Raw genomic sequence first — 57,671 nt, 5'->3', positions numbered from 1 at the left:
CACTGCTGTCGGCAGTCATAAGGAAATCGTCTATCCAGCGCATATACACCTCAGACACAGCTTCCATGAAGGTGATCCAGAAGCTGTTTTCGGTAGCATATATCAGCGAATAGTGGAAATCCCTGTCGGCAATGGTGCGGTCTCCCGTACCCTCGGATTCCTTCAGGCGGTTGAGAGCGGCAACTATTTTCAGCTTGTTCTCGGAGCTGCAGCCTCTTGCGATAAGATAGCTGCACACAGTCTTTTCCATACTTCTTCTGAAGGAGCATATCTCCTCCTTGGAAGTCCTGTTCATCAGCAGCATTATATCCATAGCCTTTGCAATAGATTCGGAAATATTGTCCGTAAGGTAATTTCCCGAGCCCTGCTTGCCGTTGACGATGCCGAGTATCTCCAGTCCCCTGAGCGCTTCGCGCACAGTATTCCTGCTTATTCCCAGCTTTTCCGAAATACTGCGTTCAGTAGGGAGCTTGTCACCGACGCGGAGCATACCGCCCCTGATAAGGTCGAGTATATAATCGATCGTTTTTCTGTATTCACTGTTCCCCATGGCGTCCTCCTTATATCGTGCATATATCACTATATAAAAATTATATCACAACTTTTTCTGCAAGTCAACTTATAACGGCATAACTCCTTAAATGTTTGCAGAATGCCCCCGCCGTCACAGCAGCAGGGGCAGGAAATATCATTTCTTGCTCTTTTTCTTCGGCTTCTTTCCGCTTTCGGGAGCTTTCTTGTCAGGCTTCTTTTCGATCTTTGCGCTTGCATACTCCTCCATAGCCTCGGTGAGTATCCTTCTGCACTCAGGCAGCTTTTCCTTCTCCTCTGCGGGGAGCTCGGGGTACTCGGGCTTGCAGGCCTTCAGAGCATCAAGGAGTATCTCCGTAACAAGATACCTTGTGTACCATCTCTGATCACCGGGGAGCACATACCATGGACTGTTCTTTGTAGAGGTCCTGTTTATAACATCATTGAAGCATTTGAGGTAAGCATCGTACTTGTCCCTTACCTTCAGGTCATCGGCACGGAACTTCCAGTTCTTCTCCGGGAGCTCAATGCGCTCAAGGAGCTGCTCTGTCTGCTCCTGCTTTGATACATGGAGGAATATCTTCACCATGCGGTAGCTGTTCTCATAGAGGTACTGCTCATAATTATTCACCTGAACATAGCGTTTCTCGAAGAACTTCTTCTTTGTATCGTCAAGGATACGGCCGGCCATATGATAGCCCTTCCATATCTCCTCAGCCTGTACGGTAACAAGATCCTCGTAATGGCTCCTGTTGAATATGGCTATCTCGCCTCTGCGGGGAATATTCTGATGAATTCTCCAGAGGTAATCGTGAGCAAGCTCGTCCGAAGTAGGCGCCTTGAAGTAGTGTACCTTCACGCCCTGAGGATTTATGCCGCTGAAAACATTCTTTATGGTAGAGTCCTTACCCGAAGCATCCAGCGCCTGTATCACTATGATAAGGCCTTCTCTTGCATCTGCATAGAACTTGTCCTGAAGAGCTATGAGCTCCTGCTTGTTTTCCTCGTACTTTCTGATTATCTCTTCCTTGTCAACTCCGTCGTCCTTGCTGTTGGTAGGGAGCTTTCTTATGTCTGTTTTCTTGCCTTCCGATATGATGTACTTGTCAGCCTTCATCTGACTTACCTCCGTTTCGTTTAAATATTATAGTGTATTATTCGGGTATCGCAGGTGCAACGGTCATCATGCTGTACACCATCATGGAATACAGCGCAGTCTGGCGGGCTGCCATAAGAGCCAGATTTGAGGAAGCTCCGCCGTTTTCGGCTCCCCCCGCATAGGCAGTTGTAAGGAGCATGAAAGCATGGCACTCTGGAACGTCCTTGCCGAATCCCGAAAGATCGCCCACAGCCTTGTATCTTGAAAGGAAGGCCTCAACATCGCTGAGATCCTCTATTATCTCTGAGCTGCTGCGGTCGGTTATAGAAAGAGCCGCCAGCATAGCAAGCTCATAATGCTTTCCGTATTTTCTTCCCTTTTTCAGCATTGCCTCGTACAGCTCGCTGAACTTCCCGCACTTTTCTTCCGGCGAGGCCTTGGACATAGCCAGCACATGGGATACGGTCTGTATGCTGTTATTGTCCGCACTGTGCTTGAGCAGCTTATAGCTGGCCTCCATATCCGCAATGAGCTCGTCGTCGGTTCTGTCTGAAAAAGCCAGCATCACCGCAAAGGCGACGTCCTCCTTTGTCGTGAGGATACGGTGCTCCTTTTTCATTCTGTCGTATATCTGCCTTCCGCGGCTTATACTCTCCTCTGCCCTTTCCTCGGGGACTATCCTCGTAAGGAGCAGTGACATCAGGGCAAGGTGTTCGGAATTGGTGAAATATTTCCTCAAGCGGTCATAGCAGCCGAGATAGCGTTCCATGCTGCCCCTCGGATCATCGCTCACCGAAAGCAGGGAGGCTATCAGAGGACGCACGGTACTGCGGAAGCTGGATAACATCCTTGGATTTTCTTTGATGAGCTCCATGCTGTCCTTGAATTTTCCCAGATCAAATTCCGCGTCAGAAGCACAGAAAACATTTGCGCAAACAGGATAGAGTATATCCCTTTCCAGAGGATAAAGGTCGGTAAAAAGCCCCAGATTGAGCAGGTATTTGTCACAGAGATTCTCAAGAAGCTCTTTCATGGCGCACCTCCTTATGATAAAAATAAAATGATAAATAGGTGTTCCTTTGAAACTATATCGCAGAAATTCTGTCTCTAATATATCCTGTTTTATGTTTCTCCTCGTAAGTTATTATTACCATTATACCACATTAGAATTACAATTTCAATCTAATTTTTGTGAAATTATTGTTTTTTTCGCACAAATCGTTTATAATAATAGCATTAATAACCGTATAAAACTGCGGAAAGAAAGGAACTTCACGCAATATGACAAGGAATGAGATACCCATTCTGGAATACGACTCCACGGAAAGGTCGCTGTTCTCACATAAAATAAAAGTCAGCCTCCCCCAAAAGGCTGTGTACGGATTTCTCGGGAGCTGCATAGACGAATACGCAGCCGCCTGCGGTGCAGAGACTGCCGAGGTGATACACACCATAACCAGGGACTACCCCATTTACATAATAAAATACAACGGCGAGGAGATATGCCTGCTCCAGGCGCCTATGGGTGCTCCCGCGGCGATACAGAATATGGAGCTGCTGCTGCACAACGGCGTAAAGCATATCGTAACGGCTGGCTCCTGCGGAGTCCTGAGGGATATGCCCGAAAACCGTTTTCTTGTACCTGTAAGGGCACTTCGGGACGAGGGAAGCTCCTATCACTATCTCCCGCCGTCAAGGTACGTGGAACTTGATATGCCCATGACCGCGCAGATATGCCGTTGCCTCGGCGCTGCGGGCATGAGCTATGAAAAATGCACAACATGGACTACCGACGGTCTTTTCCGTGAAACCCCCGGAAAAGTGGCAAGCCGCAGAGAAGAGGGATGCGACACGGTAGAGATGGAATGTGCGGCGCTGGCAGCCTGTGCCAAATTCCGCGGCATCGACTTTGGTATGCTGCTTTTCACGGCAGACAGCCTTGCAGACGCAGACAATTATGACAGGAGAGAATTCGGTCAGGCGTCACTTGTACCTGCACTGAAGCTCTGTCTTGACATCATCACATATAAATAATTAAAACTGCCGTCATATGTCACGGCGCGCAGAACTATGATTTCCGAAAGGAGTATTTATGCCCGAAATAATAGAAATAACCGACCTTGACGCAGAGGAGCTCCGCCCTTACGCCGATACTGCCGAAACCAGACTGCTGGATTACTTCGGCAGCGGCCGGGGAATATTCATAGCGGAAAGCCCGAAAGTAATAAAAACCGCTCTCGGATCAGGATATACCCCGATTTCTCTGCTGTCAGAGCGTAAATATATAATTAAGTGCCCTCAGCTGATAGAAAGCTGCGGGAATATACCTGTTTATACTGCTTCCTCCGACGTACTCTCGGAGCTCACAGGCTTCAAGCTCACTCAGGGTGTGCTCTGTGCAATGAAGCGAAAGCCTCTCCCGTCCCCTGATATGATACTCAGGGACGCAGAACGTATCGCTGTTCTTGAGGATATAACCAACCAGACCAATATCGGAGCTGTTTTCAGATCAGCTGCCGCTCTTGGATTTGATGCCGTGGTCCTCACTCCGTCATGCAGTGATCCGCTGTTCCGGCGCTCTGTCCGCGTAAGCATGGGAACCGTCTTTCAGCTCCCGTGGACATACCTTACAAAGGGTTCTCCCGACTATGTTAAGAAGCTCCGCAGCCTCGGATTCGCATCGGCCGCCATGGCACTGAGAAACGACACCGTCAGCATACGCGATCCCCGCCTTCAGGCAGAGGAAAAGCTTGCTGTCATACTCGGCACCGAGGGAGAGGGTCTCAGAGAGGAAACCATCAATTCTTGTGATTACACAATCAAAATACCTATGGCAAACGGGGTAGATTCGCTGAACGTTGCTGCCGCCAGTGCTGTCGCCTTCTGGGAATTGACCAAATATTGCGACATTTAACACTCTCGAAAAATTTTCGAAATAAATTGTCCAAAAAATCTTGAATTTTTTCTAACAATGTGATATAATCATTACATAAAGAAATATACTTAGCGGAGAAATTCGTTAAAGTATTACAAAAAAGGAGGAATTCATATGGTTTTCAAACGTATGCTGGCTGCCGTTGCCGCCGCGGCTGTCATGACTGGAAGCGCCCTTTCTTTTCATCCGCCAAAAACCTTCGCCGCAGATAATTATCTGATCCGCGATTATTACGACATATCAGGCAACCAGCACTATATTGACAAATACAACTCAGCAACTTCCGAACATTTCCAGATTATCTGGGGCAACGATGACCAGACAGGCCTTGTCACCAGAAAATTTATCAGACTCAATTTAAATCAGCTCGAAAAATACCGCACTCTATATACTACTGATCTCGGCATGGCGGATTCATCCGAATCGGTATTTGCCCCCGACGGCAATAAATACAAGACCAATGTTTACCTCACGAATACAGGTCTGCCGGACTTTGAAAGCGGCTGGGCCTACATGAACGCAGAGCCGTCCACAGGCTTTGCCTACATCTACATTGATCCCACAGCAATGGTACAGCTTGACGGTACCGACTCAGGCTCTCTGGCTCACGAGTACGGACATGTGCTCACATATCACCAGAAAAGCTGGGTCGACCAGCCAATAATCGAGCCATGGTGGGAATCAGCAGCAAACTGGTTCAAGGAGCAGTATTTCCGTACTCTGGAAACTCCTACCACACACTTTTTCCTGCCCTACCTCAGGAACATGAATCTCAGCATACCGCATGGAAGAAACTACTATGACACATGGATCTTCCTTCAGTATCTCACCGAAAATCCCGACAATATCGATGGCTTCGGACAGAAGTTCATGATGCGCCTGCAATCCGAGGCAGAGCTCAACGAGTACCCCTTTGATACCATCCAGCGCCTTACAGGATGCGACCTCAAAGAGGTTATCGGCGATTTCGCCAAGCGTATGGCGACACTGGATTTTGAAAACAAGGAGCTTTATAATCAGCAGCTCGAAGTATCCCTGAAGGATCCGTTTGTATGGCAGCTCATATATACGCAGCCTTCTGTGTCTCCTGACAAGGAAAACAGCTACATCGTCCCTGCGGAAAAAGCTCCCATGCAGACAGGACTCAACGTTATCCCCCTGAACATTGAGGGAGACGTTGTCACCGTTGATCTTCACGGTATTTCCGACGCTGAGGGCGCCGACTGGCGTGCCTGCATCGTAGCCGAAGGCGAGGACGGTGTTACAAAGTATTCCCCCCTCTTCGGCGAGGGCGAGGGAACACTGGAGCTTGACGGCACAGAGACTGCTCTTTACCTCACTGTTGCCGCTACTCCCGACAGGATAATCCCCAACAATGCTTATCTCAAGGAAGAAAACAACAGCGATTACGCCTACAACGGCGAATTCAAACGCCGCTATCCCTATGAATTCGAGATCAAGGGAGCTTCTCCCATGTACCGCAGCATCACCGAAGGTGTAGCAGGACACGCTCATGTCAACGGCGGCGGCTTCGTAGCCGATACAGCTGAAGTGGACGATACGGTATATGTTGGCAAAAATGCCAAGGTCCTGGGTACATCGGTGGTAAAGGGCAACGCTGTTATCACAGATTATGCAGTAGTAAAGAATGCAAATATCTCAGGCAGCGCAAAGATCAGTGATTACGCCTGTGTATACGGCTTCTGGTGGGCATCGCCTACTGTCTCGGACAATGCCAAGATAGGCGAAAGAGCAGTAGTTACCGCAGGAGCTTCCATATCCGGCAATGCACGTATCATGGGCAATGCCTATATACTTGACAATTATTCCGTTACCGATAATGCCACCGTAAAGGGCACTGCCTACTGCTACGGCGACGGCGTTGCTTCGGGACAGGCTATACTCGACGGAGAATTCTACAACGAATGTTCCGTATCCGAGGGAACAGCCACAGGCTGGATGGAATCGGAGGAATTCATCAATGACCTTCCCTATACCGACGGTCTGTATGCAGGATATGAATTTGAACGCGAAAGCCGTGTATTCGCATATGATACCTACGGCGCCACAAACGGCATAATGAGAAATTCACCTCTCTGGGAGGAGACACGCGAAAATGCAGAAGGCGTTGTCACCTTCAACGGCAAGGATCAGTACATAGTATGTGACAGATCTGTTGCAGACTACAAGGAGATGGAGATATGTACAGCCGTATTCTGGAACGGCGGAGCAAATGAGCAGAGCATATTTGAATTTGGTAAAGATCTGCGAATGAGATTAACTCCTGCCAATAAAGACGGAGTCACTTCATTCTCCATAGGAGGCAACAGCCTGATTGCATCAAAGCCTCTTGATAAAGGCAAGTGGTCCGTAATACGCATAATAATCAAGAATTCTTATGCCAAGATGCTTATAAACGGAAAACTCGCTGCCGAAAGCAGCATCTCCTACCAGCCCGAGGATACCGTGGATCATCTCATGCACTGCTATATCGCAAGAGATCAGGCCGGCCACTACTTCAACGGTTCCATGGATTACTTCCGCATATACTACAAGGAAGGCGAGGAACCTGAGTACTACTACGATAAAAATACCGGCGATAATACAGAAAATATTGCAGAAGCAAAGCCTGTTTCCATAATCTCCGAGCCTACTCTCTACGGAGACGCCAACTGCGACGGCAAGGTGGATATGGCAGACTTCAATCTCCTTATCAACGCTATATCGAAGCCTTCGATATACGGAGTTGACGGAAGCTCACCCGACCGCATAACTGCTCTCGGAGTAATGAACGCCGATGTTCATGAACGCGGAAACGGTCTTTCGGCAAACGACGCACTGACTATAAGGAGCTACATACAGGGCACTGTAAAGGAACTGCCCGTAAGCACGCAGAAAACATGATTACATAAAAAAGACAAGTCCTGAAAGCGATGATCCTGCTTTCAGGACTTGTTGTTTTACGCTGCATATTACAGGACGCAGTACAGTCTGCCGCCCTGTTATTAAAGTTTACCCCTGCATCAGAATATTATCTCTGCTTTAAATCGTTTATCCCTGCATCCTATCTTCAGCTCAAAGCCGTTGCGTTCAGCCGCAGCCGCAGCTATTGCAAGCCCCAGACCGCTGCTGCTCTTGTCACCGCGGACCTTATCCCCCTTTACGAAGGGCATCATAAGCTCCTTGGTATCAATATCCTCCGAAACATCGTTTATCACGCACAGCCGTTTCTTATCGGCTGTTATTTTTATGGTTCCGTCGCTGCGGGTATACTTTACCGCGTTGGAGATAAGGTTCTCGACAGCTGTGGACAGAATATCCTCATCTGCATTTATCTCACCGCCGCCGCTTACGGAAAACTCTATCCCACGTTCTTCAATGGCCGCAAGGTACTTGTCTGCCAGCTTTTCCGCAAGAGCTTTTATATCTGTTTTTTTCTTATGCGGTCTCTTTACGCTTTCTGTCTCGCTCAGTTTCAGAGTCTTGCGCACTATCTCATCAGTATACGCCACATTATCCATTATGGAGCTGATATATTTAAGCTCCTTCTCACCGGCACTGTCCCTGCGCATCTCAAGAAGGTTCTCTGCGTAACCTCCTATAACTGCAAGGGGAGTCTTTATATCATGGGCAAGATTATTGGTCAGAGCTCTCTGATAGTCCTCAAAGGCATAGCGGGCCTTGTTTTTGGCGTTCTTGCTGAAACATAGCACAAATACGAACAGCGTCATCAGACCGAACAGAAGGCCTATCATAAACAGCAGCCTTCTCCACGCACGGAATCCATGAATATTGGTCTCCGCGTAGACTAATATACCTTCTGCAGCTACGGAGTCGTAAAACCTTTGGATAATAACATCTGTGGACTGAGTAGTGTAATTACCTCCGCTGTAAATGGACTTTGAAGTCTCTTTCTCCAGAAATTCCCTCAGCCTGTCCTGTTGTTCCGCCGATAATTTATCGAACACCTCTGGATCACAGCCGAACACTCCCTGAGTACTTCCGCAGGGATAATTACCGCCCCTGTCATTCCGTGAAAAGACTTTTGTAAGAACATAGTCTTCCGCCTCGAAATCCGTGGTCAATGTATACTCACTCTCTAATTCCGAGGTAAAACCGTAGTATTCGCCGAAAAGTCTGTCATCAGCGTAATATCTCCTGACGTTCGTTACATGAGGTATCATCTTGGCTTCTTTTACATTGATATACAGCTCGGTAATATCCAGTTCATAGAAATATTCCTGTTTGGGCTTATCCCTGTATTCTATGACCTCGCTTATAAGCTCATCCAGCTCCGGGATATGGAAATCCTGCGGATCGTAATAATACCACTGCGAACTTTTGAGATCCTGCGACATTTTTAAAGCTATACCGATCTTTGCACGACTTGAGCCGATAATATTCCCGTCCTTGTCAAATGTGAAAGAAAAGGAGCTGCAGGTCGGTTCCACCCACGTTTTCGGATCTATGCGTCCACCGACCAGATCTGCTTCGGGACAGCCGTACATACTTAAAAACAGTTCTTCGGGTACCCGCTGTGGTTTATTTGATTTGTACAGTCTCTGATATTCGGATATAAAGTTTTCCGCCTGGTTGTACTCATTTGTGAAGGCAGTCTGTTTTATGAAATAGCTGCTGTAATTCCCCAGTATCACAGTTATAAGTACAGGCAGTATCATTCCGACGGCAAACATCCTCCAAAAGGAAGTCCGCTTTGGTCTGCGCTGTTTTCTGCGTCTCAATAATCTCTTTATCATGTTATCACTCCTTTACGAGCTTATACCCCCGTCCCACCAGAGTCTTTATCTGTGCCCCCGCGCTGCCGAGAGCCTTTCTAAGCTTTTTGATATGGTTGTCCACCACGCGGTCGCTGCCGAAGTAGTCATAACCCCATACTCTGTCCAGCAGAGTGTCCCTTGTGACCACCCAGTTCTCATGCTCGAGAAGATACCGCAGTATGGCAAACTCCTTGGGCGGCAGCTCCACTTCGCTGTCTCCCGCAAAGCAACGGAGAGTCCTTGTGTCGAGTCTGATACCGCCGCAGCAAAGGGCTCTTTTCTCCTCAGTGCTGCCTGCACGCCGCACCAGCGCCTCACATTTGCTGTAAAGCACCGAAAGCAGGAAGGGCTTGACGATATAGTCGTCACAGCCGAGATCATAGCCGCTCAGTATGTCCTCTTCCCTGCCCCTTGCGGTTATGAATATAACAGGCACATCGCTCCTCAGACGCAGCTGCCTGCACAGGGTAAAGCCGTCTGTCTGCGGCAGCATAATATCCAGCAGGACCAGTTCATAGTCTTCAATGCCTTTCCTGATGAGGTCAAAGGCTTCGCCGCCGTTATGGACAGCACATACCCTTGTCCCCTTTTCCCCGAAATAATTGCGTATGATCTCGCAGATCTCGGTATCGTCCTCTATAAGAAGTATATTTTTCATAAGTTACGCGCTCCTTATTACTTTAAGTGTATTATAAAGCTCTGATGTGTCTTTTTTATATCCTGTAAAGGTCTTTTTTGTGGCTTTTCAAATCAATTATATACGCAACCTGCCATATTGTCAAATTATGTATCCATACGGCTCCGATAAAGAGCAATAAACGACTAATGAAGTATATTTATCGGCAATAAATGTCTTGTATACCTGTGATGATTATTATATAATAAATGTAGAAAGCATAAGGACGTCTGTTTTTTCCGCAAATGTTACAGGACATTTTTTTAAACCGCAGACAGCCTTAACGGCTCGTGACGGAGCACTGCCGGCACAGCAGTCTCCGCTTCACCTGACCGCATATATGAACTGCTTTCTCAAATAACCTCGCTTGACCCCCACCTCTCTGAATAATAGATAAGAAAGGCCCCCTTATGACCGAGGGGCTTTTCTTATGTCTGCTGTCAGACGTAATATATGATCCTGCCCGAAATAAGCTTTTACTGCTCATTTCGGGCATTTTACTGAAAAAAGAGGACTGATACTAAAAGCGGGTATATAATTTGTTAGTTATTACTAACTATAAAAAGACGATTTTTAGGCATTTTCTGTCATAAAATGTGTTTCTCATATGCAACATATAGTTATACGAGTTGATTTTAGCTAAATAACGTGTTATAATTGATAACGTGACAAAAAGCTAACAAAAAGACATCCCATAAAGGAGGATCTAAAATGCTGGAACTTAAAAATGTTTCGTTCAATGCGGAAAGCGACGGAGAAAACGTCGGCATTATCCGTGATATAAGCCTCAGTGTTGATGATAACAGGTTCATCGTGATAACTGGACCTAACGGAGGCGGCAAGTCCACACTTGCCAAGCTCATCGCAGGTATCCAGAAGCTCTCCTCAGGAAGCATAATCTTTGACGGAGTGGATATTACAGATAAAAACATCACCGAACGCGCCCGCCTCGGCATCGGCTTTGCCTTTCAGCAGCCCGTGCGCTTCAAGGGCATGACCGTTCTTGATCTGCTCAGGATCGCTTCAGGAAAGACTCTTTCCATATCCGAAGCCTGCGAATACCTTTCCGAGGTAGGCCTCTGTGCCAAGGATTATATCAACCGTGAGATAAATGCTTCCCTTTCGGGCGGCGAGCTCAAGCGTATAGAGATAGCTACCGTTATCGCCCGTGATGTCAAGCTTGCGCTCTTTGACGAGCCCGAGGCAGGCATCGACCTCTGGAGCTTCAATAACCTCATACGTATATTCGAAAAAATGCGCAGCGACCGCCGCGGCAGGACTATCATAGTCATATCCCATCAGGAGCGTATCCTTAATATCGCCGATGAGATAGTAGTGATCTCCGACGGCAGGATACTGAAGCAGGGCAGTAAGGACGAGATACTCCCCGAAATAACAGGCACCGAAAGCGCTGTAAATATGTGCAGCAAGATCCAGTAAGGAGGAAGTATCATGGTTCAGATGGATGCAGTACAGAAAAGACTGTTTGAAGAGGTCGCCGGTCTCCACGATATTCCCGAGGGAGCCTACAACCTCCGTGCAAACGGTCAGTCAATAAGCAGGAATACCACTGCTAACATAGATATACGCTCCAAAGAGGACGTAAGCGGTATAGATATACACGTAAAGGCAGGCACAAAGAACGAGAGTATCCATATTCCCGTTGTTCTCAGCCAGAGCGGCATCAAGGAGGACGTATACAACGATTTCTTCATCGGCGAGGACTGCGATGTTCTCATAGTTGCAGGCTGCGGCATTGACAACTGCGGCTCGCAGGATTCCGAGCATGACGGAATACACCGCTTCTATATCGGCAAGAACTCCCGTGTACGCTATGTGGAAAAGCACTACGGCTCAGGCGACGGCAGCGGAAAGCGCATACTCAATCCTGTGACCGAGGTGCATATGGACGAGGGAAGCGTCATGGAGATGGAAATGGTCCAGATCAAGGGGGTTGACTCCACCAACCGCACCACCATTGCTGAGCTCAAGGCAGACGCAAAGCTGGTAGTCCAGGAAAGACTTATGACTCACGGTCAGCAGCAGGCATACAGCATATACAAGGTCGACCTCATAGGAGACGGCTCGGCTGCGGACGTAGTATCACGTTCTGTTGCCAGGGATGATTCTTACCAGAAGCTCGACCTCTGCGTAATAGGAAGCGCCGCCTGCAGCGGTCATACGGAATGTGACTCCATAATCATGGATAACGGACGTATCCTTGCAGTTCCTTCACTGGAAGCGAACAATATCGACGCAGCTCTGGTACACGAAGCAGCTATCGGCAAAATCGCAGGCGAACAGCTCGTAAAGCTGATGACACTCGGTCTTACGGAAGCAGAAGCCGAAGAGCAGATAATCAACGGCTTCCTCAAATAAAGGTATAAGAAAGCCCTCACCGAAACGGTGAGGGCTTGTTTTGTTGTATTTTACAGTTATTTATTGATTTCCAGTGTACGTGCGGTAAGTCCGACTGCTACACCCTGAGTATTTGTACCCACATGACTGGCTATGCTGCACGCAAGAGGTCTGTAAGTCACCTTATATCCTTCAAACTCCGACTGAACCCTGTCCACCCAGCGCTTGACTGTCTCCTGCGACTCCATAGTACCTGCCGCACCTATGCTGATATGCTCTTTGGGGATACCTGCATACTTGCTTTCCAGGTCCTTTCGGGCAGCCTCTATCATTTTGTCCTCTGCCGCCGCCATGCCTCTTGCCTTTGCGTAAGCGTCCAGCTTTCCGCCCTGTATCTTCAGGATAGGCTTGAGATTGAGCACTGTGGCTATAGCAGCACCTGCAGTGGTTATACGTCCCGTCTTGGTTATGCGCTTCAGGCTGTGAAGGGTAATATAAATATCGTTCTGATAGGCGTTTTCCTCCAGGTAAGCCCTTATCTCCTCCGCGCTGCTGCCGTTTTCAGCCATGAACTTAGCATCATAGACCGAATCCAGCAGGGTTATGGAGATACGGTGATTGTCGATGACTACCACCTTTCCGTCATAATCCGCAGCCAGAGCCTTTGCGGTATTGCATGAACCGCTCAGACCGCTTGACATAGGGATATATACCAGCTCATCATACCCCTCCGAGAGTATCTTCTCCCACATTTCCGTCAGCGCAGCAGGCGACGGCTGTGAAGATACGATGTCCTTGTTTTCATTAAGTGCCTTATAAAGCATCTCATGGCTGAGCGTGAGCTCCTCCATGTGATCCTTACCGTCAACTATCACAGGCATAGGCAGCACATAGATGCCGTTGATTCTGCCCTCATCAAGTGTAATGCCGCTGTTCGTGTCAGTCATTACCGCAGTTCTCATAAAATTCCTCGTTTCAAATCAGCATTCATACTGTCCCGCAGCTTACGGGACATATTCCCCATAGGCTGATTATACCATTATAAAGCGATTTTGTCAATAGAACACCTTGCCCGTGAAGGCATTGTTTACCAGGAGAGTCCGCCTTCCTCCAGCTTTGCGTCAAGGAGCTGACAGTAAATATTCTGGCCTTCGTAATAATAATTGAACGTACCCGTGACTGTGATCTCGGTATCAACTGCAGGATAATCCTTGGGATACTGTTTATTGCCCTCAAGGACGAATTCTATACCCTGTGAGCAGCAGGCGGTAGCGTCGCTGATTATCACAGCGAAGTATTCGTTGCCCGATTGATCGTCCTTTAAGTAAGAGAAAGGGCCCTTTGCCCTGACGCTCTTTCCCTTGTAGCTATCAGGATTTGTGATCATATCGCTGACCTGAGCATAAACCATAGACGAGCTCATGGCCGTAAGATCCACATCAAAGCCGTTTTTACCGGCGAATTTCTCCTCCTTTGGAACTATACCGCCGAAGGGAGCAGTGGTAGCCGCCTCTCCCGAAGTACTTTTTTCCTTATTATCAGAAGTATTGCTGCATGAACACAGGCAGATAATTGCTGCCGCCAGCACAGAGAACATTTTTAGAGCTTTCATTTTCAGTTCCTCCTGTCTGGTTTATTAGCCGAGGTATTCAGCCAGAACGTCGTAGTTCTGCTGCATGAGCGAGAGGTATGTAACACCGCTATTCAGATCCGAAGCCGTAACCGACTGCAATGAGTTGAGCACTGCGATACTGCATTTCTTATTGTCCGAATTTCTTATTATTGACTCTGCGATGGACTTATCCGAGCTTTCTATAGTAAAGATAGTATCGCATTTCAGTTCGCCGATCTTTTCTGCAAGGAAGCTGACGGTCTTGAAGCTTGCCTCGCTCTCTGCGGAGCAGCCCACAAAAGCGGCATAGTAGTCCAGACCGTAGTCGTCAAAGAAGTACCTGAATGGGAAACGGTCGCCGAAAATGAGAGTATTCTTATCCGAAGACTCTGTAAGAGTGCGGAAGCTTTCGTCCATTTCGTCCAGCTTCTTGCTGTAATCCTCAAAGGAGCTGCCGTAATCCGCAGCATTTTCGGGATCCAGCGCCGAAAGCTGATCTGCGATCTCCTTGCAGATGATCTTGGCATTTCTCAGCGAGAGCCAAACGTGCTCGTCGTACTCTGTCTCCTCCTCGCCTTCTTCGCCTTCTTCTTCCTCCTCGGCCTCCATGCCTTCCTTTATTTCTTCCTCCTTGGCTCTGTCGCCTATCACGTCCATAAGGTCGATGACCTTGATGTCCTTGTTTACAGCCTCGCTGAGAGCGTCGTCAACCCACTTGTCTGACTCGCCGCCCACATGGATGAACAGGTCGCAAGAGGATATAGTCATTATATCGCTGGCAGTAGGCTGGAAGTTATGCAGATCCGTACCGCTGTCAAGGAGATACGTAATATCCGCATCCTTGGCATGGTCGCCCATTATCTCCTTTACCCAGTCGTACTCAGGGAATATGGTGCAGACTATGCTGAGCTTGTCCGAAGAAGCTCCTGCCTGTCCTTTTTTTACTGCTTCCTGTGAAGTGACGGAAGCACTGCAGCCTGTAAGACATAAAGCAGCCGCAGCCATTGACATAGCAGCTGCACTGAATTTTCTGATAAACATAAAATGACCTCCGGGATATGGTATAGTTTGTTGTGATCATGGGAGCCTCCTGCTCCCGTGCCTGCGCAGTACGCCTCAGTTAAGAAGCTCCACCTTCATCGACACAAGAGTCTGCCTGCCGAAACAGGCTTTGACCGCAGGAATAACGATCATGAGCAGGAGCAATACAACTGCCGCAGTGAGCTTATGGCAGGAGCCTCCGTCAAAAGAACGCATTATACTGCGGCACAGTGACAGCTCCATACAGACAGCGCAGCCCTCTCCGGTACACTCATGTACGGTATGCTTTATGATAAACACCGATGAGCAGAACAGCACCAAAACAAAAAATACAGCTGCCAGTGCAGCCGAAAGTCTTTTTTTCGTAATTTTCATATCTGCCGCTCCTTTCACCGAATTTGAGAATGAATTTCATTTTTGCACTTTAACTATTATACCACAATTATCCTTCTTGTCAAGCCCGAAAAAAGTTTTTTCACTGTATTTTCATAAAAAAAGCGGCGGTTGACACATTATCGCCGACCGCCGCAGTCTGTCATACTTTTCCGAAAAAGCCGTCTATAAGCTCCACCAGCTCGGGATTGAAGCCGTTATACAACTGACCGTCTATTGATTCATAGTAACGTATCCTCTCATCCTCCGGGACATTATTATCGTATTTTTCCTTGAGCTCATTTGCTCTCGGGCTGAGGACATTTTCCAGATATTCCACGTACTCCCCGGTATAGAAATAGGAATTATGTCCGTTCCTTCCCTTCTCCGAGAACACCTTATACTCTGCCTTTGGATTGGTTATGCTGTCCTTGTGAGCTATTATACCTGCACCGCTGAAATCAATCACGCTGTCATCATCGCCGTGTATGACAAGAACGGGTATCCCCGCCTTGTTAATGCCGTCAACAGCCGCCCACGAGGAATTTCTTCCGAATTTCACTTTATTATACGTCCATATGAAAGGATAGAGCAGCTTTCCTTTTTTGCCGTACATATCGTCGCAGGTCTCTGCCAGCTCCTCAAAAGGCGTATTGTAGCCCGACATGGTTATGCAGGCCTTTATATCATGGTCAAAATTCAGAACTGCCGCCGCAGCATAGCCTCCCCAGCTGTGTCCGAGAACATAGGTATCGAGGCTGTTCATGCGCGGATCATTTTCCGCAAAGGTAAGGGCGTTGTCAAGGTCAATGACCGACTGTGCCAAACCGACTGTGCTTTCGCCCTCGCTGTATCCGCTGCCCGTGCAGTCATATGCAAAGACGCGCCAGCCCCTGTCCACAAGCCTTGTGATAAGGCCGAGATAGAACTCATGGCCGCTGCCGATACCGTGAGCAAAAACGATCAGTCCCCTGTTGTTTTCCTTGCCGTAAACAAAGCCTTTCAGCTGATTTTTTCCAGACATGAAGCTGACTTCCTCACGGGGATAATCCGCTTCATAATGGTCATAGAACCACGAAGCAGAAAACCGCTTGTCAGGATAATCCCCCCTGCGGAAGTTCTTGTTCATTTCTATTGCTGTAATTATATATCCCGTTACAAAAACTGCTATGAGAAGCAGCACAAGTATTATCGCTGTAATTTTCATCGCTTTTTTCATTATATCCCTCTTTATATATCATTGCTCATTGCTTTGATTTTCTCAAAGCCGCTCCTGAGCCACTCATCGTCGGGTCTTAACTGCAAGGCATAGGAAAGCCTCCCCAGGAGTCCGCTTATATATGCCTTAGGAGCTTCACCGCTGCCGCATCGTGCAAGATGATCCTCAACTCCGAACCTTGTGCAGTAGTATACCTCCTGCCTGAGCTTCCTGCGCAGCTCCGAGGGCACATTCACCTTTTCGTTGACAACAGCCCCCGTGACAGTCTGCCGCTGGGAGCATACCGCGAATACCGTCTTTTTACTGTTCAGTTCAAAGCCCATGGAATAAAGCATATTCCTCACTCTGCCCGTCAATCCCGATGCCAGGAGATCGCCCCTCCTGCCCGAGAAGGTCATATCATCGCTGTATCTGGTGTAGGAGATATTTCTCTCTGCACACCATGAGCCGATACGCCCGTCAAAGTGCTTCATAACCAGATTTGCAAGATAAGGCGAAGTCGGTGCCCCCTGCGGGAGCACGCCGTTATGTACACACAGATGAGTAAGCAGCGAAGTCGCTCTCGGAGTGAGCTTCAGCTGCTTCATTACCATATATACCGCATCATCGTTTATACTTCCGAAAAAGTCGGATATATCAAGCTTTATGATATAATCCTTTCCTGTATGAGGAGAAGCGTTGTCCGCGGGACCGCGTCCCTTGCAATATGCGGTAGCGTATTCCGAAACAGGCAGCTTGTAAAGGCATCGATGCAGGATCCTGCGCTGAACTGTTTTCAGAAAGCCGTTGGGCACGGTCAGAACACGTTTTTTCTTTGATCGGCCGCTGTATATCACAGACTTATGATAATTGGAGTACGACCCGCCCCGTTTATTTCTGGGCATACGATCGCTGCTGAGCATATAAAGCCTGTGCACCGGCACTCCCAGCACTTCCGCGACCAGCATAACATCAACATCTGTCACCAGTCATCCCTCCTTATATAAACAGAAAGGCTGCGGTACAAAACATTCATATGTTCCGGAGACGAATAACCTTATTAACGAAGTTAATTGAAATTCGTCGGAGGAATTTATGACAAAGTCCTTACCTGAGAATGATCTTCCGCGGCGACTCGCCGCAGTCGCGCATCATGTGCACCGCTGCCGCAGCCCTTTCTGCTTTTGTATAATTATATCATCCCACAGCTGCATTTGCAAGTACGCAGAAAAAATATATAATCAGTGTGAGGAACAGCGACATTATTACGTGTAATAAGTGAAGGACGGAACAGACACCTTCGGAAAGGAGAAAGGCAATGGACAACGGTGCAAGTAGCTACCGCCGTTTCCGCGAAGAAGGCGACTTGAGCGGACTCGCCGAGATAATCAGAGACTACAAGGACGAACTTATCCTTTATATATTCAGTATCGTGGGAAATATCCACACAGCCGAGGACATAGCGGAAGACACCTTTGTGCTGCTGGGCACGAAGAAGCCCCGCGACAAGGGCAAGGGACAGTTCAGGACATGGCTTTATACCATCGGAAGGCATCTTGCAATAGATAACCTGAGAAAGCTGGGAAAGCTCACAGCCGTTTCCGTTGACGACGCTCCCGAGCTCATAAGCGACGAAGAGGACCTTGAGACCTCTTATATACGCGAGGAACGCAAAATAGCCGTTCACCGCGCCATGCGCAGACTCATTCCCCAGTACAGACAGGTACTGGGGCTGATATACTTTGAGGGCTTCAGCATAAAAGAAGCCGCAGAGCGCCCCACCGAAGCACCCCGGACGACAGCAGCACCGAAACCGACCTCTCCCCCTGCCACAGCCCCGAAAGCAACTTCTCCGGGAGATACTCCGCCAAGCGGGCATTTATGGTGCATCCGGGGCAGCAGCATCAGCTGCAACGGCATTATCTACAATGACAGCACCATTGTACCGTCAGCCTTTACCCGGGGCGATTATCTCGGCAAGGTCAGAGACTTTCAGGGAACCTACGGGGATACCGCAAACTACCGCATCGCTCCCGATGACAGTGTTTACACCGTCAGGGAGACCGACGGTGTTCTCCTCGTAGTCAAGGCTGACAGCAGCTCGGTATACGGCAGTACAATAATCATGTGCAGCCCCGATTTTCCCTCAGGAAACTATGAACACGGAAGTCTTGTACCAAATCTCCCCTATTCTGACAACGGTACTGTCTTCGAATACAACTGAATAAATAACAAAGATAAAAAAAGAGGTAAATACCATGAAAAATAAGATGCTCTCTCTCTTGTCCGCAGCATCTCTTTGTCTTGCAGCAGGCCCCGGACACAGAGCAGTATGAATATCTCGGCAGGACCTTTGTTGCAGAGCGCAGTTATGACTACCGTATCATTATCGGTTATTAGCCGACGGACATGGGAAGGCTGGAATATCAGGCTCAATTTGACAGCTCTGTTGATGTGTACGGGATAATGGACATGATAATTTCCGTTGAGATATAAAAAACGACATCGACACCAAATCCTCAGACGGCCTATTTTATCCATTTTGTATAACGCAGATAATAATAAACGGACAGCTATTGCCTGCTGTCCGTATTTTTGTCCACAAAACTTTGTTGAACATGGCATTTTAGATAGGCTAATTATACAATATGTCAAGTTGATTTTGCAGCAGTATCACGAATATGATTAACAAAATGTGACTTTTTATTAAAAAGTATTTTCAAATTTGCAAACAAATAGTATTATAGATACATAATTTATTTATTAGGGGGGCCTTTTTTATGAGGTTATTTTCAATGTTAGGCGAAATTTATGACGACATCGTTACAGGAAGGAATCACTATATGTACGACGACGATTATGACTGTCTGTACCTTCCCGTAAGTAAAGATTTCGTAAACCACATCTTAGAGAAAGAGTGTGAGGATTGCGGAGTACTCCTTTTCACAATGGATCAGGACTTCAACTATTCACTGGACAGCGTGCTCATCGACTCTGACGAGCAGCCGCGCGACCTGAGAGAGGAGATTGCAGAGTACGTTGACGCTCACGAGATCAATCAGCAGTATTTCGAGCTCAGCAGCGCGCTCTCCAATGTGTTTTGCAGAATATATTAAATCAATGAAAAAACCTTTTCAGCATAGGCACTGAAAAGGAATAGGGCCTGAAAGCACGGTAAGAGCTTTCAGGCTTTAAATATCCCGCTGTACCGTTATCATACAGCGGTGCATTAATCATGAATTCCGGATATCTTAGCGATGCCGAATGATACCGTCATCGCACATCCTCCAAAAAAAGAGCAGTCCCTGCGGACTGCTCTTTCTTTATATATCAGGTAATAAATTACTTCATAGCCTCTTCAACAGCAACTGCACAAGCAACTGTTGCGCCAACCATCGGGTTGTTGCCCATCTTTTTTCGCCCATTTATTGTCATTTCGACTGATTCAAGCAGTAGTTAATTACTACCGATAAACCGCTATATTTCCACAAATTCAGCTTCTAATCAGTTTTGTCAGATTTGGAGCTGTTCTGCTTTCAACTCGGATTCGGGTGACAAATGGGTGACAAAGTACGGTTGCTACAACCGCCTATATTTTGAGACAAACAGACTATATGCTTTTTTACATTATAACAAAAAACGGCATGATTTGCAAGTAGTAGACAGCATTCTTTTTATGAGCCAAAAAAATAACGCCGCTTAGATTTAAATCTAAACGGCAGATAGTTGATTATTTGAATACATTCTCTAAGTCTTTTTTGCTCTGCTCGGCTTGGCTGCGAGTGAGATGATTGTAGATGTTCATTGTTACGTTGATATTTTTATGTCCAAGCCTTTCCTGCACATATTTCAGCGGCAGACCAGCTTCAAGCAGTCTTGTACAATGAGTATGCCTGAGAGAGTGAAAATTGAAGTTTGGACAAAACTCATGTATCACAGTGCTCGTATGCTGCATAATGCGTGGCTGTATAAAGCAGCCGTTCTCGTATACATTTATAAAGTCGATTACTTCGCCGCTGTGGTTATTTATGCCCTCCTTCTCATTAAAGTGCAAAGTAGTATAGTATTCTTCGTAGAACGCCTTGTTCGCGGCCTGCTCCGCTTTGAGCTCCTTTAAGAGATCAATAACAAATTGGTCTATATCGACAACTCTGGAAGAATTATACTTGGGCGGTGTAAGATACCACACTTTCTTTTCATCGTGCCATTGAAGCTGCTTGTCAATAGTGATAGTCTTATTATCGAAATCGACACTGTCCCATGTTACTGCAAAAGCCTCCCCTAATCTTAAACCGCAATGATAAGCTAGCATCATAGGAAGATAAGGCGAAGAGCCTTTAGGAAAGCGTTCAAAAATCTTGTCGATGATATCATTCTCAATGACGTCTCTGACATATAGCGAAGCTTTATAATTGCTGCGAGATCCTTTGGGGATTTTCACATAAATCATAGGTGAGGTTTGTATATAATGCAGAGGCTGAACTGCGTAATTCAGACTGCTTGAAAGTATACCCTTAATACTTATAATTGTATTCTTACTAAATCCTTGTGATACCAAGTCATTTATAAGTGATTGTAACTGCTCTGAAGTTATACTTGTTAAGCGATATTGTCCAATTATAGGTGATATGTGAAGTCGGATATGTTTTTGATAGCTCGCAATAGTGGATGGTTTTAAGTTGGGGCGGCAGTACATATCTATCCAATAATCCATGTAATCACTCATAGATATTTCTGTCGGAACAAAAACTGTGCCAGCATTCAAATACTCGTTCATAGCCTTTGTTCCAGCAGTTAGGGCATCTGCCTTAGTACTAAAACCTCCTTTGCTGAAACGTTGGCGTTTACCTTTAATCCTTGCAACTTCAAAATAGTATTCCCAGTGCTTGCCGCGTTTTCGAGTGTTTATCTCTGTCATATTATTCCCCCTGCCTTAGCAAGAATATAGCGCCTTATACAGGCGCTATACTTGTTTTTTTTACATTAAGCAGATACTGATATCTTCTCAACATCACGTGGATCAGTAAGGTCATAGCCGTCATAATCTTCCAAAAATCTCATCAAAGATATGTGTCTGATCTTGTATGATCCAAGTTTGAGCGCAGGCAACAAGCCCGAGCTGATAAGCTGATATACGTATCCAGTATTAGTGTGCATTATTGTCGAGACTTCCTTTACGGTGTAAAGAATTTTCTCAGGAACAACACCTTCTTTTTGACGCTCATTAACGTTCTGAGGAATTGCATCTGCGTGGTTAGAATTTGAGTTGATATTCATATATAATACTCCTTTCACTTGACGATTAACGTCTAATATAATATAATAAATGTAGTGTAACTCCCCAAAGGGAGTCCTAAAAATCAATAAGTGTTATTGTTACCACTCACTGGGAATGGTGGGCACATTCCAGTCACATCAATGTCGAAGATAGGTCCGGCATAGACCGACACATTTGACGGATTCATGGTACAGGAGAAGATGCGTTATCCCTGCCTCTTGGTACTATGAATGGGGATATCCTGTATATGACGATGATAGCCGCAGCATAACTGAGCACCGAAATACCAAGAAGGTCAAATTCGCCATACAGACCGAAGGCTCAGACATCACATATATCGCAGGACTTTATCGATATGAGGAGCATGACGGTATGCAAGTACCTATGTTTTCTGTTCTCACCAGAGAAGCAGCAGGCACAGTAAAGGATATACACGACCGAATGCCTGTTATACTGGATAAGGATAACATACTGGAATGGATACGCCCGAATGGAGATCCCAGCGCTATAGTTGAGAAGGCACTGTCCAATATGGTATTCGAGAGAGCAGTTGATTATCCTCGGTTTCCACCTGAGACCATTACAGCATGAGGAGTCGGCAATGCCGACTCCGATTCATTTCAAAAGGGTGTCGTTCATATTTGCAATATGTCAAAAACCGAAAAAGCATTTGTGTGAAATAGTTTTTTGTATTTCAATAGACCACGATATATTGCTACTATATTCCTTGCTCATATTCCCTGAGCTGACGGTAGAAAGTGTTAGAACGCAAGTCCATTTCCTTCTGAATCACCACAGTCCTACAGCAGATAATGCTTGACTTTCCTGACAAAAAATACTATAATCATTATATAAAGCAAAGGTGCTGCGGTATTTACCGTATGCACCTTTTTTGTATTGGAGGAAATAATATGAGCAAAAGACCTGTTATAGGCGTTATACCTCTTTTCGACTACAATAAAACCAGCTATTGGATGCTTCCCGGGTATTTCGGAGGGATAATTGAAGCAGGAGGTCTGCCTGTTATGCTTCCTCTGACGAGCGACAGTGCTGATATCGAACAGATAACATCTATGTGTGACGGCTTTCTGTTCACGGGAGGTCAGGACGTTGATCCAAAGCTGTACTCCGCAAGAAAAATAGGCGCCTGTGGCGAGTGCAGTCCCGAGCGCGACGTTATGGAGGAACTGCTTCTAAAGCGGGCAATGGAAGCTGATAACCCCATACTCGGCATATGCCGCGGCATACAGTTCATAAACGCCGCACTTGGCGGAACTCTGTGGCAGGATATACCCTCCCAGTTCTCCGATAGTGTGCCGCATTGCCAGAAGCCGCCGTACGATATTCCTGTACATGAAGTGAATATAGAATCAGATTCACCGCTGTATGATCTTCTGAAAACAAATACCCTTCCTGTGAACAGCTATCATCATCAGGGAATATGCAAACTTTCTACTGCACTTTTACCTATGGCAAAAGCGCCCGACGGACTTATCGAAGCCGTTTACGCTCCAGAGCGAAAGTTCCTCTGGGCAGTACAATGGCACCCCGAATTTTCTTATCTCAAAGACGAAAACAGCCGCCTTATCTTCAAGGAATTTGTTGCTCACTGTTAATCTATAAGATCGTTCTGGAAACGTGATAAGTGCTCGAAAGGCAGGATCTGCCGACCTCTGAACAATCCGCAGCCGTCGTTTATGAGCTGATTGTTTATAGCCTTGAACATATTCACATCTATATCCGCGAGCTCCAGCTCCTGTAATTTCGTTAGGCGTTCGTATGCTTCATCAAAATAAATACACTCGCTAACAGGTATCTCATCGCGTTTGGTGCGTCTTGCTTCCTGCAATTTCTCATAGCCGAAGTGATTTGCATCGCCTATCTCCGCAAAGTCGTCCATATCCTTTGTACGTAGCTGCAATTCCGTATAGCAGCGGGCAAGATTGTCGTAAAAGGTTATGTGTATGGACTGATAGCCTGTACTTCTGGGAAATGAGACATAGTCGCGGTAATACGGTCTAACAGCCTCTTTGAGCTTGTCAGAATACCTGTCCTCAGTGAAGCCCGAAAGCTCTGCGGTGAATCCTCTCTCCTCAAGAAATTCGAGGACCACATCGGCAATTTCATAGAGGTATTTCTTCTCTATCTCACTTCTTTCATCTCCGTTTTTGATGTGACAGGAGGGCATCGAAATAACTATGCGATACGCGATAAGGTCGCGGAAGCATATGAGCTTGCTCTTTATTTCGACTTCTGACGGAAATTTGCCATTATTCTTGTAATACTTGTAAATGTATTCAAGGATATAACCGTTGAATTTTTCCTCGGCGCGGATAAGGGACTTTATACGTCCCTTGAAAGTGAACGCAAGGAAGGGATATTCCCTTGTCATGTATTTGTAAAACTCCTTTATCCTCTGGGACTGAGAGGTCAGGAAGTCGTTGTGTTCAAGCAATTCAATAATCTGTATCAGGAAATTGGAATGTGCAAGGTCGATACTGTTGTGCGTTGACTTTGCACTGTTTCGCAGGTCATTTGAATACTGATGCAGTATTTTCAGCACCGTATTTCCCGAAAACAGATAGTCGTTCAAAGTTATCATTTCACTTTTCCCCGTTCTTTACTGTTGTCGTCGTTGTTGTTGAAGTAGTCGTGTTGCTTGCAGTGAATGTTGTCGAAACAGTCGATGAATTCTCCGTCGTTTCACTGCTGCCGCTCACGGTCATTGTTGTTATGGTTTTACCGTCGGGAGATATGACAGTTTTGGTTTCTGAAAATTCCTTTTTCATATTTCTTCTCCTTATACTTGAATTGGATATTCGGGCGGATGATATCCGCCCCTACCTGATTATTTTGAAGCAGACAGTGTTTGAATTTATAAGTGGATCGTGATATTCAAAATATACCGTTCCTGAAACAGGACTCCTTATCTCTGACACTATCTCACCTTCGAACGGATCGGATATTACTCCAAGAACATCACCACGCTCAACCCGCTTGCCAATGTCAATAAGGCTCTTGAAAATGCCCGAAGCTTCCGAGCGTATCTGCTTCGTTTTGCTCTCGTCGATTATTTTTGTGATGTACCCCGGGGGAGTATTTGCACTGATTATGCCCTGCTTATCAAGGAAGCGCAGGATCGCATAAACCGCTTCATCTGCGGCGTTTTCATCAATATCATCGGTAGCATTTGCGTATACTGAAAACGCCTTTGTTTCCCACACCTGCCAGTTGTAGTTCAGAGTAGTCGTATCATAGGGACGGGGCTTGCGAAGTATGCCGAATTGCAGTCCGAAGTCCTTCATCAAATCAGGCTGCATAAAGCCTGTATCCATCATTTTAACGTGGGGCAGGAAATTTCCCACCTGATAAAAGCTGGCAAGCTGTATGCCGTATTCGTAGCCCTGTATCTTCGAGAAAAGCCCGTCTGCGATACGCTGTGTAGTCTCGCCCTGATCGTAGCCCGGGAACATTCTGTTTATGTCGGTATTATCCATTGCCCAGAAGCGCTTGCCGATATTCATTGAGTAGTAATTCACGCAGGGAATGACCATTATCTCGCAGTCCTCGGCGATACGTCCCTTTGCTTCGAGCTTTTTGAGCTCCTGCACCATGCGGCTGCAAACGTACATCTGCTGTACTTCATTTCCGCGCATTGCTCCCACTATTGCCGCAGACTTTTTTCCGTGACCGAAACGGAATCCGATAACGTCAAGCTGTTCACGGTATGGCGACTTCATTGAAAAAAGCACCTTTCTCTTCATTCCTCTGCACCTCCCTCAGACGGCTGCAGTATTCTCGCAAGGAGCGAGCCACCGTAAACTACGGGATATTCCCGCAGCGTAAAAATCATACCGCTGCACACAGCCTCCACCTTTTCAACGACATTCGATGTCAGCGGATCGACCACATCACCGATATGGTCGCCTTCATTTACAGTATCGCCGAAGTCGGCACAGGGCACAAAAATGCCTGCCGCATCGGAGTTCACAAAGCCAACTTCACGCCCCTCAGAAACTATAGGCTCGCGTACGGTGGCTGTTTCGCCGCTCCACATTCCCAGCTCTTTCATAAGATTGAGTATGCCGTCAAAGAGCTGTCGGCAGTATTCCTTAGTAATACGCATACCCACGCCCATTTCAACTACAAGAGTTTTTGTTCCTCTTGTGTTGAGGGTATGAGCGAGGGTAGATTCAAGAACTGTTGCGGACTCGTGTATCCATACGAAGTCCACGTTCATCATTTTTGCGTATGGAAGAAGTGCAGGAGCAGTGGGAACACTCATGCGTATCTGGGGTATCTCTTTCAGGAAGATATTGCTCGAATGAATGTCCACGCACACATCAGAACCTGCAATATCGTCAACTATGGAAGCACATATCATTTCTATCATCGTGCCGTCCTTAGAGCCTGGGAAAACGCGGTTCATATCAAGGTCGAACATGGGGACTCCGCGTGTTATTGAGTCGATACCCATAGGATTGAGTGCAGGGTAAATGTCCACGATACCGTCGAGATGGCCGATGTTCTCATTGAGATAAGAGCCTATCATATATGCGAGATACTGACCTTCAAGCTCATCGCCATGTGTACCTGTCACAAGACTCAGACGCTTCCTGCTTTTGCCGTTTGCAATGCGCCGCTTCTGGATATTCAAGTTTTCATTGACCGCAAGAGATGCAGTCGCTATAGTTTCTATCATAGTTATCATTTTCATCACTCCTCTCGGGCGGATAATATCCGCCCATTCTCACTTCAAATGCGGTCAGCTCAGGACCGAACGCACCAATTGCAGCTGCTGGGTATATCTCCCGAACATCACACCTCTGTCGATAGCGCAGTCGCGGAAGTCGCGTCCCATTGAAATAACAAGATAATCGTCGTTGACGTGACAATTATTTGCAGGATCAATACCCTCCCAGTGATCTCCAGTCCAGTATTCCACCCACGAATGAGTTTCACCGTCACAAAACGCAAGACCTGCGATATATCGTGCAGGTATACCGTCCATTCTCAGCAGTGAAATGAGTATATGGGAGAAGTCCTGACAAACTCCGCTCCGCAGAGCAAATGCTTCTGCGGCAGTTGTTGCGGTAGTGGTCGTTCCTTTTTTGTACTCTATGATGTCGGAGAGGATATCACTGAAATATGCAGCCTTTTCGGAAGCGTCGCCCATATACTTGTCTTTCAGCTCGACATAGAATTTTTTTAGTTCATCATCGGGTTCAGTATACTCTGACTGATACCGATAACAGGGCATTAGAAATGTACTGTGCTTTGAGGAGTCAACTTCTGCCGTTCCCTTTATCTCAAAATCGAGAAAGCGGTGATCGCCCTGTATATAGCCTGCGGTGACGTTGTTTCCGAATGCGTCAACAGTCTGCTTAGTAGTGACGCCGGGCGAAATATTGAGACTGCATGAAAGTATCTTCTGCGACTCTGTATCAGGCGGGATTATCCTGAGTGCAAAGCTGTGATCGTGGACGTAATCATCGAATGTTAGCTTCGTAGAGAAGCTGAAATTAAGCGTTTTCATACTGTTACCTCCAGTGGTTCAAAAAGATGTTCAAGACAGCCTATCACTTTTTCTGAGTTCTGTTTGTATCCATCCTCATTTTCCATTATTTTCACAAGCTCCGAATAATTCGCTGTATTATATCGGTAAGGTGTTCCCTTCGGAGCCCTTTCAAGATTTTTCATAAGGCGAATGTACTCTTTCTGTGTAGTATCAAAGGGATATGCCATTCTGATGTACAGATCAAGGCGTTCGATGGTTTTCCCGATGTAAATAATATTTCTTATCTCGTCATTGTAGATATACTCGTTCAGACAGCCCCAGAATGCATAAAGCTGATCCTCCAGAGGAAGCAGGGACAGTCTCGTATTTTTGGATAATTCGGACTTTGCAAGGCTGTCCTTGGCAAGCTGCAAAAACGACAGGCTGTGGGTGGATATCTCCTCGCGGAGAACTATGCCGTTATCATATGCCCGTTCCAGACTGTATGCAACAGAATTGGCGTTGCTGCCGTCGTAGAGGAAGCTGTTTATAAAGGCTTCATTGCTGCCGTAGCTATCGTAAAGTCCGAAGCATTTCAGATAATCGGCATACCCTTTGCTCTTGTCCAGCATTTTGTCGTAGAGCTTCTGTATTGTCCGCAGAGTGGTAAATGCCCTTTCCGTGTAGCGTCCCAGCCAGTAAAGGCGGTCGCTGTGTTCTTTTGATATTGTTGTCATAATACTCCTTTCCTATTTAAGCACCCATGTATCCTTGAATCCGCCTCCCTGTGAGGAATTCACCACAAATGAATCTGGATTACGCGAGAATCTTGTAAGTCCCGAAGCCCATACTCTCGTTGTTTCTCCAGAGAGCACGAATGCTCGCAGGTCAGCCTTTCGCATTACGGTCTCGCCGTTATCCAGTATCGGCAGGTCGAGAAAATCTATGACTTCCTGTGCGATAAAGCGTCTCGGCTCTGCAATGATAGTTCTGCGGAACTCTTCAAGCTTTTCCTTTGTAAGCTCTCTTCCGAATACCACTCCGTAGCCTCCTGCCTCCGCAACGTCCTTAATGACCAGCTTTTCAAGATTATCCATAACATATTTCATGTCCTCCTCGTAAAACGGCAGATATGTGGGAGCGTTTTTCAGTATGGGGTCTTCGCCGAGGTAATATTTTATCATCTTCGGTACGAAATAGTATATGCCCTTGTCGTCGGCAACTCCGTTGCCCGGAGCATTGATTATACCAACATTTCCGCTGCGGTATACTTCCATAAGATTAGGTATGCCGATAAGAGACTCGGGCAGGAAGTTCAGCGGATCAAGATACTCGTCGGCTATACGCCTGTACAGCACTCCAATCCTTGTTTTGCCGCCCGAATATGTACGGTGATACAGTATATTGTCCTCAACAAAAAGCTCGTCGTTCTGCACGAGAACTGAGCCTGTATGCTCTGCGAGGTATGAATGCTCAAAGTACGCAGCGTTGTAGCGTCCGGGGGTTAGAATTGCTCTTATGCCGCCGCAGTTAGTGTACTCCATTGTTTCTTTCAGAAGCTGTGCATAGTTGCGGTTGTCCACTATCTCATTTTCCGAGAAAGCCTCGGGAGCGGCGATCCTTGTGAGTTCTCTTGCTATAAGCGGATAAGAAGCTCCCGATGGTATTCTGAGATTATCCTCAAGAATATACCATTCTCCATCCTTAGCCTGTACAAGGTCGATACCCGAAATATGGCTGTAAATGCGGTTTGGGGGAGTTATTCCCTCGCACTGTGCAAGATAGCCCTTTGAGATATAAATGAAATTCTCAGGTATAATACCGTCCCTTACGATATTTTTTTCGTGATAAATATCAAAAAGGAACTCATTCAGGGCGTTTACACGCTGAACAAGTCCCTTTTCAATACTCTTGAAATCTTCTGACGCTATCACTCGCGGGATAGGATCGAAAGGAAAGAATTGCTCGTTAAAAACACCGTTTTTGTATATTCCGAATTTTACGCCGTAGCGTCTGAGAAGTTCATTTATCTCGTTTGCATTGCCCACTGCCTTTGTAAACTGCTCAATATTCTGCTGTGTCATTGTTATCACTCCATTCCTTAGCAAATAAAATAAGGGTGCTCATCCATGCGGATAAGCACCCTTGCTTGCTTTATTACACCCTTATGATACCACACCCGAAACGAATTGTCAATAGTCTGACAAAGCTTTGCGTGTCAAAAATTTCCATGGGATCTGCATATTTTTTTGAGCTTTTTCACAGTGGCATTTCCGCCGCCGTCGTTGATATATACATCATATTTACCGCGTATGCTGCCGAATGTAACTGCCTTTTCCGCACCTGTATGCTCTTTCAGCTTTGACATCATATTCTCCTTTGAAGCCATCGGCGAAAAAACTTTAAGGTACATAAAACCCTCGTATTCGGAGTCGGAAAAGCTTATCCTTGCACTTACTCCCAGCTTCTGACGAAGTCTCCTTTCAAGCAGGAATATATCTATCTTCTCTGCAAGTACTGTAATGTACAAAATACGCTCATTGTCGTCTTTTCGGCGGTATTCCGAGCTGATATAGTTTCTGTAAGCCGAATTGCTGTGTGTTTCAAAAAGGTTCTTTTCGGCAGGATTACGGAATTCTCCATAGTATATCAGCAGAGTAGTGTCAAGCATGGTGTTCACAAAACAGTTCAGTCCGCACTCTGAGATGATCCTTTCAGCTTCTTCCGAAACACTGTTTGAAAGATAGGTCATTTCAAGATATTTCTTTTCCTTAATGTCATATATCGCCGCACCGTCCATAACTATCACGGGAAGCTTTAATTCCGTACCATTCATTATCGACATAAGCTCGGCTGGAGTACGGGTAGTTGAGACGGTGAATTTCACACCGCTGCGGATAAGCCTGTTAAGTTCTACTTTGCTGTAATTCGAGGACGGTGAGATGAGTACATCATCAATTCCGCTGACATATAGAGTAGTTTTATCAGTTCTGACAGGCAGTCGGAAGTCGTTCACAGCTACACCGATGATTATTCCGATGAAAGTATCAATGACTCTGTTGAGTACAAAAAGATACGGATCAGCGTCAAATGAATGAGTGAGCGCAATGCTCAGAAACACAACACAGGAGAAAAAAGAAGCGTTCCTCTTATTCATGACAACAGTCGTATATATTACAGGTATTATGAAAATACTTGCGGAAATATATACAAACTCGGGTATGACCAGATCAAGCCTGCGGAACATCAACAGGAATAAAAGTCCGTAGACTGCACCTGTAAGCGTACCCACGGAGCGCTGAAATGCATTGTTCTTTGTGGTGTCTGAATAGGGCTGTATGCACCATAAAGCCGCCAATGCTCCGTAAAAAGGTATGCCGTTTTCAACGGGCAGAAATGTCCTTATGAAATACACCGCCATACATAGCCCGACTGCTATTGATGATTTTACTATTCTTGCGCCTATGGGCGGAAATGTCAGTTTCAAAGTACTCACTCCAATAGAAAAGTGCCTACCCTTACGGATAAGCACCATTGCTCAGATCGTTATAAGAAGATGTTCATTCCTTATGTCATTGAAGAGCTCGCATTTGCAGCGGCTCACGTCATAGACATGGATAACATCGTCAAGTCCGCTGTTTTCGTCGATATCTTCAAGCATATTCCGCAGTCCTTTCAGCTTTTCGGGTGCGAAATGCAGAGTTTTGCTGTTGTTGAACACTGCTGTGTAGAGTATCTCCGCTTCGACTAAGTCCTGAAAGATATGACTGCCGTAGGAAAGCTCGGGGTTGTAGCCTGCACGGGCTTCTTCCATTTCGCACACAACGTCAAATTCGCTTATATCGGCAAATGTTGTAGGTACACCAAGCTCGGGAGATGAAGTTCCAACTCTGCCAGGCACCATGAGCATCATGTGTTTTCCGCTGCTGCGGTAAGTCCAGTTTATCCTGCCTATCATTTTCGCTACGGTATTTTTCTCGCTGTAAGGCATATTGTAGTACACAACGGGATCAACGTACACGATAATATCCAGCTTTGAAGCTTTGGAAAGTCCCATTGAAGCTCCCTTGCTTTCGAGGAGGATATGCTCCTGCGGTATATTATCGGGAACAGCGACTCCCGACTTGTCTTTAAGCACCTGCAACGGTCTGCACTGCAAAAGGTCAACGGAGTATTCGCCGCTGTCGGAAACGTTTATGGTGAACTCCGTATCAACAGGGTATTCGTACTCGTCCTGTATACAGCGCAGCATTCTCTGCATCTGTGACATAAGAGTCTTATTGCTGACAAGTCCCTTGCAGGATATGAATGTCGAGGACACTCTCCGTCCCATTTCGCGCAGTCTGCTCTCTGCATCGAAGTCATGTTCAAGGAGGATATTTTGCAGATACTCAGGTATCTCAGGCTCTATTGTACGCAGCGGCAGACGTTCAAGATCGTGGATAGAAGTATTGATGACCTCCACCTTTCCCTGCGAAAATCTGTGTCTGTCAGCATAAGTCGAATACACTGTTTTTTCGGGCATATCAAGGCTTACAAGACGGGGATATGAGCCCTCTGTCCTGTCAACAGCAGACGTGCCAAGTCCCATTACAAGACGCAGCATTCCTGCGGACTGGTCGGAGCTTTTCAGAAAGCTGTATGGACTGTAAGAATAACCCACACCTGCCGCGCAGGGCATATAGTATGCGCCGTAGTAAGAGCCCGACACACGCTGTATCAGCAGGGACATCTGCTCGTCACGCTTGTCAAGTCCGCGGCGTTTGCGGTAGTCCAGAGCAGAAAGGCTCATGGTGCTTGCGTAGACGGTTTTTATCGCCTTTTCAAACTCTTCGAGCCGCTCCTCGGGAGTACCTCTGTTAGCACAGAAAACCGACTCATACTTGCCTGCAAATGCATTGCCGAAGCCGTCCTCAAGTATACTGCTTGAACGGACTATATACGGATCCTGTCCGTAGTATTCGATTATACGATTGAGCTGTTCGCGCATCTCATCGGAAAACCTGCCGTTCATGAGCTGCTTTGCAAATTCATCTGCAAGGGCGAAATATCCCTCCTCAGTGCGCTGTTTGATACGCATATCCCAGAAGTTATTGTCAACGATGTAGGTATAGTAAACGTCCGAACCCACATAGAAAGAATCATGGGGTTCAAGGACTTCGTTTATATCTGGCTCGGTATTGCGGATAATAGCTCTCGCAAGGAGCATACCGCAGGCTTTTCCGCCTATCATTCCCGTACCTATCATGTGGTCGCGGACGCTGAAATAGTCCTCGGGACGAAAATGCTTTTTGACCATCTGACGCATTTTCGCGTCTCTTGTCATCATTATATTGCACATATTACTGCACTGCTCGGTAATATCGACTCCGTTTTCATACAGCACTTTCGCTTTCTTGAAAGACCTGTCCCACGAGTCCATGAACTGCTCGTCTGCCGAACGCTGTGCATTGCCGAGTACCTGATAGAAACGGCTGGACTTTACGCCGTCAAGTATCGGTCTGAATCGTCCGCTTTCTGGTTCATAAGTGTGGGGCAGGAACATGGTGTCGGAGTTTCTGTTCCATACCTTTTCGGGACGGACATACACGTTCTTCTTATCCGAATAAACATCAAGGAAAAGCTGTGTGGTGTCCAGTATCTTGTTTATGGCATGAACTGAGTGCTTTCCTCTGATTATAGGGAAAAACGCAACTGTATCAAGTATGAACAGAAACGGACAGGTCACGCGGAAAAAGTTGCCCATCATAAGGTCAGTTGCCCACATCGCCTGCAATTCCGAAAGGCAGTCGAATATGTAAAAGGCGTCCCTGCCTGATTTCTCAATCTCGTTATGTATATCAACGGTAAAGGTCTCGAATCTGTGCGAAAGCGGAACTTCGATAGTTTTTACCTCTGGACAGTTCTCCACAAGTGGTTCGTGACTTGCAAATCTGAAATATATGATATTCCTGCCGTCTGCAATAGCCTGCCTGAGATAAGGCTCCATGAATAGCCTGAATTCGGAAAGTTCCGAAACTCGCCATACAACATTGTCGCCAAGCCTTATATTGTCCAGTGCTGTGTCCATTTCGGGTATTCCCGATAATATCCTGTCAAAAGCAGCCATAGAAGCACCTCCCTTTTATTACAGATTTTTAGCATAGCAGACTGCACCTTCGAGCCTGTCGTAAGGCGGATAATTATTGATACGATAGTATCCAAGCTTTTCATAAAGCGATACGGCTTCTCTCATCGCTTCACGAGTTTGCAGCACAGTACGCTGAAACTTCATTTTTTCTGCCAGTTCTTCTAACATATTCATCATGTTTTCAGCGATACGATGTCGGCGGTATTCAGGTTCAACCCATACTCGCTTGATTTCCACATCTGTATCTGAGTATCTTTTAAGTCCCGCACAGCCAACAGCGATATCATCAATACAGGCTATGAGCACAGTGCCTATGCTTTCGGATATATTGTAAGGGATAAAGCCTTTGCGGTTCTGAACTCCACCTACAAGGCTACTGTAGTATTCCTCTGTAGATAAATAAAATCTCTGAAAATCCCTGTTGTTGCCGTCAGTCCATTTATATTTTATCTGTAACACCGTATCACCTCCAAAAACGCAAAAACGGTGCTGAATACTCAGCACCGTTGCTCTTTACTTGCATTATATCATACTCGTTTTATTATGTCAAGTTTTTCCTTGACAATTTCTTGTATCTGATATATAATTATCTCAGACAAGCAAAGGCGCTGCGTTTTTTCGCAGTGCCTTTTTTCTTTTTGGAGGGATACTATGAAGGACGGATTTATAAAAATAGCCTGTGCAACGCCTGATGTTAAAGTTGCAGATTGTCAGTACAATGCTGACAGTATAATTGAACTCATCACCGAAGCTCACAGCAAAGGCGTTAAGATCGCCTGTTTTCCAGAGCTATCTGTTACAGGCTACACCTGCAGTGACCTTTTCTTGCAGGACGCGCTGTTAAGCTCTGCAAGACATGAGCTTGTCAGGATAATCAGAGAGACAGAAAAACTGGATATAGTTTCACTTATCGGTGTACCCCTTGCAGTCTGCGGAAAGCTGTATAATTGTGCCGTTATCGTAAACAGAGGCAAAGCGATCGGTGCTGTTGCAAAGAAGAATATACCGAATTACAGCGAGTTTTATGAAGTCAGACATTTTACCGCTGCCAACGAAAGTCTGTGTGCGGATATTCAGCTTGACGAAGATTATTCCGTTCATCTTGAAGATACTATTTTCACTTGCAGGGAGCTTCCCGAGCTTACCTTCGGAGTTGAGATCTGCGAGGATATGTGGGTAAGCTCTCCACCGTCGGAGCGGCTTGCAGCCTCGGGAGCTGTCATCATATTCAATCTATCCGCAAGCGATGAAGTCATAGGCAAAGCAGACTACCGCAGAACGCTTATAAAAGCACATTCGGGCTCGCTCGCCTGCACCTATGCCTACGCCGATTCGGGTATAGGCGAATCAACGCAGGATATGGTCTTTGCAGGACATAATATAATAGCGGAGAACGGCTCTGTTTTAGCTGAGTCCAAGGCGTTTTCAAGCGGACTGACAATTGCTGATACCGACATAAAAATATTATCCCACGAGCGCAGAAGAATGAACTCTTTTTCTGCTTGCCCGAGCTGTAAAACTGCATATTTTTCGCTTGATGTTACTGAGACGATCCTTGACAGAGCTTTCCAAAAAACTCCGTTTGTTCCGTCCGACAAAAAGGCACTTGACAGCAGATGTGAAGAAATACTCACCATGCAGGCTGTCGGACTTATGACACGTCTGAGGCATATTGGCTGCAAAACGGCTGTACTCGGACTTTCGGGCGGACTTGATTCCACACTTGCCCTGATAGTTGCCGTTCACGCATTCGATATGCTTGGACTTGACAGGAGCGGTATCCATACCATAACCATGCCATGCTTCGGAACTACCGATAGGACGTACAATAACGCCTGCTCGCTGGCAAAAGCTTATAGTGCAACGCTTACCGAGATAAACATCTGCGCGAGCGTAACCCAACATTTCGCTGACATAGGGCAGTTGCCTGATGTTCACGATGTGACATACGAAAATTCACAGGCAAGAGAACGCACTCAGGTGCTTATGGATAAAGCAAATCAGCTCGGGGGTATCGTTGTCGGCACAGGAGACCTCTCGGAGCTTGCCCTCGGCTGGGCGACCTACAACGGCGACCATATGTCCATGTATGCGGTGAATTCGTCCATACCGAAAACCCTTGTGCGCTGGCTTGTAAACTATGAAGCTGAAATATCGAACGGTGAACTGAAAAAAGTTCTGTCTGATATACTGGATACTCCTGTCAGTCCCGAACTTCTCCCACCTGAGAAAAACGGCACTATATCACAGAAGACCGAGGATATCGTCGGACCGTATGAGCTTCACGATTTCTTCATGTACTATATGCTTAGATACGGATTTTCACCTTCAAAGATATTCCGTATCGCCTGTCTCGCATTCGCAGAAACATATTCTAAGGAATTTATAATGAAATGGCTGAACACATTTTATCGACGCTTCTTCACACAGCAGTTCAAGCGCTCATGCCTGCCCGACGGTCCGAAGGTCGGAACTGTAACTCTCTCTCCACGCGGCGACTGGCGTATGCCAAGTGATGCTTCCGCTAATATTTGGCTGAAAGAATTGGATAACATTGATTGATAACGTGATCTAATTGATACACAAACGAACTTGCAAGTGGCTGTGAGATTCTTATTATTTTCCTACACTTTTCCTACACTTATCTTTCCAGACTACCTAATCAAGCCTAAAATTATATAATAAGAAAAATGCATAACAGGGATTTCTGTTTTCGGGCTAAAATAACCTTTTGAATATTTCCCCTTTCAGTCACCTATATACGAATACGTCCCCGCAATCGCGGGGACTTGTTTCTATGTCAGCGTTCAATTATACATATCCATATATACCGTTGAATGCTTTATCCAATCACTTGACTGTGAACTGAACATTGACCTTTGCAGCTGTTCCCATGTCACTGAGGGATCGTTTACCAGAACATACTGGTCTGTGTATCTGTATAACGCCGTATCCGGGTTTTCTGCGGACAAATGCAGCAGATATTTATATGTTTCATCGGTATCGAGCTTTGTTTCATCGCTTTTTCTCATTTTTACATGGAATACTTCTCCGTCATAACGCAGCAAGCAGAAGAACAGCTGAGGATACAGGTCCTTTTCTTCCTCATACAGTTCGGGAGATACGCTTTCCTCATCCAGCACATAGTTATATACGCACATAACAGAAGCTGGCTTTTTCGCATTTACGGAATCAAAAAAGCTGTCCCATACATCCCTGCCGGAAGTGATCTGACCGTCGTCTTGAACAACGACAGGATTATCATAAGCCCATTCCAGTGCTTCTTCCGCCGTAAGGATCTTATTGTTTTCAAAAATCTCCTCAGGCGAGGGTCCTCTTTCACATACCGCAGCGCCAGAAGCTATGCAAAGAAGTATGAGCGCCGCAATTATTGCAGCAAATGATTTCTTTTTCATATTATACCACCCTTTTACATTATATCACTCATTCAGATATTTTACACTAAGACACATCATTACGACTTTTTCGTATAGCAAATAAAATACACGCTCCGATCAAAACACCGCTTGTATTTAGTATCACGTCATCAATATCTGTATGCCTTTCTGTACATAACAACTGGGAAAGCTCAATAAAGATAATAAAACAAATACCGGCAAACACAGTTTTTTTGATACTATCAAGCTTTCTAAAACAGATAGGCCATACTATTCCTACTGGTATAAACATTGCTATGTTCCCGATAATATTGATAAGCCATCCATCATATCTGTCAAAGAGAAAAAAGAACGGGATTAAACTTATCATGTCAGACAGTGTCTTTGAAAATCCAATCGTTAGAGTACCTATTTCCCCGTCAACAAAATGTAACGGGAAGTATACAAATCTTGCAATAACTACAATGCATATGTATACAAGAAGCATCTGAAGTTCGCGTTTTACCGAAAACTTCTTGAATCTGATCGCAATTATGAATCGCACAAGTATCCAAATGAAAGTTATAAAAATAAACATCTGTAGATAGGAAATCTCGATCATAGTCACTACCGCATCCTTCCTTTAGCAGAAAGCTGATAAATCCCGTGTTTATCATATTAACCTGCTTACTATCCATATTATACACTGCACAGTAGCCCAAAGTCAAGGTTACATATATGGAATACCGCTAATTGAGCATTTCTGTTTCACGTATTTACATTATAGCGGCGATGTGCTATAATAGGTGATAAGAAACGAAAAGGAGCTATATATGGGAAATCAAGAGATTATCGACAGGGACACTTATCGAAAAATCAAGAAAATGAACCGCGTGGAGCTTACAAACTTCATTCTCAAGTATGGTGATGAGCTGCTCGGAGAACAGGGCAAAACAATTGATCTTCCGGCTATTGAGACAGAGTTGAGCAAAATCAAGGGTATCGGTGGTAAGCGTCTTGAGGAGATAATGGTTGTTATAGAGAAATTCTTAGATGTGTAAATAATAGAAATGAGGTTTTGTATGTGTGAAATAAAGAAAGCCGAACACAGCGACCTGAAAGAAATATTACAGCTTCAATACCTTGCATATCAGAGCGAGGCTGACCTGTTCGGAAGCAGAGACATTCCTCCACTGAAGCAGACTATCGATGAAGTTGTTGATGAATGGAGCAGCGGCGTTATACTTAAAATGGTCGATGACAAGAATACTATTATCGGCTCAGTGCGGGCGCAAGAGCGTGACGGAACTGTTTACATCGGCAAGCTCATGGTACACCCTGACCACCGCCACAAAGGCTATGGGACAAAGCTCCTGTCCGAGATAGAGAAATGCTTTCCCGATAAACTGTACGAGCTTTTCACAAGTACGAGAAGTATTGATAATATCTGTCTGTATCAGAAGCTAGGCTATACGATATTTGCTCGGAAAGCCGTGAACGATGAACTGGAATTCGTGTATATGGAGAAAGGAAACAGCTATGAACATAACAGTGATGAGAGCAACTGAAACGTGGCAGCAGGCGGGCGCGTACTACGTCCGCATACAGGGTATGGCTAAGCAGCACAATATCACTCTGCGCCGCGAGTTCGACGAGCACGACACTCCCGACACGAAGTACATTGTTCTGCTCGACGGCGATTTCCCTGTTGCGACGGCGCGTTTCTATCCGATAGACGCCGCTTCCGCGATGATAGGGCGGGTGGTCGTGCTGCCCGAATACCGCGGGAAGGGTCTCGGGGAGCAGGTCGTGGAGGAAGCCGAGAAATGGCTTCGCGAGCTCGGCTTCACCAATGCCGTGGTCGAGAGCCGCGACACCGCTACGGGCTTCTACGGGAAGCTCGGCTATGCTGTCACGGACAGCAGTATCATCCACGGCGACACCTTCGACTGCATAAGAATGGAAAAGGTTCTGTAATACTTCTGCAATAGGCACTATGTTTGATACCAAAAAAGAAAAATACTTTGAGAAGCTGAAAAAACTCGGAGTAATGTTTATATAATGGTAAATTCTGATTTAGCTTAGTAACTGAATATACTCAAACACGGATAGACCGTCCTCATCAGACGGCTATCCGTTTCTTATTCCGCATAGCCCCATAGATTGACTTTTTCGGGGCGGTTTGGTATAATAGGGGTAAGTGAGAGAACAATACGACTCTCTCTGCTAAATCGGAATTTAATAGAGTAATCTCAAAATTGAAAGGCAGACGAGAAATGAATAAAAAAACCAAACTGACACTTTGCACTGTTGTATCAGCAATACTTGTGGTAGTATTATATATCCTATTTCATGAAACAGTTCATTTAATCGTAATGCTTTCAGCCGGAGAAGTTATTGATGATTTCAGTATACTTGGAGCCCATGTCAGCGGACACGGCGGAGAATACACATTTGTTTCTAACCTGTGGCTTAACGCAAACGGAGCAGTTTTACCTCTGATTGTTTCTCTTGTGTATTTATTGTTCTACAAAAAAGATCGAAACAACACTTTTTACCGGATGTTTTCATTTTTCACAGGTCTTGTGCCGATATCTTGTCTGTTGGCTTGGGTAATCATTCCTTTTGTCTATCTCAATGGAACTGCGCCGCCAAATGACGATTGCACAAAGTTTCTTATGTCATTTTCTCAGATTGCAAATCCGTTGTTCGTAAGTGCAGCAGCTTTGGTTATCGTTGTTCTCGGCAGCATACTTTTTATAAAAAAAGGTGTTCTTCGTAATTATATATACGAATTACAGGCACTGAAAAAAGAAGAAACTGTAAATTCTGATTTATCTTAGTAACATAATAAACATAATGCCCCTGAGCTCTTTGTAACACTCAGGGGCAAAAATTCTATATGGGGATCTGTCTTTGTGGAGAAGGAGCTTCTTGTTACTTTGCCTCTTCCTTGCCATTGTCATGATGAAAGGGATTGAGTTTTCCGTCTATCACATCTGAGGCTACTTCATCAGCTGACTGTATATGGTCTTTGAGAAGGCTGTGGAATATCATAGATCTCCGACGGAGTTCATAACAGCATAGGAATAATAAGGTCGCCTTTATGGCGGCGAAACAAAAGAAGAATAAATGTCCCATTTTTTCCTACACTTTTCCTACAGTACTGAAAAAATTTCTCAAAAGGTGATCGTCGAGGCAGAACTAAAAAACACCGTAAAATCGAAGAAAAGTGATACTTTATAGACATGAGTTAAATCGCGGAATATCCGTACTGATAGGATTGTGGTCCCGAAGACCGTGGAGCATACAAAATTAAAGTTATAAAATGATGACCGCCAAATTGCGGTCATTTGTTTTTCTAAAACATTACCGTTTTTGCGCAAAAAGATTACTCAAGAACAAAAAAGTCCTCACAGCCGAAACTGTGAGGACTCATTGTTTTTATTCAGATAAACACGTTAACGTGAATATCACGCCAGCTTAGTATTCTGCGCTTAGTAGACTTTGCGTAGATGTACTTCTTAGCATCGTCCAGATTCAGCGTAAAATAGCCAATCTGAGTATATTTCCGAATTACTTGCTTTCGCTTATTGCAGCCTGTACTGCGGATAGGGTAGCAATCACAATTTAATCGATAAACGGCTATATTTAGCCGTAAATATGATGCTGTAAAAGTCCTCTATTGTCAGCTGTTATAATTGCATAGAACAAAATCAGGAACGTAAAAGAGAGGCAGCCATACGGCTGCCTTTATTTTGTCATTCACCAATTAGCTTCAATATCTCCGCAGGCTTCAGAGTTTTACCAGAGGAAACGAGCTTCTCATTGACAACAAGGGCAGGCATTGACATTGCTCCGTACACCATTATCTTCTTCAGGTCTGTGACATACTCGACCTCGATGCCCATTCCCTCAACTGCCTTGACAGTGTTGTCGTAGAGCTGATGGCAGGCTTTACAGCCCGAACCGAGCACCTTGATACAGCAGATACCGTCAACAGGTTCACCGCAGCAAGTAGATGTAGTCTCGTTTGTAGTCTGCTCTCCGCCGCAACAGCAGCATGAAGTTTCCTCTTTCTTCTCTTCCTTTTTCTTACCAAATAATGCCATGGTATATTCCTCCTAAATGATGTAATTCTGAATGAGATTAAAGAAATATCCGACAAGGATAATTCCGACCGTACAGATAGCGATAAAAATGCCGAGCAGCTTTGGCTTGATAGCTTTTTTCAGCATTATCATTGACGGAAGTGACAGCGTAATAACGCCCATCATAAATGCGAGAACTACGCCGAGCTTTGCACCCTTTGCGACCAGTGCTTCTGCAATGGGGATACAGCCGAAAATGTCAGCATACATCGGTATACCGCAGATAGTGGCTATGATAACTCCGAACGGGTTGCCGGTTCCGAGAACTTTGACTACCCATTCCTCCGGTATCCAGTTGTGAATAATGGCTCCAATTCCAACTCCGACTATGATATAGGGCAAAACTTTCTTTGCCGTTTCAGCTACTTGCTTCCAGGCGTATTTCATTCTATCACGCTTTGTAAGTTCATTCTGCGGAGTGTCAATGCTCTTGCCGTTTCGTATAAACTCCTCCACCTGATCTTCAAGGTGCAGCTTTTCGATAAGCGTACCGCCTGCAACTGCAATAACAAGTCCGACAACCACATATACTACAGCGACCTTCCAGCCGAAAATGCTCATCAGCAGGATAAGTGAACCGAGATCTACCATTGGTGACGATATAAGAAATGAGAACGTCACGCCCAGCGGAAGTCCTGCACTTGTAAAGCCCATGAACAGCGGTATTGAGGAACAGGAGCAGAATGGTGTGATTGTTCCGAGCAAAGCTGCGATACAGTTTGCGCCGATACCGTGGAACCTGCCAAGTATCTTTTTCGGTCTTTCTGGTGGGAAATAGCTCTGTATATAGGTTATCACAAATATCAGCACGCCTAGCAGAACCATTATTTTTATCATGTCATAGATGAAGAATTGCAGACTGCCGCCCAGCTTGCTCTCAGTATCAAGACCACAGGCGTTCAGCAAAGAGCCGATAAGCCTGTTCAGCCATTTCATGCCGAATATCTCATCCTGGATAAAGTCCCACACTATTCTTCATCGCCTCCGAGGATTTCGGTCAGTATCCCTGCTGCTGTCCTGACCATTTCCGGACAGAGCGTTCTGAACAGTCCGTTTGACCTTGCTTTATTCCTGTCTTCCTCATTCCTGAGGTCGCAGCCAAGGATATCGCGGCAGATATACGAGTCCTTGCGCTTCTCAAACTCATCAAGGAACTTAACTGCCATATCATGGCCTTTGGCACGGCTAGCTGTATCATTGAGGTCGAACTGTCCGTATTTCATTCCGAGCACCATCAGCGCACCCGTACACGCACCGCAGACCTCGCCCTTGCACATTCCTCCGCCGAAGCAGGCGCCTATCTGAAAAGCCTGTTTTTCTGTTATACCGAACTGCTCTGCAAACGCCGCAAATACTGCCTGCGAACACATATAGCCATTCTCATAATACTGTACTGCTTTCATAACATTATCCATCTTCAATTCCTCCGATAGTTATATTTAGATATATCTATTTGATGATATTGTTTTAAGCCGTATGATCATACGGCTTATTTATTACAGCAATTACACTCGCTTTTATTTACTGCCGTGATCTCTTTCAGGCAGTCCATAGCAATCTTAGCACCTTCCTGCGAAATAGAGTAGTGCATCCACTTGCCCTCTTTTCTGCCGACCACAAGGCCGCTGTCGCAGAGCACCTTCATATGGTGTGAGAGCGTTGGCTGACTCAGATGAAGATCCTCAAGAAGATGACAGGCGCATAGCTCGCCGTTTTGCAGAAGTCTGAATATCTGCACTCTGTTTTCATCGCACAGAGCTTTGAATATCACTGTGATCTGCTTGTTGGAAAGCTCCACGTTCTCACCTCACCTTGAAGATTTTCTATATTATATCATACGCATAGAAAAATGTCAATATGTTTTTCTAAATTCTATTATAATCCCAGTCCGTATCCTGCGCCTATCCCTATCACCGCAGACAGAATAATGATCTTGATCGGGTGTACCTTTTTGAACGCAAGCACGGTGGTAACGGCGAATAATCCGAGGAATATCCAAAAGCCCGCTGAAGAAAAAGCAGATATACTGATACCAGACGGAAAGAACACTGTCCTCGTAACAGATATAAAGGCTGCACCTATCATTCCGACAACAGCAGGTTTCAAGCCCGACATGATACCGCCTACAGCTTTGCTTTTCTCATACTTCTCAAAACACTTTGCGATGATAAGTATAATGATAAAGGAAGGCAGAATAATACCAAGTGTTGCGATGATAGCTCCGAGAACACCGCCAGTTCTCATTCCTACAAATGTAGCCATATTTACTGCAAGAGGTCCCGGCGTGCTCTCACTCAGAGCGACGAAATCCACAAGCTCTTCCTGTGTCAGCCAGCCCTGACTTTCAGCTTCCGCCTGTATCATAGCGATCATTGCATATCCGCCGCCAAAGGTGAACGCACCTATTTTCAGAAAGGCAAGAAACAGTTTAATCAGTACCATTGCTTTGCTCCTTTCTGTTCAAAAGCGACCAGATCAAACCAAACAAGCCGCAGCCGATAATGACAAAGACAGCATCAATTTTCAGAAAAGCAGTCAGTACAAGTGAAAGCCCCATGATCGCATAGGAAAATGGTTGCTTTTTCTTCTTCACCTGATGAAACATCATCCACAGGGCTTTCAGTATCAGTGCAAGCACGGCTGCTCTGATACCCATAAAAGCATACCTTACCGGTCTAATGCTCTGAAAATGCGTCAATATCATGGAGATAAGCGAAATGATAAGAAACGATGGCAGGACAACTCCCAGCGTAGCCATGCACGCTCCGAGAAAACCCGATGTTTTATACCCTACAAATGTTGCTGCATTGATAGCGATAGGTCCGGGCGTTGACTCGGAAATTGCAACAATATCAGATATTTCCTTTTCATTCAGCCATTTTTTGTTTTCGCATACTTCCTTCTGGATCAGCGGGATCATTGCATAACCGCCGCCGAAGGTAAAAGCCCCGATCTTCATAAAGGTCAGGAACAATTCAAGATTCTTATTCACAATATCACTCCTACAAAAAATTATACCAAATGAAGTAATATCAGTCAATATCCGAAAATGCCAAGAATATACTTGACATAAGTCGAAAAATATGTTATAATCGACATAAGTCAGAAAGGAGATACTATTATGCCAAGACCTCAGAAATCACGCCGTATCTGTTGTTATCCCGATTACTGGAGCTTTGCACCCGATCAGGATACAGCAAACGATACGGTCGTTATGTCGCTTGATGAGTTTGAAACGATACGTCTGATAGATTATCAGTCAAAGACGCAGGAACAGTGTGCTCAGGAGATGAACGTGGCGAGAACGACTGTCACAGCAATCTATGATACCGCAAGAAAAAAACTTGCTCAGGCTTTGGTCGAGGGCAGACGCATCGTCATTTCAGGCGGAAATTATACTCTTGACAACACTATCTCAGAGGAGATAACTCAGAAAGGAAGCACAATTATGAGAATTGCAGTAACTTATGAAAACGGACAGATCTTTCAGCACTTCGGCAGAACAGAGCAGTTCAAGCTTTACGATGTTGCCGATGGCAAGATAATAAACGAGCAGGTAGTTGGAACAATGGGCGCAGGACATGGTGCGCTTGCAGGATTTCTGAAAAACGCTCAGGCTGACGTTCTTATCTGCGGAGGTATCGGCGGAGGCGCACAGATGGCTATGCAGGAGGCAGGCATCGCTCTTTACGGCGGTAATATGGGAAGTGCAGATGATGCTGTTGCTGCTTTTCTTGCACAGACACTTGTTCAGAATGAGAAACCTACCTGCGATCATCACGATCACGAACACGGCGAAGGTCATTCCTGCGGAGATCATGGCTGCGGAACTCACAGCTGTGGTAATCACTGATGAGAATTGTTGCTCTTGTAGAGAATACCTGCGGACATGAAGACTGTATCGCAGAGCATGGACTCAGCATCTATATTGAGACTGAGAATCATAAGCTCCTGCTCGATACAGGACAGACGGACGCTGTTGTGAAGAATGCGGAAGTTCTCGGTATAGACCTGTCCGCAGTGGATACTGTGGTACTCAGTCACGGACACTATGACCACTCGGGAGGTATACTTTCCTTTTCGCAGATAAACCATAGTGCTCAGATAATAATGCAGAAATCGGCTGCCGAGCCCCACTACAACGGAGAACGCTACATCGGAATTGATACAGATATCCTTAAACTGCCGAATATTCAGCTCATAGACGGCGATATGGAACTTGATGATGAGCTGTTCCTGTTCAGCGGTATTACAGGCAGACGGTGCTATCCACAGGGGAACAAAAAACTGTCCTGCATAAAAAACGGCGAAAAGGTCTGTGACGATTTCTGTCATGAGCAGTGCCTTGTCATAAAGCAGAACGGCAAGCGCTGGCTGCTGTCCGGCTGTTCCCATAACGGTATCCTCAATATCATTGACCGATACAGAGAGATTTTCGGAAACGCTCCCGACTATGTTATCACAGGATTCCATATGATGAAAAAAGACGGTGAGCACACCGAAGCAGAAAAAACGGTCATTATTCAGACAGCGCAGGAACTTTCACAGCTTGATACCGTATTTTACAGCGGACATTGCACGGGCATTCCTGCATTCGAGATGATGAAAGATATAATGAGAGATAAGCTCATTGCTTTGCACAGCGGAGAAGAAATACTATAACAAAAAAGCTCTCACAGCCGAAACTGTGAGAGCTCTATTTGTTTATTCAGATAAACACATTAACGTGTATATCACGCCAGCTTAGTATCCTACGCTTTGTGGACTTCGCGTAAAGGTATTCTTTAGCATCGTCCAAATTCAACGTAAAATAGCCAATCTGAGTATATTTCCGAATTACTTCTTTTCGCTTATTGCAGCCTGAGCAGCAGCAGCAAGTGGAGCTGTCACCCACAATAAACTTAGGGTGACAAACGGGTGACAAAATGCATTATCTTCTCAAAAAATAGTAAAATCCTGACAAGTAGTAAAACTTGTCAGGATTTCATTTTTATGCGATTTATAGCCGTTAAGCTATTACTTCATAGCCTCTTCAACAGCAACTGCACAAGCAACTGTTGCACCGACCATCGGGTTGTTGCCCATACCGATAAGACCCATCATCTCAACGTGAGCAGGAACTGAAGATGAACCTGCGAACTGAGCATCTGAGTGCATACGGCCGAGAGTATCTGTCATACCGTAGGAAGCAGGACCTGCAGCCATGTTATCAGGGTGAAGTGTACGTCCTGTACCGCCGCCTGAAGCAACTGAGAAGTACTTCTTGCCTGCGTCAACGCGCTCCTTCTTGTAAGTACCTGCAACGGGGTGCTGGAAACGAGTGGGGTTAGTGGAGTTACCTGTGATGGAAACGTCAACGTTCTCCTTCCACATGATAGCAACGCCTTCTCTTACATCGTTAGCGCCGTAGCAGTTAACCTTAGCACGGAGGCCGTCGGAGTAAGCCTTGCGGAATACTTCCTTAACCTCGCCTGTAGCGTAGTCCATCTCTGTCTCAATGTATGTAAAGCCGTTGATACGAGCGATGATCTGAGCAGCGTCCTTGCCGAGACCGTTGAGGATAACGCGGAGGGGCTTCTGACGAACCTTGTTAGCCTTCTCAGCGATACCGATAGCACCCTCAGCAGCAGCGAATGACTCGTGACCTGCCAGGAATGCGAAGCACTCTGTATCCTCTTCGAGGAGCATCTTGCCGAGGTTACCGTGGCCGAGACCAACCTTACGCTGATCGGCAACAGAGCCGGGGATGCAGAAAGCCTGAAGGCCTTCACCGATAGCAGCAGCAGCGTCAGCAGCTCTTGTGCAGCCCTTCTTTATAGCGATAGCGCAGCCTACAGTGTAAGCCCACTTAGCGTTTTCAAAACAGATAGGCTGGATGCCCTCTACAAGCTTGTAGATGTCAAGTCCCTTAGCCTTGCAAACATCAGCACACTCTTCGATAGAGCTGATGCCGTATTCCTTAAGAACAGCGAGGATCTGCTTCTCGCGTCTCTCATATGATTCAAATAAAGCCATTTTACAAGTCCTCCTTATTCTTTTCTGGGATCAACGATCTTAACTGCGTCAGCAACTCTGCCGTACTGGCCCTGAGCCTTTTCAAATGCAGTATTTGCGTCATCGCCTGCCTTGATGAAGTCCATCATCTTACCGAAGTTGATGAACTTGTAGCCGATGATCTCGTCGTCCTCATTAAGAGCAAGACCTGTGATATATCCGTCAGTGAGCTCAAGGTAACGGGGACCCTTCTTGAGAGTACCGTATGTAGTACCGATCTGTGAACGGAGGCCCTTACCGAGGTCCTCAAGGCCGGCACCGATAACGAGACCGCCCTCAGAGAATGCAGACTGTGAACGTCCGTAAACGATCTGGAGGAAGAGCTCTCTCATAGCTGTATTGATAGCGTCACAAACGAGGTCAGTATTAAGAGCCTCGAGGATAGTTCTGCCGGGGAGGATCTCAGCAGCCATAGCTGCGGAGTGAGTCATACCGGAACAGCCGATAGTCTCTACAAGTGCCTCCTGGATAACGCCTTCCTTGACGTTGAGTGTGAGCTTGCAGGTACCCTGCTCGGGAGCACACCAGCCGATACCGTGTGTAAAGCCCGAAATGTCCTTTATTTCCTTAGCCTTAACCCACTTAGCTTCCTCGGGAATCGGAGCAGCGCCGTGAGCAACGCCCTGTGCGATAGGGCACATTGTTTCAACTTCGTGCGAATAAATCATTATAAATACTCCTTTCGGTTTTTAGACAGTGCGGATAAACTGTCTTTGCATACTTCATAATTATACTACATTCGGGCTTTTTAATCAAGGCAATTGATAAAAAAAGAACAATCAAGTTGTTATTAAATACTAACTTTATAAAAGGCTTAATTTCCCCTCATCTATTGATTTTTCTTTTGTATTATTATATAATAAAATAGTTGGTCCTCTGTTTTTCGCAGTGCGTCCACTCATAAAAGCGTAATAAGGAGATGTCTTTATGGATTATCCTCACGCAGAAAAAGCCTGTGAATTATTTGCAGGCGGCATGAACTGTGCGCAGTCGGTATTTGCCGCATTTTCCGACATAACAGGTCTTGACGGCGAGTTTGCTCTCAAGATCTCATCCTCCTTCGGCGGAGGCATGGGACGGATGCGCGAGGTCTGCGGCACCTGCTCCGCTATGTTCATGGTGGCGGGAATACTCTACGGCCTTGGCGAAAACTTCACCCACGAGGATAAGACAGCCCATTACAAGCGGATACAGGAGCTTGCCTCCCGTTTCAGAGAAAAGCATGATACTATTATCTGCCGCGAGCTGCTGAAGGGGCTGAGCGTCACCAGTACACCCGAGCCCGAGAAACGAACAGCACAGTATTACAAGGTGCGTCCCTGCATAAAATTCGTAAGGACAGCTGCCGAAATACTCGAAGAATATATAGCTGAAAATCCGCAAATGCACGCTGTGAACGCAAAAAGCTGAAATATTTTTTGTATTTTTTACATTTTCTTTATTGCAATTCCTTCCGTTTTGATATATAATATATTAGTAGCACTTTAGTCTCAATTTACATTCACTCTACACGAGGGGAAGTGATAACCTTTATGAGTTCCAGCAGAAGCTCCGAGATAGTAAGGAATTTCGTTGCCAATAATCAGAAGCTTTTTTCCGAATACAACGTAAAGTACATCTATGCCATCGGTCTTGGCGTCTGCCTGCTTGCTCATGCCGCGTATCTCATCATGTTCTTCATTCTCCATGTGAACGAAATGATGTATTTCAATATATTCAGCGTTGCCTTCTATCTTACAATGGGCATACTTTCGGTCACTCTCCGCAAAGGTCACGTAATACTGCTGTACCTTACATCGGCGGAAGTGATAATACACGCTACCCTTGCCACCTATCTGATGGGGTGGGAGCCTGATTTCGGCATACTGCTCCTGATAATAATACCGATACTGTTCCTGATGCTGAAGGAGAGACTGATCGAGCCGTATCTGTTTTCGGCAGCCTCAATGGGTATGTTCATATGGCTGAGAGTAAGGAAGATAAACAATGCCGAACAGAAATATGTATTCAGCGACAACGATCTGATCAACACATTATATATAGTCAACGCTGTCATAGGCATGATCGCACTTCTTTATACACTGACCGTATATCTGCTCAACCGCGTGAATATGGAATGCAAGCTCACCGCACAGAGCGAGGAATTCAAGAAGGCTGCTTCCATTGATCCCCTGACACAGCTCTTCAACAGACGAGCCATGAACGAGAAAATACGCGAGATCCGCAGAAACAGCATAACTCCCAGAAGCAGGTACGTAATAGGCATCGGTGACATAGATAACTTCAAGAATATCAACGATACATACGGTCACGACACAGGCGACAAGGTTCTTGTATATGTCGCAAACCTTTTCATAAGCATGATACCCGACGGCGGATACGCCGCAAGATGGGGCGGTGAAGAATTTCTTTTCGTGCTGCCCGAATCCCAGATAGTTGACGGACTTGATTTCACAGATCAGATACACAAGTCCCTGAGAGCTCACACCTTTGAGATCGACGATTGTTTATTCGGCGTAACAATGACATTCGGTGTAAGCGAAGGTATACCAACCGATAAGATAGATACGGTCATCACCCACGCTGACAAACGCCTTTACAAGGGCAAGAACAGCGGAAAGAACCACACGGAATACACAGACTGAAGCTCCCCGAGGGGAGCTTTTTCCCTTTATAATACCAAAAGTACTTCCGCAAATGCGGAAGTACTTTTTTCAGAGGAGGGAAATGTTTTTATTCGGGAAGCTTGTCTATGAGATGAAGCAGGAGCCTCTGTATAGACAGCGCATCATCATTGGTAAGTCCGCTTCCGGGATCGCAGCAGTCCGCATTGCGCTTGCCCTTTTCCGTAAGGTGCTTCTCTGCGCTGCCGTTAAGTCCGAATTTATTGGGATTAGCCAGAGACTGCATGATGAGTATGGCGTCTGCAAGATCCACATTGCCGTCGCAGTTGGCGTCGCCGTAGACTACATCCTTATCGGGAGCAGTTGTGGAAGAAGTAGTCGTGGCAACAGATGTAGTGGTAGTTGTGGCAGCCGAAGTAGTCGTGGTAGTAGTTACCTTCGGAGCCTCTCCCTGAGCGTACTCATATACTACCTGTATGTTGGAATACTTTACCTCGATCTTGTCTTCCGAAGACTCCTCGCTCTTTTCCGAAGCGTCCCACCACTTCTGGAGCTCTACCTTGCCCTCGGCAACAGTAGCCTCAAGATCCTCCTTGACCTTGTCAGCGCCCTCGCCCGTCTCCTTGGTGAAGATGCCGTCGAACTTGACGGTTGCGGAAGATTTGCTGCCCAGCGGGAGATTATAGCTCTTGTAAGTCCAGAAGCCGCTGCCGTCCTTGGCAGTAACGTTCATGCAGACCGCACAGCCTGCCGTAGCCCAGCTTGAACCTGCGCTTGAAGTTACCGCACCGTTGATGATTATCTTGGAAAGATGCTCTGCATCCTCGATGGGAACAACCACAAAGCCCTTGTCATTGGTCATTGACTCTATATCAGTGAATTCCACTGTCTTTGTCTCTGTTTTTGTCTCCTCATAGGTCTTGAGACCGTCGAAGGCGTCTGCCTGATCGGAAACTACCACCATTGCAGCAGAGAAGGCAGGCAGCTCTGTCTTTACCTTGTTGTCCTTTACGTCCTTGATGATGTCGATGAGTCTGATCTCCTCGCTGTCGCCGAAAACAGCGTAAACTGCTGCCGACTTATAGGACTTGTCCGCATTCCTGAGGTCTATGACAGCGTTCTCGTTTTCCTTGAGGTCCTTGTTTGTGACCATAACAGTGACCGTTGAATCGTCCTTTGCGTTTACAGCCGCATAGGTGCTGGACTTGGAAACATCCCCGGTAGATGCAGGGATAAGGGTATCGCCGAAGCAGCCGCCCTTGCCGTCGTAGTTGGTATAGAGCTGTATACCCGAGAGAATGAAGGGCTCGCCGCCCCAGAGGGAAGCAAAGTACACGCCCTGATCCGCATAGCAGCCCAGAGCCTCAGCCTGGGCGATAGTGCCCGAAGCATCGTCGCCGCCGCCGAAGTTGTACTCGGATATGCCCAGCTTTGTGCCAGGATAGTAGGTATCGATGGACTTCTGTATTGTAGGAAGTATCGGCACGTTCTCCATGCACCACTGACCTATCCAGCTGTTTTCAGAGAAGCCGGGCTCATAGAGTGTGCGCACCGACTGGAGCCTGTCCTCGATGCCCTTTCTTGCGGACTCCGAATAATAATGTATATCCAGAACGTCAAGAAGTCTTGTGCCGTTCTCCTCGGAGGCCTTGTGCATCTGATCGAGGTAGCAGTCCAGATACCAGTGGTAATTATTGGCCTTCTTTATCTCCTCCCACTCGGTATGAGCGTCATCGTCGTCAAGGTGATCGAAGGCGGTGTAGCCGTAGAGAGCGGGGCCGAACACCTCAGCCTTAGGATCCAGCTTCTTTACAGCCTTTGCCATTTCAACGGACTTGCTGCCCAGCTCCTCGATAGTAACCGGATCAGGGTGCATCCTGCTGTGTGTATCGTTCCAGAGCACGGGCTCATTGTCAAGGCTGTAGCCCTGGATACCCTCAGCCGACTGTGAATCGCCCAGCTTATTTATAATGTAGTTCACGTACTCGTCCATGTAGACAACTCCGTCTGTGAGGTCGGGAGTATCCGCAAAGGGAGCATTCTTTGTAAGCACCACCTTGTTCCAGCGGTCAGAGGGAGCCTTTTCCGCCTCGGAAACAGGGCCGTTCTTATCAGCTGAAACATAGCCTGCAAGCTGGAGGGTAGTGAGCTTGTAGTTTACATTGTACTTAGCCGCCTGCTTTGAGAGTACCTGAACGCAGTCCGCAGGATCATCGGAATCCGACAGGTTGTTGTCCGAGCTGTGCTTCCAGTCTGAACCTGCATTTGAAGCATTTGTCTCCCAGTTGTAGGCAGTCATGCGGTTACCGCCCTGACGCACAGCCGTAGCCTTAACGTCCCTGAGGTCGGTGGTATACTGGTTCACGCCGTAGATAAGAGGAGAGATAGCCTTTTTCTCACCTTTGAGGTCTACGGTCACGTTCATGTCGTAGCCTCCCGCCGCATTAACGGTAGCCCTTGGCAGACCGTTGACGGGTGCTGTCATTGTGCAGCCCGATACTACGCAGGCTGCAATGAATGCCGCTGTTTTTTTCATGTTTTTTCCTCCGTTTTTGCTGCCGATAATGCCTTCGGCAGATATATTCAAACAGCCGTAGCTGTTCTTATCACAATTCGCCCTCCTGCCACCACGGCACCTGAGGGACGACCTCGTCCTGCTCGCCGTTTTCGCGCCTGAAGGCACCCTGAGTCCATTCCTCGATATTGGGATCCATATATTTCAGGTAATTGGTTATAGTCTTTGCCAGGACGAGAATGAGCGTAAGGGGTATCTGATGAGTATAGCCGTATAGTATAACGGGCTTGTCGGCAATATCCGCCGAAACTCTCCATACAAGTCCGAAACGGTCGAGACGGTCAATGATATGCTGCACCTTTTCAAGAGGGATATCCAGCTTTTCCGAGATCATCTCCACTGAGAACATCTTGTTCCTGACGCTGGCCCCCAGATAGCTGATGATACTTATGGCTGACTCATCCGCCAGGGTATTGAAGAGCCTTACCATATTGGTAGTATCGCCGAAGTAAGAATTCACGCCGTTTTCGGGCACTTCAAGGAAGCAGAAGTATCTGAGGTCTGCACTCAGACGGGACACGGCCAGCTCACGGTCTGTTTTCAGTCCCGCATAGGTCTCGTGCTCATAGCTGTCATGGAGCCTTCCCACGGTATCATTGCTGGGGTTGCAGGCACAGAGAGCGGTATACATTATACGCATGAACTTCTCTGCACGCTCATCGGGAGGGGTACACCGCATCTCATCGTCCACCAGCTGTTCTATATCTCTTTCGCTGTCGATTATATTCACGCCGAAAAGGGAATCAAGAGAGGTATTCAGCTCACCTGCAAGGCGGGGAAGGAGCTCGCAGTCGGGATAGCTGGTATTCTCCCACTTGGACACTGCCTGAGGAGAAACGTTCAGGCGGGAAGCAAGCTGCTCCTGAGTAAGTCCCAGAGCCTTGCGCCGCTTTAAAAGATTTGATCTGAAAACACTTTTCTTATCCATAGTACACCTCTCATTCTCTCTTTGATTTACATTTTTATTTTACCACAACCCAAGGTGGAATACAAGCGAATTATAATAGACATTTTTCAACCGTTGGTTGTTTTTTGTCTTCTTCTCCCCCGCGAAGCTCCTTCCCCTGTCCCCTTCTATGCACTATGCACAAAAAACCAAAGTCCGATTTATACAAAACATAGAACGTAGGATTTTCTTTTCTAAATTCAATGGTTTTCCGTTGAAATCCGCCCCATTTCGGCCCATATATGAAAGGCGGTGATAACCACCTGTGAGCGGCGGATACGTTTCTGGCGATCAGCACCGGGATCCGCAGACTGCGCAGGAAAAATCTTGACCTTTCCGCTGCGGTATTATATAATTATATTATGAGATCTCTATATACCTACGGAAAGGAAAAACATATGAAAAAGCTGATCACATTTATTTCCGTTCTTACGCTGATGAGTACATTTTCCGCACCATTTCCGTCATCAGCCGCAGAAAAAGTCGTCCCCGCAGACATAGATCCCGCTGCATATGAGCAGCTCATCAGACAAAGCTGGGTTACAGATCCCGATAATGACAGCATCATGACAGAAGAGGAGCTTTCACAGGCAAGCTCAATATATCTTGACCTTACAGATGTAAAAAGTATCGACTGGCTGCCGAAAGCCGCAGAATGCAGTGATCTGCACCTCCGTAACGGCAGCTTTACAGACCTGTCCGTTATAAAGGATATGAAGCTCAGCTATCTGTATATTGAAAATACTCCCGTTGAAGACCTTTCCTTCCTCAGGGATATGGACTCCCTCGACATCCTTTCCGTGAAAAAGCTGTCTCTGTCCGATATATCCTTTATCAAAGACATGAAAGAGCTTACCTACTGTGAAATACAGGAGATGGATCATATCAGCATGAGCCAGCGTCTGGAAGTCGCCAATTTCAGCAGCGACCTCACCATAGAAAAAGGCTTCTCAGAGGAAGCCTTCATGATGCCTCTGAATCTTTTCGGTCTGACTCCCGTCAGATTTGTCATTGAGGATACCGATATTGCCACAACGCCGAACCTTCCCCTTGCAGAGACAGGATACGTTGCGGAGATCTACGGCAAAAACACAGGCACCACCAATTACTCGGTATATGTGGACGATGAGAAGGTATACAGCGGAAAGATAACCGTTACCGACTGCGATGTATACTCTCCAGAACTCCATGATACAGTCCCCGATGCCAAAATATGCAACTGGTACAACGGCATATTGGATGCAGCCTGCATTTCAGACGGAGTCCTCTACGGTTTCAGCGGCGACAAAGTCATCACCCGTGCAGATGACGTAAAGGATTACAGCTTTATCCCGAAAAGCAACTCAAAAGACGACCTTGATCATGAATATATCCTGAAAAACGACGGTACGCTCCTTATTGACGGCAATGAGCTTCCCGAAAAATACAGCGGCATATGTGAAAAATACTTCTATAACGACAAAGGCGGACTCTACACCTTCTGTGATACAGGCAGTAATACCGTTACCGAGATCGCAGACGATTTCCGCGAATTCGCAGATAATTACAAATCCTTCTATATCTCCGTGAAAGGTGAGCTGATACGCTACAGCTGGAATATCGGTACGGACGGCAAGGCATACATCACAAGAACGCCCACCGGCTTCAGGGACCTTCTTGACAATAAAGGAAATTATATCCTCGATAAAGATCACGTATTATGGAAATACCCGTATTTCCTCGACGAAGAGCCCCAAAAGACAGCCGAAAACGTGGTGAAGCTGGTTCACCGTCAGACAGGCTCCTTTACAGATGAATATGTATATTTCACAGAGGACGGAAAAGTTTTCAGAGCCTCAGACGGGAAAGAGATCACATTAACTGATAAAACTTCCGCCGAGATCCTGGGTTATAAGGATAAAGGTCTTTTTACAGGAGGTATAGTCGGACTTCAGAAGGTCGGCGGCACCAAAGCTCCGGAAAAGGATAATTCCACGATCAAATACTGGATCGGAAACGACAATGTGCTCCATATAGACAATTGCGGCCGTCATTGCTCAATATCCGACGCAGAAGAGTTCATCTGCTTCAAGCAGATCCAGGGCAAGAAGGATGGCTACGCCTATTTCCTGCGTACTGACGGAAGCATATGGCAGTTCAATACATTGACAGATCAGTTCAGAGAAATGGTCAGCTGCGGCATTCCCAAAAATACCACTGTCATGGGCGATGTTAACGGTGACGGAGAAGTTCTTGTATCAGACCTTGTGGCAATGCAGAACTGGCTGCTGGGCAGAGAAGAACTGAAAGCTCCCGAAGCTGCCGACCTAAACGGCGACGGAACAGCAGATATTTTCGATCTTATAGCTCTCAGGAAAAAGCTCATATGCTAATAATACACCTGTATATAAGTTCAGCCTATTTTATGCGTTACCGGTAAACAGCAGCGTTTTCTCAGCGCTCTGTCCCAAAAATGAAAGCAATTGCTCTCGGAGAGAAATACAGAAAAGCCCCTTCTTCGGAAGGGGCTTTGTCAATAACTATTATAGATCATTCTATAAGCGTTTTTTTGCCATGTGGCATTTTTCTGCAATATATCAGAGCTTTTTCATCATCCAGTATGCGTCAAAGCTCCTGCCGTCATCAAACCTTGCGTTATCAGGCATGGTGCCGTACTTCACAAAGCCCATATCCTCATACAGGGATATGGCTTTTTCATTGTCGGCTATAACTTCCAGCTCGGCCTGCTCATAGCCTGCCTTCCTTGCTTCGTCAAGAACCGCTTCAAGCATGGCTCTGCCTATGCCTCTACCGCAGTACTCCTTATATAATGCTATGGCAATGCCGCATCTGTGTCTGTACCTTCTGTATCCGCTTATGCTCATAAGTGAGCAGTTGCCTATATGACGGCCGTTTTCCAGAGCTATCAGCAGAAGTTCCCTGTCAGAAGCCTCCTTTTTCATGATGAATTCCTTTTCCTGTTCGGGCGTCAGTGTGACCTCATCGGGATCGCATATAAGAAACGGCGTCTCCGAAGCTGTGGTCTTCAGATACCGCAGAAGTGCCTCACAGTCACTTGCTTCGGCGCTCCTGAGCTCTATTTCGCACCCTGTTCTGTCTGTTATTTTTCTTGCCTCATACCTCATGTTCCGCAGCTCCTTTTCAACGTATTCAGCATAAATATTATGATACATCAAAAAAAATTTTATGTCAACAAAAAAAATATGTCTGATTTCTTTTTACCGCTTCGTTTATACTATTGTATATCAGCAGCAGCTTTTATGCCTGTTAAACGCACAGAGCCTCCGTGCGTACAAAGCTTTTCTTCAAAGGGTATACTTAACGATCCGCCGATCGTAAAATCACTCCACCATATATGCAGCACCCCCCTGCTGCATAAACATCTGTTTAATGCTACCCCCTGGTATTGCAGGTGTAATGCCCTTTTTCATACCCTGTGCGTTTTTCTGAAAAGCTGCTGTTTGTTTACATATACAGCATTGGAAATAATGTTCCTTTAGACGCTATTTCCGGGGATTCAAAAAAAGCTCCTGCGGCATCGGCCGCGGGAGCTTTTTTTCGGTTATTTTATAATTTCAGGCTCATTAATCTGCTGTTGTTGAAATGAATACACCGTTTTCGAATACCCATTCATAGGTTCCGTAATAACCATCATTATAGAAGTATGTACCATTCAGCTTATTACCGTTCAGATCATAGCCGTAGATTGTATTACCGTTCTTCTTGAGATAAGCAGGTGTATATACACCGTTTAAATTGAGCGCGATCTGGGAATCTTTCAGGAAGAAGTAATGATCATAAATTACTATCCAGTTTGTGCCTACAGTCTTTCCGTTACCGCCATGATACTTAAACTCGTTATCAAAGAAATTAGTCTTGATATTGTTGTTCTCATCAAGCCAGAATGTCTGATCAAAGATTTTTATCTTATCGCCTGAGGCAGTAATATACTTGTTGCTAAGCTGTGTGCTGACATCAATTGCCTTGATGTGATCATAATTCAAAGCTGCAGTATTTCTCATCTGCTTCTGGAGTGCAGTCTTGCCAACAGCGCCGGCTGAGCTATATATAAGGATATTATTATCATCATCATATATGAAATAGAAGTAATCTCCTTTAACTATATGCTTACCTTTCGAATTACTAAACAAATCATATTCATCCCACACTGAAAGTGTGGATTCTTCTGAGAGGTTAGAATTGAAAATACCTTCATTCATGCCACTCACAACCTCACTGTCAGTAAGATCAATATTTTCCTGAATGCCTGTGAGAGTGTGAAGTAAACCGTATTCTGATTCTCTGATCTCTGTACTTCTGGCATCGCAGTAAGGTGTAAGATCTACTTTATACCACTTTTCACCTACTCTTACCTGATTGAGTGAGTGCTCTTCACTACCCATAAGAAGATTCTGTATACCAAGACTATCCAGAATCAG

At 46.0% G+C, this 57,671-nt stretch carries 57 protein-coding genes (2 of these 57 running past the window's edge); 19 read left to right on the top strand and 38 right to left on the bottom strand.

What is annotated here, in order from left to right:
• The 3 genes from RF007C_RS15485 to RF007C_RS15475 form a co-directional block, all read right to left on the bottom strand.
• Window positions 1-550: the 5' portion of a FadR/GntR family transcriptional regulator gene (locus RF007C_RS15485; protein WP_019680487.1), read on the bottom strand. The gene continues 125 nt to the left of window position 1, outside the view; the window shows 550 of its 675 coding nt (coding positions 1-550); the start codon lies at window positions 548-550; its stop codon lies off the left edge, out of view.
• 138 nt (window positions 551-688) lie between these two features.
• Window positions 689-1,648 (bottom strand): PPK2 family polyphosphate kinase, encoded by a 960-nt coding sequence (locus RF007C_RS15480; protein WP_037301424.1) that lies wholly within the window; start codon window positions 1,646-1,648, stop codon window positions 689-691.
• 37 nt (window positions 1,649-1,685) lie between these two features.
• Window positions 1,686-2,663 carry a DUF4003 family protein gene (locus RF007C_RS15475; RefSeq protein WP_037301421.1) on the bottom strand — a complete coding sequence of 326 codons (978 nt, stop codon included), beginning with the start codon at window positions 2,661-2,663 and terminating at the stop codon, window positions 1,686-1,688.
• Between the two features lie 248 nt (window positions 2,664-2,911).
• On the opposite strand from RF007C_RS15475, the gene RF007C_RS15470 reads away from it, so the two are divergent.
• The 3 genes from RF007C_RS15470 to RF007C_RS15460 all read left to right on the top strand — a co-directional run bounded on the left by RF007C_RS15470 (window position 2,912) and on the right by RF007C_RS15460 (window position 7,469).
• Window positions 2,912-3,664: a nucleoside phosphorylase gene (locus RF007C_RS15470; protein WP_037301418.1), complete on the top strand. Its 753-nt coding sequence runs from the start codon at window positions 2,912-2,914 to the stop codon at window positions 3,662-3,664.
• A 58-nt stretch (window positions 3,665-3,722) separates the two neighbouring features.
• The gene (locus tag RF007C_RS15465) at window positions 3,723-4,544 is read left to right on the top strand and encodes a TrmH family RNA methyltransferase (RefSeq protein ID WP_037301415.1); all 822 of its coding nucleotides are present in this window, start codon (window positions 3,723-3,725) and stop codon (window positions 4,542-4,544) included.
• A gap of 135 nt (window positions 4,545-4,679) precedes the next feature.
• Window positions 4,680-7,469: a DUF6055 domain-containing protein gene (locus tag RF007C_RS15460; RefSeq protein ID WP_051456722.1), complete on the top strand. Its 2,790-nt coding sequence runs from the start codon at window positions 4,680-4,682 to the stop codon at window positions 7,467-7,469.
• A 119-nt stretch (window positions 7,470-7,588) separates the two neighbouring features.
• Here the strand turns inward: RF007C_RS15460 and RF007C_RS15455 are convergent, their stop codons facing one another.
• Window positions 7,589-9,322 (bottom strand): sensor histidine kinase, encoded by a 1,734-nt coding sequence (locus RF007C_RS15455; RefSeq protein ID WP_082316798.1) that lies wholly within the window; start codon window positions 9,320-9,322, stop codon window positions 7,589-7,591.
• A 4-nt stretch (window positions 9,323-9,326) separates the two neighbouring features.
• Window positions 9,327-10,001 (bottom strand): response regulator transcription factor, encoded by a 675-nt coding sequence (locus RF007C_RS15450; protein WP_037301410.1) that lies wholly within the window; start codon window positions 9,999-10,001, stop codon window positions 9,327-9,329.
• 729 nt (window positions 10,002-10,730) lie between these two features.
• Between RF007C_RS15450 and RF007C_RS15445 the strand changes: the two genes are divergently transcribed.
• Window positions 10,731-11,459: an ABC transporter ATP-binding protein gene (locus RF007C_RS15445; RefSeq protein WP_019680495.1), complete on the top strand. Its 729-nt coding sequence runs from the start codon at window positions 10,731-10,733 to the stop codon at window positions 11,457-11,459.
• A gap of 12 nt (window positions 11,460-11,471) precedes the next feature.
• Window positions 11,472-12,398 (top strand): SufB/SufD family protein, encoded by a 927-nt coding sequence (locus RF007C_RS15440; RefSeq protein ID WP_037301408.1) that lies wholly within the window; start codon window positions 11,472-11,474, stop codon window positions 12,396-12,398.
• Between the two features lie 56 nt (window positions 12,399-12,454).
• Here the strand turns inward: RF007C_RS15440 and RF007C_RS15435 are convergent, their stop codons facing one another.
• The 6 genes from RF007C_RS15435 to RF007C_RS15410 all read right to left on the bottom strand — a co-directional run bounded on the left by RF007C_RS15435 (window position 12,455) and on the right by RF007C_RS15410 (window position 17,586).
• Entirely contained in the window at window positions 12,455-13,339 is an 885-nt protein-coding gene (locus RF007C_RS15435; protein ID WP_019680497.1) for a DegV family protein, read from the bottom strand.
• Between the two features lie 125 nt (window positions 13,340-13,464).
• Complete coding sequence (locus RF007C_RS15430) at window positions 13,465-13,989, bottom strand: hypothetical protein (RefSeq protein ID WP_051456721.1); 525 nt, start codon at window positions 13,987-13,989, stop codon at window positions 13,465-13,467.
• A gap of 24 nt (window positions 13,990-14,013) precedes the next feature.
• Window positions 14,014-15,030, bottom strand: a complete 1,017-nt coding sequence (locus RF007C_RS15425) for a metal ABC transporter substrate-binding protein (RefSeq protein WP_037301405.1) — start codon at window positions 15,028-15,030, stop codon at window positions 14,014-14,016.
• Window positions 15,031-15,105: 75 nt separating this feature from the next.
• Window positions 15,106-15,405, bottom strand: coding sequence for a hypothetical protein (locus tag RF007C_RS15420; RefSeq protein WP_037301403.1), 300 nt, complete (start codon window positions 15,403-15,405; stop codon window positions 15,106-15,108).
• Between the two features lie 160 nt (window positions 15,406-15,565).
• Window positions 15,566-16,621 (bottom strand): alpha/beta hydrolase, encoded by a 1,056-nt coding sequence (locus tag RF007C_RS15415; protein WP_037301401.1) that lies wholly within the window; start codon window positions 16,619-16,621, stop codon window positions 15,566-15,568.
• An 11-nt stretch (window positions 16,622-16,632) separates the two neighbouring features.
• Entirely contained in the window at window positions 16,633-17,586 is a 954-nt protein-coding gene (locus RF007C_RS15410) for a reverse transcriptase family protein (RefSeq protein ID WP_051456720.1), read from the bottom strand.
• Between the two features lie 332 nt (window positions 17,587-17,918).
• Here RF007C_RS15410 and RF007C_RS16745 point away from each other — a divergent pair, with 332 nt between their 5' ends.
• On the top strand, window positions 17,919-18,824 hold the full coding sequence (locus RF007C_RS16745; protein WP_051456719.1) for an RNA polymerase sigma factor: 906 nt from the start codon (window positions 17,919-17,921) through the stop codon (window positions 18,822-18,824).
• A gap of 571 nt (window positions 18,825-19,395) precedes the next feature.
• A complete protein-coding gene (locus RF007C_RS15400) occupies window positions 19,396-19,716 on the top strand; it encodes a hypothetical protein (RefSeq protein ID WP_019680503.1) in 321 nt (106 codons plus the stop codon).
• A 226-nt stretch (window positions 19,717-19,942) separates the two neighbouring features.
• Here RF007C_RS15400 and RF007C_RS18340 read toward each other — a convergent pair whose 3' ends face one another.
• The 3 genes from RF007C_RS18340 to RF007C_RS18210 all read right to left on the bottom strand — a co-directional run bounded on the left by RF007C_RS18340 (window position 19,943) and on the right by RF007C_RS18210 (window position 21,877).
• Window positions 19,943-20,035, bottom strand: coding sequence for a GGGtGRT protein (locus RF007C_RS18340; protein ID WP_369695097.1), 93 nt, complete (start codon window positions 20,033-20,035; stop codon window positions 19,943-19,945).
• 295 nt (window positions 20,036-20,330) lie between these two features.
• On the bottom strand, window positions 20,331-21,518 hold the full coding sequence (locus RF007C_RS15395) for a tyrosine-type recombinase/integrase (RefSeq protein ID WP_037301398.1): 1,188 nt from the start codon (window positions 21,516-21,518) through the stop codon (window positions 20,331-20,333).
• A gap of 65 nt (window positions 21,519-21,583) precedes the next feature.
• Window positions 21,584-21,877, bottom strand: a complete 294-nt coding sequence (locus tag RF007C_RS18210) for a helix-turn-helix domain-containing protein (protein WP_082316797.1) — start codon at window positions 21,875-21,877, stop codon at window positions 21,584-21,586.
• 175 nt (window positions 21,878-22,052) lie between these two features.
• Here RF007C_RS18210 and RF007C_RS15385 point away from each other — a divergent pair, with 175 nt between their 5' ends.
• Both RF007C_RS15385 and RF007C_RS15375 read left to right on the top strand, forming a co-directional pair.
• Window positions 22,053-22,469, top strand: a complete 417-nt coding sequence (locus RF007C_RS15385) for an SOS response-associated peptidase family protein (RefSeq protein WP_242836316.1) — start codon at window positions 22,053-22,055, stop codon at window positions 22,467-22,469.
• A 320-nt stretch (window positions 22,470-22,789) separates the two neighbouring features.
• Entirely contained in the window at window positions 22,790-23,494 is a 705-nt protein-coding gene (locus RF007C_RS15375; RefSeq protein ID WP_037301393.1) for a gamma-glutamyl-gamma-aminobutyrate hydrolase family protein, read from the top strand.
• Here RF007C_RS15375 and RF007C_RS15370 read toward each other — a convergent pair.
• The 10 genes from RF007C_RS15370 to RF007C_RS15325 all read right to left on the bottom strand — a co-directional run bounded on the left by RF007C_RS15370 (window position 23,491) and on the right by RF007C_RS15325 (window position 33,964).
• On the bottom strand, window positions 23,491-24,480 hold the full coding sequence (locus RF007C_RS15370; RefSeq protein ID WP_037301390.1) for a guanosine polyphosphate pyrophosphohydrolase: 990 nt from the start codon (window positions 24,478-24,480) through the stop codon (window positions 23,491-23,493). The genes RF007C_RS15375 and RF007C_RS15370 overlap by 4 nt on opposite strands.
• 1 nt (window position 24,481) lies before the next feature.
• On the bottom strand, window positions 24,482-24,667 hold the full coding sequence (locus RF007C_RS15365) for a hypothetical protein (RefSeq protein WP_019679427.1): 186 nt from the start codon (window positions 24,665-24,667) through the stop codon (window positions 24,482-24,484).
• 51 nt (window positions 24,668-24,718) lie between these two features.
• Complete coding sequence (locus RF007C_RS15360) at window positions 24,719-25,642, bottom strand: M14 family metallopeptidase (RefSeq protein WP_037301387.1); 924 nt, start codon at window positions 25,640-25,642, stop codon at window positions 24,719-24,721.
• Entirely contained in the window at window positions 25,639-26,580 is a 942-nt protein-coding gene (locus tag RF007C_RS15355; RefSeq protein WP_037301571.1) for a M14 family metallopeptidase, read from the bottom strand. The genes RF007C_RS15360 and RF007C_RS15355 overlap by 4 nt, the downstream gene beginning before the upstream one ends.
• Window positions 26,581-26,643: 63 nt before the next feature.
• A complete protein-coding gene (locus RF007C_RS15350) occupies window positions 26,644-27,414 on the bottom strand; it encodes a transglutaminase family protein (RefSeq protein ID WP_037301384.1) in 771 nt (256 codons plus the stop codon).
• The gene (locus RF007C_RS15345; protein WP_037301382.1) at window positions 27,411-28,112 is read right to left on the bottom strand and encodes an alpha-E domain-containing protein; all 702 of its coding nucleotides are present in this window, start codon (window positions 28,110-28,112) and stop codon (window positions 27,411-27,413) included. Before RF007C_RS15345 ends, RF007C_RS15350 begins: the two co-directional genes overlap by 4 nt.
• 12 nt (window positions 28,113-28,124) lie before the next feature.
• The gene (locus tag RF007C_RS15340) at window positions 28,125-29,459 is read right to left on the bottom strand and encodes a circularly permuted type 2 ATP-grasp protein (protein ID WP_037301380.1); all 1,335 of its coding nucleotides are present in this window, start codon (window positions 29,457-29,459) and stop codon (window positions 28,125-28,127) included.
• 134 nt (window positions 29,460-29,593) lie between these two features.
• Window positions 29,594-30,871 carry an HAD hydrolase family protein gene (locus RF007C_RS15335; protein WP_242836315.1) on the bottom strand — a complete coding sequence of 426 codons (1,278 nt, stop codon included), beginning with the start codon at window positions 30,869-30,871 and terminating at the stop codon, window positions 29,594-29,596.
• Window positions 30,872-30,913: 42 nt separating this feature from the next.
• Window positions 30,914-33,484, bottom strand: coding sequence for a PEP/pyruvate-binding domain-containing protein (locus RF007C_RS15330; RefSeq protein WP_037301376.1), 2,571 nt, complete (start codon window positions 33,482-33,484; stop codon window positions 30,914-30,916).
• A gap of 18 nt (window positions 33,485-33,502) precedes the next feature.
• On the bottom strand, window positions 33,503-33,964 hold the full coding sequence (locus RF007C_RS15325; RefSeq protein ID WP_051456718.1) for a GNAT family N-acetyltransferase: 462 nt from the start codon (window positions 33,962-33,964) through the stop codon (window positions 33,503-33,505).
• Window positions 33,965-34,156: 192 nt separating this feature from the next.
• Between RF007C_RS15325 and RF007C_RS15320 the strand changes: the two genes are divergently transcribed.
• The gene (locus RF007C_RS15320) at window positions 34,157-36,067 is read left to right on the top strand and encodes an NAD(+) synthase (RefSeq protein WP_037301374.1); all 1,911 of its coding nucleotides are present in this window, start codon (window positions 34,157-34,159) and stop codon (window positions 36,065-36,067) included.
• A 245-nt stretch (window positions 36,068-36,312) separates the two neighbouring features.
• Here RF007C_RS15320 and RF007C_RS15315 read toward each other — a convergent pair whose 3' ends face one another.
• A complete protein-coding gene (locus RF007C_RS15315; RefSeq protein WP_037301373.1) occupies window positions 36,313-36,921 on the bottom strand; it encodes a hypothetical protein in 609 nt (202 codons plus the stop codon).
• A 46-nt stretch (window positions 36,922-36,967) separates the two neighbouring features.
• The gene (locus tag RF007C_RS15310) at window positions 36,968-37,390 is read right to left on the bottom strand and encodes a VanZ family protein (RefSeq protein ID WP_242836319.1); all 423 of its coding nucleotides are present in this window, start codon (window positions 37,388-37,390) and stop codon (window positions 36,968-36,970) included.
• Between the two features lie 325 nt (window positions 37,391-37,715).
• On the opposite strand from RF007C_RS15310, the gene RF007C_RS15305 reads away from it, so the two are divergent.
• The 4 genes from RF007C_RS15305 to RF007C_RS15290 all read left to right on the top strand — a co-directional run bounded on the left by RF007C_RS15305 (window position 37,716) and on the right by RF007C_RS15290 (window position 39,725).
• Window positions 37,716-37,943, top strand: coding sequence for a hypothetical protein (locus RF007C_RS15305; protein ID WP_037301368.1), 228 nt, complete (start codon window positions 37,716-37,718; stop codon window positions 37,941-37,943).
• Window positions 37,944-37,964: 21 nt separating this feature from the next.
• The gene (locus RF007C_RS15300) at window positions 37,965-38,450 is read left to right on the top strand and encodes a GNAT family N-acetyltransferase (protein ID WP_037301364.1); all 486 of its coding nucleotides are present in this window, start codon (window positions 37,965-37,967) and stop codon (window positions 38,448-38,450) included.
• Window positions 38,422-38,859, top strand: coding sequence for a GNAT family N-acetyltransferase (locus RF007C_RS15295; protein ID WP_031561151.1), 438 nt, complete (start codon window positions 38,422-38,424; stop codon window positions 38,857-38,859). Before RF007C_RS15300 ends, RF007C_RS15295 begins: the two co-directional genes overlap by 29 nt.
• A gap of 299 nt (window positions 38,860-39,158) precedes the next feature.
• Entirely contained in the window at window positions 39,159-39,725 is a 567-nt protein-coding gene (locus RF007C_RS15290; RefSeq protein WP_037301358.1) for a hypothetical protein, read from the top strand.
• Window positions 39,726-40,643: 918 nt separating this feature from the next.
• Here RF007C_RS15290 and RF007C_RS15285 read toward each other — a convergent pair.
• The 6 genes from RF007C_RS15285 to RF007C_RS15260 all read right to left on the bottom strand — a co-directional run bounded on the left by RF007C_RS15285 (window position 40,644) and on the right by RF007C_RS15260 (window position 44,025).
• Window positions 40,644-40,994, bottom strand: coding sequence for a thioredoxin family protein (locus tag RF007C_RS15285; protein WP_037301355.1), 351 nt, complete (start codon window positions 40,992-40,994; stop codon window positions 40,644-40,646).
• A 12-nt stretch (window positions 40,995-41,006) separates the two neighbouring features.
• Window positions 41,007-41,969 (bottom strand): permease, encoded by a 963-nt coding sequence (locus RF007C_RS15280; RefSeq protein WP_051456734.1) that lies wholly within the window; start codon window positions 41,967-41,969, stop codon window positions 41,007-41,009.
• A gap of 32 nt (window positions 41,970-42,001) precedes the next feature.
• Window positions 42,002-42,448, bottom strand: coding sequence for a C-GCAxxG-C-C family protein (locus tag RF007C_RS15275; protein ID WP_037301349.1), 447 nt, complete (start codon window positions 42,446-42,448; stop codon window positions 42,002-42,004).
• 74 nt (window positions 42,449-42,522) lie between these two features.
• Window positions 42,523-42,831, bottom strand: coding sequence for an ArsR/SmtB family transcription factor (locus RF007C_RS15270; RefSeq protein WP_037301344.1), 309 nt, complete (start codon window positions 42,829-42,831; stop codon window positions 42,523-42,525).
• 77 nt (window positions 42,832-42,908) lie between these two features.
• Entirely contained in the window at window positions 42,909-43,475 is a 567-nt protein-coding gene (locus RF007C_RS15265; RefSeq protein ID WP_037301341.1) for a chromate transporter, read from the bottom strand.
• Window positions 43,462-44,025 (bottom strand): chromate transporter, encoded by a 564-nt coding sequence (locus tag RF007C_RS15260; RefSeq protein ID WP_024860990.1) that lies wholly within the window; start codon window positions 44,023-44,025, stop codon window positions 43,462-43,464. Before RF007C_RS15260 ends, RF007C_RS15265 begins: the two co-directional genes overlap by 14 nt.
• Window positions 44,026-44,154: 129 nt before the next feature.
• Between RF007C_RS15260 and RF007C_RS15255 the strand changes: the two genes are divergently transcribed.
• Window positions 44,155-44,886, top strand: coding sequence for a DUF134 domain-containing protein (locus tag RF007C_RS15255; RefSeq protein WP_037301338.1), 732 nt, complete (start codon window positions 44,155-44,157; stop codon window positions 44,884-44,886).
• Window positions 44,886-45,695, top strand: a complete 810-nt coding sequence (locus tag RF007C_RS15250; protein WP_037301336.1) for an MBL fold metallo-hydrolase — start codon at window positions 44,886-44,888, stop codon at window positions 45,693-45,695. Before RF007C_RS15255 ends, RF007C_RS15250 begins: the two co-directional genes overlap by 1 nt.
• A 354-nt stretch (window positions 45,696-46,049) precedes the next feature.
• Here RF007C_RS15250 and RF007C_RS15245 read toward each other — a convergent pair whose 3' ends face one another.
• Both RF007C_RS15245 and RF007C_RS15240 read right to left on the bottom strand, forming a co-directional pair.
• A complete protein-coding gene (locus RF007C_RS15245) occupies window positions 46,050-47,048 on the bottom strand; it encodes a GGGtGRT protein (protein WP_019680504.1) in 999 nt (332 codons plus the stop codon).
• Between the two features lie 14 nt (window positions 47,049-47,062).
• Entirely contained in the window at window positions 47,063-47,755 is a 693-nt protein-coding gene (locus RF007C_RS15240; protein ID WP_019680505.1) for an iron-sulfur cluster assembly scaffold protein, read from the bottom strand.
• 259 nt (window positions 47,756-48,014) lie between these two features.
• Here RF007C_RS15240 and RF007C_RS15235 point away from each other — a divergent pair, with 259 nt between their 5' ends.
• Window positions 48,015-48,497 carry a C-GCAxxG-C-C family protein gene (locus RF007C_RS15235; protein WP_037301333.1) on the top strand — a complete coding sequence of 161 codons (483 nt, stop codon included), beginning with the start codon at window positions 48,015-48,017 and terminating at the stop codon, window positions 48,495-48,497.
• A gap of 122 nt (window positions 48,498-48,619) precedes the next feature.
• Complete coding sequence (locus tag RF007C_RS15230) at window positions 48,620-49,732, top strand: GGDEF domain-containing protein (RefSeq protein WP_051456717.1); 1,113 nt, start codon at window positions 48,620-48,622, stop codon at window positions 49,730-49,732.
• An 88-nt stretch (window positions 49,733-49,820) separates the two neighbouring features.
• Here the strand turns inward: RF007C_RS15230 and RF007C_RS15225 are convergent, their stop codons facing one another.
• Both RF007C_RS15225 and RF007C_RS15220 read right to left on the bottom strand, forming a co-directional pair.
• On the bottom strand, window positions 49,821-52,247 hold the full coding sequence (locus tag RF007C_RS15225) for a glycoside hydrolase family 44 protein (protein ID WP_037301565.1): 2,427 nt from the start codon (window positions 52,245-52,247) through the stop codon (window positions 49,821-49,823).
• Between the two features lie 70 nt (window positions 52,248-52,317).
• Entirely contained in the window at window positions 52,318-53,214 is an 897-nt protein-coding gene (locus RF007C_RS15220) for a helix-turn-helix domain-containing protein (RefSeq protein ID WP_037301331.1), read from the bottom strand.
• Window positions 53,215-53,630: 416 nt separating this feature from the next.
• On the opposite strand from RF007C_RS15220, the gene RF007C_RS15215 reads away from it, so the two are divergent.
• Window positions 53,631-55,604: a dockerin type I repeat-containing protein gene (locus tag RF007C_RS15215; RefSeq protein WP_037301328.1), complete on the top strand. Its 1,974-nt coding sequence runs from the start codon at window positions 53,631-53,633 to the stop codon at window positions 55,602-55,604.
• A gap of 204 nt (window positions 55,605-55,808) precedes the next feature.
• On the opposite strand, the gene RF007C_RS15210 is transcribed toward RF007C_RS15215, so the two are convergent.
• Both RF007C_RS15210 and RF007C_RS15205 read right to left on the bottom strand, forming a co-directional pair.
• Window positions 55,809-56,357 (bottom strand): GNAT family N-acetyltransferase, encoded by a 549-nt coding sequence (locus RF007C_RS15210; RefSeq protein WP_037301326.1) that lies wholly within the window; start codon window positions 56,355-56,357, stop codon window positions 55,809-55,811.
• A 459-nt stretch (window positions 56,358-56,816) separates the two neighbouring features.
• Window positions 56,817-57,671, bottom strand: the final stretch of a protein-coding gene (locus RF007C_RS15205) for a leucine-rich repeat protein (protein WP_037301323.1). 1,395 nt of this gene lie beyond the right edge of the window; the window shows 855 of its 2,250 coding nt (coding positions 1,396-2,250); the start codon falls outside the window, past its right edge — the gene reads right to left on this strand; its stop codon occupies window positions 56,817-56,819.

The organism is Ruminococcus flavefaciens 007c (assembly GCF_000571935.1).
Lineage (GTDB): Bacteria > Bacillota > Clostridia > Oscillospirales > Ruminococcaceae > Ruminococcus > Ruminococcus flavefaciens_F.
This window is presented reverse-complemented; position numbering and strand designations above follow the sequence as displayed.

Excerpts from the sequence above, each read along its gene's own strand:
- RF007C_RS15480 (WP_037301424.1), bottom strand. The coding sequence starts at position 1,648 with ATGAAGGCTGACAAGTACATCATATCGGAAGGCAAGAAAACAGACATA.
- RF007C_RS15475 (WP_037301421.1), bottom strand. The coding sequence starts at position 2,663 with ATGAAAGAGCTTCTTGAGAATCTCTGTGACAAATACCTGCTCAATCTG.
- RF007C_RS15470 (WP_037301418.1), top strand. The coding sequence starts at position 2,912 with ATGACAAGGAATGAGATACCCATTCTGGAATACGACTCCACGGAAAGG.
- RF007C_RS15465 (WP_037301415.1), top strand. The coding sequence starts at position 3,723 with ATGCCCGAAATAATAGAAATAACCGACCTTGACGCAGAGGAGCTCCGC.
- RF007C_RS15460 (WP_051456722.1), top strand. The coding sequence starts at position 4,680 with ATGGTTTTCAAACGTATGCTGGCTGCCGTTGCCGCCGCGGCTGTCATG.
- RF007C_RS15455 (WP_082316798.1), bottom strand. The coding sequence starts at position 9,322 with ATGATAAAGAGATTATTGAGACGCAGAAAACAGCGCAGACCAAAGCGG.
- RF007C_RS15450 (WP_037301410.1), bottom strand. The coding sequence starts at position 10,001 with ATGAAAAATATACTTCTTATAGAGGACGATACCGAGATCTGCGAGATC.
- RF007C_RS15445 (WP_019680495.1), top strand. The coding sequence starts at position 10,731 with ATGCTGGAACTTAAAAATGTTTCGTTCAATGCGGAAAGCGACGGAGAA.
- RF007C_RS15440 (WP_037301408.1), top strand. The coding sequence starts at position 11,472 with ATGGTTCAGATGGATGCAGTACAGAAAAGACTGTTTGAAGAGGTCGCC.
- RF007C_RS15435 (WP_019680497.1), bottom strand. The coding sequence starts at position 13,339 with ATGAGAACTGCGGTAATGACTGACACGAACAGCGGCATTACACTTGAT.
- RF007C_RS15430 (WP_051456721.1), bottom strand. The coding sequence starts at position 13,989 with ATGAAAGCTCTAAAAATGTTCTCTGTGCTGGCGGCAGCAATTATCTGC.
- RF007C_RS15425 (WP_037301405.1), bottom strand. The coding sequence starts at position 15,030 with ATGTTTATCAGAAAATTCAGTGCAGCTGCTATGTCAATGGCTGCGGCT.
- RF007C_RS15420 (WP_037301403.1), bottom strand. The coding sequence starts at position 15,405 with ATGAAAATTACGAAAAAAAGACTTTCGGCTGCACTGGCAGCTGTATTT.
- RF007C_RS15415 (WP_037301401.1), bottom strand. The coding sequence starts at position 16,621 with ATGAAAAAAGCGATGAAAATTACAGCGATAATACTTGTGCTGCTTCTC.
- RF007C_RS16745 (WP_051456719.1), top strand. The coding sequence starts at position 17,919 with ATGGACAACGGTGCAAGTAGCTACCGCCGTTTCCGCGAAGAAGGCGAC.
- RF007C_RS15400 (WP_019680503.1), top strand. The coding sequence starts at position 19,396 with ATGTTAGGCGAAATTTATGACGACATCGTTACAGGAAGGAATCACTAT.
- RF007C_RS18340 (WP_369695097.1), bottom strand. The coding sequence starts at position 20,035 with ATGACAATAAATGGGCGAAAAAAGATGGGCAACAACCCGATGGTTGGC.
- RF007C_RS15395 (WP_037301398.1), bottom strand. The coding sequence starts at position 21,518 with ATGACAGAGATAAACACTCGAAAACGCGGCAAGCACTGGGAATACTAT.
- RF007C_RS18210 (WP_082316797.1), bottom strand. The coding sequence starts at position 21,877 with ATGAATATCAACTCAAATTCTAACCACGCAGATGCAATTCCTCAGAAC.
- RF007C_RS15375 (WP_037301393.1), top strand. The coding sequence starts at position 22,790 with ATGAGCAAAAGACCTGTTATAGGCGTTATACCTCTTTTCGACTACAAT.
- RF007C_RS15370 (WP_037301390.1), bottom strand. The coding sequence starts at position 24,480 with ATGATAACTTTGAACGACTATCTGTTTTCGGGAAATACGGTGCTGAAA.
- RF007C_RS15365 (WP_019679427.1), bottom strand. The coding sequence starts at position 24,667 with ATGAAAAAGGAATTTTCAGAAACCAAAACTGTCATATCTCCCGACGGT.
- RF007C_RS15360 (WP_037301387.1), bottom strand. The coding sequence starts at position 25,642 with ATGAAGAGAAAGGTGCTTTTTTCAATGAAGTCGCCATACCGTGAACAG.
- RF007C_RS15355 (WP_037301571.1), bottom strand. The coding sequence starts at position 26,580 with ATGATAGAAACTATAGCGACTGCATCTCTTGCGGTCAATGAAAACTTG.
- RF007C_RS15350 (WP_037301384.1), bottom strand. The coding sequence starts at position 27,414 with ATGAAAACGCTTAATTTCAGCTTCTCTACGAAGCTAACATTCGATGAT.
- RF007C_RS15345 (WP_037301382.1), bottom strand. The coding sequence starts at position 28,112 with ATGACAACAATATCAAAAGAACACAGCGACCGCCTTTACTGGCTGGGA.
- RF007C_RS15340 (WP_037301380.1), bottom strand. The coding sequence starts at position 29,459 with ATGACACAGCAGAATATTGAGCAGTTTACAAAGGCAGTGGGCAATGCA.
- RF007C_RS15330 (WP_037301376.1), bottom strand. The coding sequence starts at position 33,484 with ATGGCTGCTTTTGACAGGATATTATCGGGAATACCCGAAATGGACACA.
- RF007C_RS15320 (WP_037301374.1), top strand. The coding sequence starts at position 34,157 with ATGAAGGACGGATTTATAAAAATAGCCTGTGCAACGCCTGATGTTAAA.
- RF007C_RS15315 (WP_037301373.1), bottom strand. The coding sequence starts at position 36,921 with ATGAAAAAGAAATCATTTGCTGCAATAATTGCGGCGCTCATACTTCTT.
- RF007C_RS15310 (WP_242836319.1), bottom strand. The coding sequence starts at position 37,390 with ATGCTTCTTGTATACATATGCATTGTAGTTATTGCAAGATTTGTATAC.
- RF007C_RS15305 (WP_037301368.1), top strand. The coding sequence starts at position 37,716 with ATGGGAAATCAAGAGATTATCGACAGGGACACTTATCGAAAAATCAAG.
- RF007C_RS15300 (WP_037301364.1), top strand. The coding sequence starts at position 37,965 with ATGTGTGAAATAAAGAAAGCCGAACACAGCGACCTGAAAGAAATATTA.
- RF007C_RS15295 (WP_031561151.1), top strand. The coding sequence starts at position 38,422 with ATGAACATAACAGTGATGAGAGCAACTGAAACGTGGCAGCAGGCGGGC.
- RF007C_RS15290 (WP_037301358.1), top strand. The coding sequence starts at position 39,159 with ATGAATAAAAAAACCAAACTGACACTTTGCACTGTTGTATCAGCAATA.
- RF007C_RS15285 (WP_037301355.1), bottom strand. The coding sequence starts at position 40,994 with ATGGCATTATTTGGTAAGAAAAAGGAAGAGAAGAAAGAGGAAACTTCA.
- RF007C_RS15280 (WP_051456734.1), bottom strand. The coding sequence starts at position 41,969 with ATGAAATGGCTGAACAGGCTTATCGGCTCTTTGCTGAACGCCTGTGGT.
- RF007C_RS15275 (WP_037301349.1), bottom strand. The coding sequence starts at position 42,448 with ATGGATAATGTTATGAAAGCAGTACAGTATTATGAGAATGGCTATATG.
- RF007C_RS15265 (WP_037301341.1), bottom strand. The coding sequence starts at position 43,475 with ATGGTACTGATTAAACTGTTTCTTGCCTTTCTGAAAATAGGTGCGTTC.
- RF007C_RS15255 (WP_037301338.1), top strand. The coding sequence starts at position 44,155 with ATGCCAAGACCTCAGAAATCACGCCGTATCTGTTGTTATCCCGATTAC.
- RF007C_RS15250 (WP_037301336.1), top strand. The coding sequence starts at position 44,886 with ATGAGAATTGTTGCTCTTGTAGAGAATACCTGCGGACATGAAGACTGT.
- RF007C_RS15245 (WP_019680504.1), bottom strand. The coding sequence starts at position 47,048 with ATGGCTTTATTTGAATCATATGAGAGACGCGAGAAGCAGATCCTCGCT.
- RF007C_RS15240 (WP_019680505.1), bottom strand. The coding sequence starts at position 47,755 with ATGATTTATTCGCACGAAGTTGAAACAATGTGCCCTATCGCACAGGGC.
- RF007C_RS15235 (WP_037301333.1), top strand. The coding sequence starts at position 48,015 with ATGGATTATCCTCACGCAGAAAAAGCCTGTGAATTATTTGCAGGCGGC.
- RF007C_RS15230 (WP_051456717.1), top strand. The coding sequence starts at position 48,620 with ATGAGTTCCAGCAGAAGCTCCGAGATAGTAAGGAATTTCGTTGCCAAT.
- RF007C_RS15225 (WP_037301565.1), bottom strand. The coding sequence starts at position 52,247 with ATGAAAAAAACAGCGGCATTCATTGCAGCCTGCGTAGTATCGGGCTGC.
- RF007C_RS15220 (WP_037301331.1), bottom strand. The coding sequence starts at position 53,214 with ATGGATAAGAAAAGTGTTTTCAGATCAAATCTTTTAAAGCGGCGCAAG.
- RF007C_RS15215 (WP_037301328.1), top strand. The coding sequence starts at position 53,631 with ATGAAAAAGCTGATCACATTTATTTCCGTTCTTACGCTGATGAGTACA.
- RF007C_RS15210 (WP_037301326.1), bottom strand. The coding sequence starts at position 56,357 with ATGAGGTATGAGGCAAGAAAAATAACAGACAGAACAGGGTGCGAAATA.